The 53,253-nt window shown below is 71.2% G+C and carries 53 protein-coding genes and 2 pseudogenes; 28 read left to right on the top strand and 27 right to left on the bottom strand.

Features of this window, described 5'->3' with window-relative positions; translation table 11 throughout:
- The 3 genes from AOK08_RS02405 to AOK08_RS02395 form a co-directional block, all read left to right on the top strand.
- The coding region (locus AOK08_RS02405) for an SDR family oxidoreductase (RefSeq protein WP_157876532.1) at positions 1–177 on the top strand (177 nt) is incomplete at its 5' end.
- Positions 178–206: 29 nt separating this feature from the next.
- Positions 207–1,205: an aldo/keto reductase gene (locus AOK08_RS02400; protein ID WP_055523131.1), complete on the top strand. Its 999-nt coding sequence runs from the start codon at positions 207–209 to the stop codon at positions 1,203–1,205.
- 293 nt (positions 1,206–1,498) lie between these two features.
- Entirely contained in the window at positions 1,499–2,371 is an 873-nt protein-coding gene (locus AOK08_RS02395; RefSeq protein ID WP_055523129.1) for an SCO2400 family protein, read from the top strand.
- A 47-nt stretch (positions 2,372–2,418) separates the two neighbouring features.
- On the opposite strand, the gene AOK08_RS02390 is transcribed toward AOK08_RS02395, so the two are convergent.
- Positions 2,419–3,261 carry an SMP-30/gluconolactonase/LRE family protein gene (locus AOK08_RS02390; RefSeq protein ID WP_055523150.1) on the bottom strand — a complete coding sequence of 281 codons (843 nt, stop codon included), beginning with the start codon at positions 3,259–3,261 and terminating at the stop codon, positions 2,419–2,421.
- Positions 3,262–3,450: 189 nt separating this feature from the next.
- Entirely contained in the window at positions 3,451–4,236 is a 786-nt protein-coding gene (locus AOK08_RS02385; RefSeq protein ID WP_055523148.1) for a carbonic anhydrase, read from the bottom strand.
- 240 nt (positions 4,237–4,476) lie between these two features.
- On the opposite strand from AOK08_RS02385, the gene AOK08_RS02380 reads away from it, so the two are divergent.
- From AOK08_RS02380 to AOK08_RS02365, 4 genes are all read left to right on the top strand, one after another.
- Entirely contained in the window at positions 4,477–5,799 is a 1,323-nt protein-coding gene (locus AOK08_RS02380; RefSeq protein WP_063793992.1) for a dicarboxylate/amino acid:cation symporter, read from the top strand.
- Positions 5,796–6,536, top strand: coding sequence for a cysteate racemase (gene cuyB, locus AOK08_RS02375; protein ID WP_241826783.1), 741 nt, complete (start codon positions 5,796–5,798; stop codon positions 6,534–6,536). Before AOK08_RS02380 ends, cuyB begins: the two co-directional genes overlap by 4 nt.
- A 36-nt stretch (positions 6,537–6,572) precedes the next feature.
- Complete coding sequence (locus AOK08_RS02370; protein WP_055523125.1) at positions 6,573–7,262, top strand: GntR family transcriptional regulator; 690 nt, start codon at positions 6,573–6,575, stop codon at positions 7,260–7,262.
- Positions 7,263–7,349: 87 nt separating this feature from the next.
- Positions 7,350–9,062 carry a SulP family inorganic anion transporter gene (locus tag AOK08_RS02365; RefSeq protein ID WP_055523123.1) on the top strand — a complete coding sequence of 571 codons (1,713 nt, stop codon included), beginning with the start codon at positions 7,350–7,352 and terminating at the stop codon, positions 9,060–9,062.
- Between the two features lie 25 nt (positions 9,063–9,087).
- Here the strand turns inward: AOK08_RS02365 and AOK08_RS02360 are convergent, their stop codons facing one another.
- The 4 genes from AOK08_RS02360 to AOK08_RS02345 all read right to left on the bottom strand — a co-directional run bounded on the left by AOK08_RS02360 (position 9,088) and on the right by AOK08_RS02345 (position 13,899).
- Complete coding sequence (locus AOK08_RS02360; RefSeq protein ID WP_055523122.1) at positions 9,088–10,839, bottom strand: serine/threonine-protein kinase; 1,752 nt, start codon at positions 10,837–10,839, stop codon at positions 9,088–9,090.
- Between the two features lie 89 nt (positions 10,840–10,928).
- Entirely contained in the window at positions 10,929–11,906 is a 978-nt protein-coding gene (locus tag AOK08_RS02355) for a PhzF family phenazine biosynthesis isomerase (RefSeq protein WP_241826782.1), read from the bottom strand.
- Positions 11,907–12,009: 103 nt separating this feature from the next.
- Positions 12,010–13,383, bottom strand: a complete 1,374-nt coding sequence (locus AOK08_RS02350; protein WP_055523120.1) for a cryptochrome/photolyase family protein — start codon at positions 13,381–13,383, stop codon at positions 12,010–12,012.
- 93 nt (positions 13,384–13,476) lie between these two features.
- The gene (locus AOK08_RS02345) at positions 13,477–13,899 is read right to left on the bottom strand and encodes a VOC family protein (protein WP_055523118.1); all 423 of its coding nucleotides are present in this window, start codon (positions 13,897–13,899) and stop codon (positions 13,477–13,479) included.
- Here AOK08_RS02345 and AOK08_RS02340 point away from each other — a divergent pair.
- Positions 13,859–14,413: pseudogene (locus AOK08_RS02340) on the top strand (helix-turn-helix transcriptional regulator); the annotation flags it as partial. The gene AOK08_RS02345 and the pseudogene AOK08_RS02340 sit on opposite strands and share 41 nt — an antisense overlap.
- A 16-nt stretch (positions 14,414–14,429) precedes the next feature.
- Here AOK08_RS02340 and AOK08_RS02335 read toward each other — a convergent pair.
- From AOK08_RS02335 to AOK08_RS02320, 4 genes are read right to left on the bottom strand one after another with little or no spacing between them, the layout of a single operon-like run.
- Entirely contained in the window at positions 14,430–15,275 is an 846-nt protein-coding gene (locus AOK08_RS02335; protein ID WP_055523116.1) for an ABC transporter ATP-binding protein, read from the bottom strand.
- Between the two features lie 13 nt (positions 15,276–15,288).
- Positions 15,289–16,071, bottom strand: coding sequence for an ABC transporter permease (locus AOK08_RS02330; protein WP_055523114.1), 783 nt, complete (start codon positions 16,069–16,071; stop codon positions 15,289–15,291).
- Complete coding sequence (locus tag AOK08_RS02325) at positions 16,068–16,892, bottom strand: ABC transporter permease (protein WP_241826781.1); 825 nt, start codon at positions 16,890–16,892, stop codon at positions 16,068–16,070. Before AOK08_RS02325 ends, AOK08_RS02330 begins: the two co-directional genes overlap by 4 nt.
- Positions 16,889–17,869 carry an ABC transporter substrate-binding protein gene (locus tag AOK08_RS02320; RefSeq protein ID WP_055523112.1) on the bottom strand — a complete coding sequence of 327 codons (981 nt, stop codon included), beginning with the start codon at positions 17,867–17,869 and terminating at the stop codon, positions 16,889–16,891. The genes AOK08_RS02325 and AOK08_RS02320 overlap by 4 nt, the downstream gene beginning before the upstream one ends.
- Before the next feature lie 334 nt (positions 17,870–18,203).
- Here AOK08_RS02320 and AOK08_RS02315 point away from each other — a divergent pair, with 334 nt between their 5' ends.
- The 5 genes and pseudogenes from AOK08_RS02315 (at position 18,204) to AOK08_RS02300 (ending at position 21,644) form a co-directional block, all read left to right on the top strand.
- On the top strand, positions 18,204–19,049 hold the full coding sequence (locus AOK08_RS02315) for a PaaX family transcriptional regulator (RefSeq protein WP_241826780.1): 846 nt from the start codon (positions 18,204–18,206) through the stop codon (positions 19,047–19,049).
- A gap of 88 nt (positions 19,050–19,137) precedes the next feature.
- The gene (locus tag AOK08_RS02310) at positions 19,138–19,866 is read left to right on the top strand and encodes a hypothetical protein (protein ID WP_055523110.1); all 729 of its coding nucleotides are present in this window, start codon (positions 19,138–19,140) and stop codon (positions 19,864–19,866) included.
- 20 nt (positions 19,867–19,886) lie between these two features.
- Positions 19,887–20,039 (top strand): annotated as a pseudogene (locus AOK08_RS46980) (STM4011 family radical SAM protein); the annotation flags it as partial.
- A 70-nt stretch (positions 20,040–20,109) separates the two neighbouring features.
- A complete protein-coding gene (locus AOK08_RS02305) occupies positions 20,110–20,682 on the top strand; it encodes a hypothetical protein (protein WP_055523108.1) in 573 nt (190 codons plus the stop codon).
- A 74-nt stretch (positions 20,683–20,756) separates the two neighbouring features.
- Entirely contained in the window at positions 20,757–21,644 is an 888-nt protein-coding gene (locus tag AOK08_RS02300) for an SDR family oxidoreductase (RefSeq protein ID WP_055523106.1), read from the top strand.
- A gap of 73 nt (positions 21,645–21,717) precedes the next feature.
- Here the strand turns inward: AOK08_RS02300 and AOK08_RS02295 are convergent, their stop codons facing one another.
- Entirely contained in the window at positions 21,718–23,136 is a 1,419-nt protein-coding gene (locus AOK08_RS02295) for a DEAD/DEAH box helicase (RefSeq protein WP_055523103.1), read from the bottom strand.
- Positions 23,137–23,374: 238 nt separating this feature from the next.
- On the opposite strand from AOK08_RS02295, the gene AOK08_RS02290 reads away from it, so the two are divergent.
- Positions 23,375–24,232, top strand: a complete 858-nt coding sequence (locus AOK08_RS02290) for an aldo/keto reductase (protein WP_055523102.1) — start codon at positions 23,375–23,377, stop codon at positions 24,230–24,232.
- A 351-nt stretch (positions 24,233–24,583) separates the two neighbouring features.
- Here the strand turns inward: AOK08_RS02290 and AOK08_RS02285 are convergent, their stop codons facing one another.
- Positions 24,584–25,456, bottom strand: a complete 873-nt coding sequence (locus AOK08_RS02285) for a LuxR C-terminal-related transcriptional regulator (protein ID WP_055523100.1) — start codon at positions 25,454–25,456, stop codon at positions 24,584–24,586.
- A gap of 607 nt (positions 25,457–26,063) precedes the next feature.
- Here AOK08_RS02285 and AOK08_RS45430 point away from each other — a divergent pair.
- On the top strand, positions 26,064–26,567 hold the full coding sequence (locus tag AOK08_RS45430; RefSeq protein WP_055523097.1) for a nuclear transport factor 2 family protein: 504 nt from the start codon (positions 26,064–26,066) through the stop codon (positions 26,565–26,567).
- Positions 26,568–26,627: 60 nt separating this feature from the next.
- Positions 26,628–27,497, top strand: coding sequence for a helix-turn-helix transcriptional regulator (locus AOK08_RS02275; RefSeq protein ID WP_198539078.1), 870 nt, complete (start codon positions 26,628–26,630; stop codon positions 27,495–27,497).
- 177 nt (positions 27,498–27,674) lie between these two features.
- On the opposite strand, the gene AOK08_RS02270 is transcribed toward AOK08_RS02275, so the two are convergent.
- The gene (locus tag AOK08_RS02270; protein ID WP_055523095.1) at positions 27,675–28,718 is read right to left on the bottom strand and encodes a 2-oxoglutarate and iron-dependent oxygenase domain-containing protein; all 1,044 of its coding nucleotides are present in this window, start codon (positions 28,716–28,718) and stop codon (positions 27,675–27,677) included.
- 91 nt (positions 28,719–28,809) lie between these two features.
- Here AOK08_RS02270 and AOK08_RS02265 point away from each other — a divergent pair, with 91 nt between their 5' ends.
- Complete coding sequence (locus AOK08_RS02265) at positions 28,810–29,085, top strand: zinc-ribbon domain-containing protein (RefSeq protein WP_055523093.1); 276 nt, start codon at positions 28,810–28,812, stop codon at positions 29,083–29,085.
- A 180-nt stretch (positions 29,086–29,265) separates the two neighbouring features.
- A complete protein-coding gene (locus AOK08_RS02260) occupies positions 29,266–30,630 on the top strand; it encodes an FAD-dependent oxidoreductase (protein ID WP_055523138.1) in 1,365 nt (454 codons plus the stop codon).
- Positions 30,631–30,717: 87 nt separating this feature from the next.
- Here the strand turns inward: AOK08_RS02260 and AOK08_RS02255 are convergent, their stop codons facing one another.
- The 4 genes from AOK08_RS02255 to AOK08_RS02240 all read right to left on the bottom strand — a co-directional run bounded on the left by AOK08_RS02255 (position 30,718) and on the right by AOK08_RS02240 (position 33,144).
- Positions 30,718–31,047, bottom strand: a complete 330-nt coding sequence (locus AOK08_RS02255; RefSeq protein ID WP_055523091.1) for a YkvA family protein — start codon at positions 31,045–31,047, stop codon at positions 30,718–30,720.
- 60 nt (positions 31,048–31,107) lie between these two features.
- Complete coding sequence (locus AOK08_RS02250; protein WP_055523089.1) at positions 31,108–31,770, bottom strand: DUF6629 family protein; 663 nt, start codon at positions 31,768–31,770, stop codon at positions 31,108–31,110.
- 114 nt (positions 31,771–31,884) lie between these two features.
- Positions 31,885–32,712, bottom strand: a complete 828-nt coding sequence (locus AOK08_RS02245; protein WP_079053771.1) for a methyltransferase domain-containing protein — start codon at positions 32,710–32,712, stop codon at positions 31,885–31,887.
- 45 nt (positions 32,713–32,757) lie between these two features.
- A complete protein-coding gene (locus tag AOK08_RS02240) occupies positions 32,758–33,144 on the bottom strand; it encodes a DUF6479 family protein (RefSeq protein ID WP_198539077.1) in 387 nt (128 codons plus the stop codon).
- 125 nt (positions 33,145–33,269) lie between these two features.
- On the opposite strand from AOK08_RS02240, the gene AOK08_RS02235 reads away from it, so the two are divergent.
- A complete protein-coding gene (locus AOK08_RS02235; protein WP_055523086.1) occupies positions 33,270–33,890 on the top strand; it encodes an L-threonylcarbamoyladenylate synthase in 621 nt (206 codons plus the stop codon).
- 93 nt (positions 33,891–33,983) lie between these two features.
- Positions 33,984–34,190, top strand: coding sequence for a hypothetical protein (locus tag AOK08_RS02230; RefSeq protein ID WP_055523084.1), 207 nt, complete (start codon positions 33,984–33,986; stop codon positions 34,188–34,190).
- Positions 34,191–34,254: 64 nt separating this feature from the next.
- On the opposite strand, the gene AOK08_RS02225 is transcribed toward AOK08_RS02230, so the two are convergent.
- The 3 genes from AOK08_RS02225 to AOK08_RS02215 all read right to left on the bottom strand — a co-directional run bounded on the left by AOK08_RS02225 (position 34,255) and on the right by AOK08_RS02215 (position 38,457).
- The gene (locus AOK08_RS02225; RefSeq protein WP_241826779.1) at positions 34,255–36,195 is read right to left on the bottom strand and encodes a DUF2264 domain-containing protein; all 1,941 of its coding nucleotides are present in this window, start codon (positions 36,193–36,195) and stop codon (positions 34,255–34,257) included.
- The gene (locus AOK08_RS02220) at positions 36,192–37,223 is read right to left on the bottom strand and encodes a hydroxyacid dehydrogenase (RefSeq protein WP_055523081.1); all 1,032 of its coding nucleotides are present in this window, start codon (positions 37,221–37,223) and stop codon (positions 36,192–36,194) included. Before AOK08_RS02220 ends, AOK08_RS02225 begins: the two co-directional genes overlap by 4 nt.
- A 106-nt stretch (positions 37,224–37,329) precedes the next feature.
- Positions 37,330–38,457, bottom strand: a complete 1,128-nt coding sequence (locus AOK08_RS02215; RefSeq protein ID WP_055523079.1) for a substrate-binding domain-containing protein — start codon at positions 38,455–38,457, stop codon at positions 37,330–37,332.
- Positions 38,458–38,718: 261 nt separating this feature from the next.
- Here AOK08_RS02215 and AOK08_RS02210 point away from each other — a divergent pair, with 261 nt between their 5' ends.
- Both AOK08_RS02210 and AOK08_RS02205 read left to right on the top strand, forming a co-directional pair.
- On the top strand, positions 38,719–39,600 hold the full coding sequence (locus AOK08_RS02210) for an MHYT domain-containing protein (protein WP_055523077.1): 882 nt from the start codon (positions 38,719–38,721) through the stop codon (positions 39,598–39,600).
- Positions 39,601–39,739: 139 nt separating this feature from the next.
- A complete protein-coding gene (locus tag AOK08_RS02205) occupies positions 39,740–40,771 on the top strand; it encodes an LLM class flavin-dependent oxidoreductase (protein WP_055523075.1) in 1,032 nt (343 codons plus the stop codon).
- 26 nt (positions 40,772–40,797) lie between these two features.
- On the opposite strand, the gene AOK08_RS02200 is transcribed toward AOK08_RS02205, so the two are convergent.
- Both AOK08_RS02200 and AOK08_RS02195 read right to left on the bottom strand, forming a co-directional pair.
- Positions 40,798–41,799 (bottom strand): TauD/TfdA dioxygenase family protein, encoded by a 1,002-nt coding sequence (locus AOK08_RS02200; RefSeq protein ID WP_055523073.1) that lies wholly within the window; start codon positions 41,797–41,799, stop codon positions 40,798–40,800.
- A 206-nt stretch (positions 41,800–42,005) separates the two neighbouring features.
- Positions 42,006–42,845: an IclR family transcriptional regulator gene (locus AOK08_RS02195; RefSeq protein WP_063793991.1), complete on the bottom strand. Its 840-nt coding sequence runs from the start codon at positions 42,843–42,845 to the stop codon at positions 42,006–42,008.
- Between the two features lie 212 nt (positions 42,846–43,057).
- Between AOK08_RS02195 and AOK08_RS02190 the strand changes: the two genes are divergently transcribed.
- Positions 43,058–43,879, top strand: coding sequence for a helix-turn-helix domain-containing protein (locus tag AOK08_RS02190; RefSeq protein WP_241826778.1), 822 nt, complete (start codon positions 43,058–43,060; stop codon positions 43,877–43,879).
- Between the two features lie 432 nt (positions 43,880–44,311).
- Positions 44,312–44,746: a cupin domain-containing protein gene (locus AOK08_RS02185; protein WP_055523070.1), complete on the top strand. Its 435-nt coding sequence runs from the start codon at positions 44,312–44,314 to the stop codon at positions 44,744–44,746.
- Positions 44,747–44,786: 40 nt separating this feature from the next.
- On the opposite strand, the gene AOK08_RS02180 is transcribed toward AOK08_RS02185, so the two are convergent.
- From AOK08_RS02180 to AOK08_RS02165, 4 genes are all read right to left on the bottom strand, one after another.
- Positions 44,787–47,171, bottom strand: a complete 2,385-nt coding sequence (locus AOK08_RS02180) for an ATP-binding SpoIIE family protein phosphatase (RefSeq protein WP_055523069.1) — start codon at positions 47,169–47,171, stop codon at positions 44,787–44,789.
- A gap of 71 nt (positions 47,172–47,242) precedes the next feature.
- The gene (locus tag AOK08_RS02175) at positions 47,243–47,707 is read right to left on the bottom strand and encodes a peroxiredoxin (RefSeq protein WP_055523068.1); all 465 of its coding nucleotides are present in this window, start codon (positions 47,705–47,707) and stop codon (positions 47,243–47,245) included.
- A complete protein-coding gene (locus AOK08_RS02170; protein ID WP_055523066.1) occupies positions 47,704–48,084 on the bottom strand; it encodes a DoxX family protein in 381 nt (126 codons plus the stop codon). The genes AOK08_RS02175 and AOK08_RS02170 overlap by 4 nt, the downstream gene beginning before the upstream one ends.
- 95 nt (positions 48,085–48,179) lie before the next feature.
- Positions 48,180–48,905 (bottom strand): TetR/AcrR family transcriptional regulator, encoded by a 726-nt coding sequence (locus AOK08_RS02165; RefSeq protein ID WP_055523134.1) that lies wholly within the window; start codon positions 48,903–48,905, stop codon positions 48,180–48,182.
- Positions 48,906–49,017: 112 nt separating this feature from the next.
- Here AOK08_RS02165 and AOK08_RS02160 point away from each other — a divergent pair, with 112 nt between their 5' ends.
- The gene (locus AOK08_RS02160; RefSeq protein WP_198539076.1) at positions 49,018–49,791 is read left to right on the top strand and encodes an SDR family oxidoreductase; all 774 of its coding nucleotides are present in this window, start codon (positions 49,018–49,020) and stop codon (positions 49,789–49,791) included.
- A gap of 203 nt (positions 49,792–49,994) precedes the next feature.
- Positions 49,995–50,930 carry a hydroxymethylbilane synthase gene (gene hemC / locus AOK08_RS02155; protein ID WP_055523064.1) on the top strand — a complete coding sequence of 312 codons (936 nt, stop codon included), beginning with the start codon at positions 49,995–49,997 and terminating at the stop codon, positions 50,928–50,930.
- Between the two features lie 109 nt (positions 50,931–51,039).
- Here hemC and AOK08_RS02150 read toward each other — a convergent pair whose 3' ends face one another.
- Positions 51,040–51,597: a hypothetical protein gene (locus AOK08_RS02150; protein ID WP_055523062.1), complete on the bottom strand. Its 558-nt coding sequence runs from the start codon at positions 51,595–51,597 to the stop codon at positions 51,040–51,042.
- Positions 51,598–51,957: 360 nt separating this feature from the next.
- Between AOK08_RS02150 and AOK08_RS02145 the strand changes: the two genes are divergently transcribed.
- Positions 51,958–52,767: a SigB/SigF/SigG family RNA polymerase sigma factor gene (locus AOK08_RS02145; RefSeq protein WP_055523061.1), complete on the top strand. Its 810-nt coding sequence runs from the start codon at positions 51,958–51,960 to the stop codon at positions 52,765–52,767.
- Positions 52,768–52,890: 123 nt separating this feature from the next.
- Positions 52,891–53,253, top strand: a 363-nt coding sequence (locus AOK08_RS02140; protein ID WP_479683310.1) for a VOC family protein, incomplete at its 3' end; no start/stop codon positions are given.

Genomic DNA, 53,253 nt, shown 5'->3' with positions numbered 1-53,253 from the left:
ACCCAGGCCCTCCAGGACGACGAGGCCCGCAGCAAGGCCATCCTCGAACGCATCCCCGCCGGACGCTGGGGCAACGCCGACGACCTCGCCGGAGCCACCGTCTTCCTCGCCTCCGACGCCGCCAACTACATCCACGGCACCACCCTCCCCGTCGACGGCGGCTGGCTCGGCCGGTGAACGACAAAGCACACGGCGAGGAGGACGCCATGCGACGCCGGAAGATCCACAACACCTCCGTCGAACTCACCGAACTCGGGTTCGGTGCCTCCGTCATCGGCAACCTCTACCGGGTCACCCCGGCCGAGGGCGCAGCGGCCGCGATCGACGCGGCCTGGGACGCGGGCATCCGCTACTACGACACCGCACCCCACTACGGCCTCGGCCTCTCCGAACAACGCCTCGGGGCGGCCCTGCGGGAGAGGCCCCGCGACGAGTACGTCATCTCGTCCAAGGTCGGCCGACTCCTTGTCCCCAACGAGCACCCCCAGGGCGTCGACACCGACGGCTTCGCCGTACCCGACGACCTGCGCCGCCAGTGGGACTTCAGCCGCGACGGCGTCCTGCGCTCCATCGAGGCAACACTGGAGCGGACCGGCCTCGACCGCCTCGACGTCGTCTACCTCCACGACCCCGACGACCACTGGCAACAGGCCGCCGACGAAGCCATGCCCGCCCTCGCCGACCTCCGCGACCAGGGAGTGATCGGCGCGATCGGCGCCGGCATGAACCAGTCCGCGATGCTCGCCCGCTTCCTGCGCGAGACCGCCGCCGACATCGTCATGCTCGCCGGCCGCTACACCCTCCTCGACCAGTCGTCACTCGACGACGTGCTGCCCGCCGCGCTGGAACACGGCAAGAGCGTCGTCGCCGTCGGCGTCTTCAACTCCGGCCTCCTCTCCCGCGACCGGCCCGCCGAAGGCATGAAATACGACTACCAGGACGCCTCACCCGAACTCGTCAACCGCGCACGGGCCATCGCCGACGCCTGCGAACAACACGGCACCACCCTCCCCGCCGCAGCGATGGCCTTCCCGTTCAGCCACCCGAGTACGGTCAATGTCACGCTCGGCATGCGAGATCGCACACAGGTGACGCGGAACGTGGAACTCCACGGACGTGCCGTCCCCCAGGCGCTCTGGGACGATCTCCGGGACCAGGGGCTGATCAGGGCCGACGTCCCCGTCCGCAGCGGCCTCCAGGGCTAGCCGGACCGGTTTCCACACTCACGGCATGATCACGGCGTGGCTCGCTCGGAACCACCGTTGGACGACCTGTCCCCGGTGACCGGCGGGCCACGCCGCCGCATTTCCCACCTGCACCGCACCGGCATAAGCCACTCAACCAGCAGAAACGGCACGCGAATGTGTCGTATCGCGGTCGCTTCCCGGACGCATCTGCGCAGGAGCATCACACAGGCTGCACACACCCTCTGGAAAGCCTCGCTACGTTTGCCCTGGACTCGCTCATCCGTGCGAGAGTGAACACAGGAAGACCGTAGATGGACTACTGCTCCACGTGCTGTCGGCATCTCAATGGCGCTCTCATGTGCCCCGGGTGCGGCGTCTACGCCCCGGACATGACTCACCTCGCCGACGGAGCTCCCGCCCTGGCCACCGTGACGGACGCGGCCACGTGGGAGGCCCCTGTCCACCTGTGGGACGACTCCGCCTACGTGTCCGATCACGGCGCCGAGGAAGCCGACGCAATCGGCTCGACGCCGCAGGAGCAGCCGTACGACAGTGCGGACGTGCCCGCCCCCACGCCTGACGGCCGGGCGGCTCGGCGCCGTCAGCGGGAGCGCTGGAAGAAGACGCAGCGCAAAGCACTGGTAGCCACCGCGGTCGCCCTGGTCGGGGGAGGCATGACCGTCGCGTCGCTGAACCGTCAGGCACCGGACCGGACCCAGGCGGCCTCCGCCCCGGACAGGGAGCCCATGGGGATCGCGGAGCAAGAGATCACGGATTCCCTACCCGTCCCGTCGACTCCGGCCGATCCGCAGCGGGCCCAGCACACCTCGTTCGCCACCCAGTCCGCCGCCACGACGGCGAACGGGCCCCACGAGCAGGTCTCCGTCGCACTCCAGGCCACGCCTGCGGCACAGGTGATCCACCAGAGGCAGGCCACGTCCCCCATGACGGTGGTGACGTCCTCGGCCGGGTCGCACGCGGTCTCCACCAGGCCGGAGGCCACAGGCACCGCGACGGGGACCACGGCCTCGCCCGCGCCTTCGACGGGCGACAGCACCGGCACCGGCACATCGGGCACGGACACCACGTCGGCTAGCCCCTCGCCGTCCGGGTCCGCCCCGACGTCCGCGACGCCCTCGTCGTCGCAGGAGGTCTGTCTGCTCGGACTGGTGTGCGTGAGCTGAGTTGATCCCGTGCCCGGAGGCGGACCCGGCCGGGCGTCGCGCACGGGTTACGGCCAGCCCGCTCCCGGCACGGTGACCTGGACGGTGAGCACCTGGCCCGTGCCGGGCGCGACCGGCTCGGGCTCGGTCATGCCCTGCCACCGGGCGGCCACGACGAACAGGGTCGTGCCGTCGGGACCGCCCAGCGCACAGGCGAAACCGCCACGGTCCAGGGGCACGGTCCGCAGGACCGTGCCGCCCTCCCCGACCCGCACACAGCACTGGTTGGGGACATCGGCGTACCAGACGGCGTTCTGCGCGTCGACGCAGATCCCGTCCGGGGTGCCCTCCCCGAGGTCGGCCCAGACGCGCCGGTTGGACAGGCCGCCGTCCGGAGCGATGTCGAAGGCCACCAGGCTGTGGCGGTAGGAGTCCGCGACGATCAGCGTGGAGTTGTCCGGGGTGACCGCCATGCCGTTGGGAAACGCGATGTCGTCGGCCACCTGCCGCACGGAGCCGTCGGGTGTGGCCAGATGGATGAACCCGGGCTTGACCGCCTCGCCCGCCATCGGGTTGAAGCCGGCCCGGTTGACGTAGGCGTTGCCCCGGCCGTCCACCACGATGTCGTTCCAGCCCGGCAGGCCGAGGTCCGCGTGCGTGACCAGGGTGCCGTCCGGCTCCCGGCGCAGCAGCAGCCCTTCGGGGGACGAGACGATCACCAGCCGGCCGTCCGGGAGCCAGGCGGTGCACAGCGGCAGCGACGCCACCCGCGCGATCACCTCGCTGTGGCCGGCGAGGTCGACCGAGAGGACCTCGCCGGCGGACCAGTCGGAGAAGTACAGACGGTCGCCGTGCCAGCGCGGCGATTCCACCAGGCCCCTGCCGGTGAGCAGTGTCCGCACCTCGGTCATCCTCACCACAGCCCTTCACCTCAGCCTGCCCGGCGTCTGCGCCGATGTCTCAACATGCCACAGACTCGCCCGCCGGACCGCGAACGCGGCACATCGCCTTCCCCGGAGACCGGGCCGGGCCCCAGGGGGAGTCGGCCACCGGGACTGCCCGATGCGGCCGACTCCGGCACATACCGCCGCGTACGACGTTCAGCAGATCCGGTGCACCCGCTGGGTGGTCAGCTCGTAGCGGGCGCCGACGACGGCCAGGGCACCCGAGTCCACCTTGGCGGCGAGGTCGGGCTCCGCGGCGAGCTGTGCCCGTATGAGCCGTATGTTGGCGTCGATCGTCGCGTCGACGCGGGCGTCGCCCGTCTTGCCGTGATCGATGGCCGGGCTGATCCGGTCGGCCAGGTACTGGATGTGGGCGGGCAGTTTCGCGCCCGACTCGTCCGCCTGGACGGTGGCCTTCACCGCTCCGCACGACTGGTGGCCGAGCACCATGAGCAGAGGGATCCCCAGTTCGAGCACGCCGTACGCGAGGCTGCCGAGCACGGCTTCGTCGAGGACCTGGCCCCCGCTGCGTACGGTCATCAGATCGCCGAGGCCCTGGTCGAAGACCATCTCCGGGGGTACCCGGGAGTCGATGCAGCCGAGGACGAGAGCGAAAGGGTGCTGACCGGTCGTCAGGGCCTGCCGGACGGCGGGCGACTCGTCGGGGTGCCGCTCGCGGAAGGCGCGCCAGCGGCGGTTGCCCTCGGAAAGCTCCCGCAGAGCCTCCTCGGCGGTGGTGGGCCGCTTTCGCGGCGCGGCGGTGGCGGGCGCGGCGACCGCGGATCCGGCGCCGGCAGCCAGCCCGGCACCGAGGGCGGCGGTCCCGGTGAGCGCGGCGCGCAGAAGTGTGCGCCGGGCAGGGGGTGTTGCGCCGGAGACGGGGGCGGCGGATTCGATCCGCTGCGGGGTGACGGCACTGTGGGGTAACGGGTCAGAGTTCACCAAGGGAACATATGTCCGGCCTGGCACCCATCCGTTCGGGTTGCCAATTCATGATCAACTGTTGAACCGCCCTTACCGGCCCATAGATCAGCCCTTGACGAGAGCCCGCCCGCTCGGGGAATCCATCACCCGCCTCCGTCTCGACAGGCAGCCGGCCCCCTCTTGACAGGCAGCCCCCTCTGCTCCACTGTGGCGACTCAACATGCAAAACGCAATATATTGCATATGACAGGAGGCTCCATGAACACCACCCACCCCCGTCCAGGCAGCCCGGGCACTTTCTGGCGAAGGTGTCCGCGGATACCCATCGGAGTCCAGTCGGTCATCGCCGTCGGGCTCGGCTCGCTCGTCGGCGTCCTCGCCCCGGTGGTCGGCGAGCAGATGAAGATCCTCGGGGAGGTGTTCCTGAACCTGGTGCAGGTCGTCGTTCTGCCCCTGGTCTTTCCGCTCATCGTGCTGGGCGTCGCCCGCATGGAGTCCGTCAGGAAGGTCGGCCGGATCGCCGGCAAGACCATCCTCTACTTCGAACTCGTCACCACCGTCATCCTGTTGATCGCCGTGGGTCTGGCCAGGTTCGCGGGCATCGGCAAGGGCGCTCCCGTCCGGGGAGCCGACGTCAAGGACCTGGACGGTCTGAGCCAGGGCATCGACTTCCACGAGCTGCTCCTGCACGCCGTACCGAAGAACATCTTCGCCGCGTTCGGCGAGGGCAACCTGCTCGGAGCGATCGTCTTCGCCCTCCTCGTGGGCGTCGCCATGGCCGCGACCGGCGAGAAGTCCGAGCCCTTCGCCGCGGTGCTGGAGTCCGTCGCCGCCATCATGTTCAAGGTCGTCGGATACGTCATCCGCGTCGCGCCGCTGGGCGTCCTCGGCTTCATCTCGTACGACGTCGCCCACTACGGCTTCGGCAACCTGCGCAGCCTGCTGGGCTTCATCGGCGTCGTGTACGCGGGCCTGGCCATCGTCATCGGCCTGCTCTTCCCGCTGATCGCCGCGCTCTTCCGCGTCCGCTACGTCGATCTGCTGAAGTCGGTCGCCGGGCTCGCCGGGATCGCCTTCGTCACGCGCAGCTCCGAATCGGTGCTGGCGCCACTGATGGGCAGGCTCGAGGAGTTCGGCCTCAGCCGGTCGACGACCTCCTTCGTCGTCCCCCTCGGCTACTCCTTCAACACCGACGGTTCCGTCCTCTACCAGGCCACCGCCCTGGTCTTCCTCGCCAACGCCTACGGCGCCGACACCTCGCTGCCCGCCCTCCTCCTCATGGTCGGCGTGCTGGTGGTCCTGTCGAAGGGCATGGCGGGGGTCGCGTCCGCCTCCATCGTCGTGCTCATCGCGGCCGGCAACTCGATCGGCCTGCCCGCCGAGGGCATCGCCCTGCTCCTCGGGGTGGACTTCATCGTCGACATGGCCCGCACCGGCGTGAACGTCATCGGCAACTCACTCGCCGCCGCCGTGGTCGACAGCTCCGAGAAACGCCGCGAGGCAAAGCGCGCCGGCCGGGACGCACCCGATCTCCCGGCCGTGCCGGGACGCACGATCCCGCTGAAGGAAGCCGCCCAGTGAGCACCCCCTCCCCCGGCCCCCTGACCGCTCCCGGGATCATCGGCATCCTGGGCGGTATGGGCCCGGCGGCCACCGCCGACTTCTACGCCAAGCTCGTCTCGGTCACCCCGGGCTCCAGCGACCAGGACCACCTCCGGACGGTCATCTGGTCCGACCCCACGATTCCCGACCGTACGGAGGCCCTGCTGGGAGACGGCCCCGATCCCACCCCCTGGCTGCTCGCCGGGAGCCGTGTCCTGCGCGAGGCCGGCGCCACCGTCATCGCCATTCCCTGCAACACCGCGCACGCCTTCGTCCCGCGCATCGCCGGACATGTCGGCCTGCCCATCGTCCATATGATCGGTGAGGTCGCCCGGCACCTGGCCGCGTTGCGACCGCACGTCCGTACGGCCGGCCTGCTGGCGACCACCGGTACCGTCCGGGCCGGTCTGTATCAGGAATGGCTGGGCCGCCTCGGCATCCGCCTCGTACTGCCCGATACGGCGGCCCAGGACCGCGAGGTCATGGCGGGCATCCGCGCGGTCAAGGCGGGCACCCACGACGCCACGACGACCGCGCTGCTGGCCCGCGCCGCACAGCGGCTCACCGGGCAGGGCGCACAGGCGGTCATCGCGGGCTGCACCGAGATCCCCCTCGGTCTCCCCGCCGACGCCGTGGACGTCCCCCTCGTCGACCCGGCTCTCGTCCTGGCGCGGGCCCTGGTCCGCCGGGCCGGGGCCGGAGGGGCAGCCGCGTAGGGCGGCGGGGCACGGGCGCGATGTACTGTACGCAATATGTCACTCGACAGTCCCGTCTCCCGCCGCCTCCTCAGTGACGAGGTCTTCCAGCGACTGCGCGACTCGATCGTGCGCGGGGAACTCGTCCCCGGCGAGAAGGTCAAGGACGGCGAGCTCGCCGAGCGCCTGGGACTGAGCCGCACTCCTGTGCGCGAAGCGCTCGCCCGCCTGGTCGACATCGGTCTGGTCGAGTCAAAACCCGGGGTCTACACCCGTATCACCACGCTCAACCGCCGGGACGTGGAAAAGACCCTCGCCGTTCTGCGCTCCCTCGACCGGCTCGCCATCGAGACAGCCGTGCCCGTCATGACCGGGCACGACCTGGAGCGCATGCGCGCGGCCAACCGTGCCTTCGAACAGGCTGTCGCCGTCAACGACACCACCGCGGCACTCGCCGCCGACGACCGCTTCCACGCCGTCCCCATCGCCGCGGCCGACAATCCCGTGCTCAGCCGTATCGTCGAACAGCTCCACCCGCAGATTCATCGCATCCTCCACCGCAAGTTCTCCACGCTCCTCGGCGGTCGCAACACGATCGAGCACCACGACCAGCTCATCGAGGTCTGCGCCGGGGGCGACGCCCGGGCCGCCGCCGAGCTCTCCGCACACCACTGGTCCGAACTCGGCGGTCACATCAACCAGCTCTTCGACACCAACCAGTTCACCGGGACAGCGGCCACCCCCTGACGCAGCCGCCCGGTCCCGAAGTCCTGGCGGTGTCCCGGCTGTCCATGGATCATGAGGTCGGTCGGCAGAAGGAGGCCAAGGAGGCCCATGTCCCAGAGTCCGGGCAGACCCCTTCCCGTGTGGCGCCGGCTGGTGCCCGGTGTCCATGTGCTCCTCGGCTACCGGCGCACCTGGCTGCGCGGCGATCTGCTGGCCGGGGTGACGGTGGCCGCGTATCTCGTGCCGCAGGTGATGGCGTACGCGGGTGTGGCCGGGCTGCCGCCCGTCGCCGGGCTGTGGGCGATCCTGCCCGCACTCGCCCTGTACGCCCTGTTCGGCACCTCGCGACTGCTGTCGGTCGGCCCCGAGTCGACGACCGCGCTGATGACGGCGACCGTGATCGGCCCGCTGGCCGCCGGAGACCCCGGCCGCTACGCCGTACTGGCCGCCACCCTGGCGGTCACGGTCGGGCTGCTGTGTGTGGTGGCCTGGGCGGTGCGGCTGGGCTTTGTCGCGGACCTGCTCTCCCGGCCGGTCCTGGTCGGCTATCTGGCGGGCGTGGCGCTGATCATGATCGTGGACCAGCTGCCGAAGCTCACCGGCGTCAGCACCACGGGCTCCGCCTTCTTCCCCCAACTGTGGTCGTTCGTCACGCATGTGTCGCGGATTCATGTGCCCACGCTGCTGTTCGCCGTGGTTCTGCTCGCCTTCCTCCTCACCGTGGTCCGCTACTTCCGCGCCGTCCCCGGCCCCTTGCTGGCCGTGGTCCTCGCGACGGCGGCCGTGGTCGTGTTCGACCTCGACGACCACCACAGGATCAAGGTGATCGGGAAGATCCCGGCGGGGCTCCCCACTCTGGCCGCCCCGGACCTGACCGAGCTGCCCCATCTGGTGCTGCCGGCCCTCGGTGTCCTCCTCGTCGGCTACACCGACTTCATACTCACCGCACGCGCCTTCACCGGCCGTGTCGACGACGGCCCCGGGCTCGACGCCAACCAGGAGCTGCTAGCCATGGGCGCGGCCAACCTGGGCGCCGGTTCGGTGCACGGTTTCCCGGTCAGCAGCAGCGCCAGCCGCACCGCGCTCGCCTCCTCGGCGGGCGCCCGCTCCCAGGCGTACTCCCTGGTCGCCGCCGCTGTCGTCCTCGCCGTCCTGCTCTTCCTGAGTCCCCTGCTGGCCCGGACGCCCTCGGTCGTTCTGGGCGCGCTCGTCGTCTACGCCGCCCTGCGCATGATCGACCTGGCGGGCTTCCGGCGGCTGGCGGCCTTCCGGCGCCGTGAGCTGCTGCTGGCACTCGGCTGCCTGGGCGGCGTACTCGCCCTGGACATCCTGTACGGGGTACTGGTCGCCGTCGGAATGTCGGTGGCCGAGCTGCTGACCCGGGTGGCGCGCCCGCACGACGCGGTCGAGGGGATGGTGCCCGGGGTGGCGGGCATGCACGACGTGGACGACTATCCGCAGGCCCGTACGGTCCCCGGGCTGCTGGTCTACCGCTACGACTCGCCCCTGTTCTTCGCCAACGCGGAGAACTTCCACCGCCGGGCCCTGGCCGCCGTGGACGAACAGCAGGACCCGGTCCACTGGTTCGTCCTCAACACCGAGGCCAATGTCGAGGTCGACATCACCGCCCTGGACGCCGTCGACGCGCTGCGCCTCGAACTGTCCGGCCGGGGCATCGTCTTCGCTCTCGCCCGTGTCAAGCAGGATCTTCGCCACGATCTCGACGCGTACGGTCTGACCGAGTCCGTCGGCGCCCATCTCGTCTTCCCCACTCTGCCGACGGCCGTGGCGGCGTACCGCGAGTGGGAACGGGATCGGTAGACCGCGGGTCCGGTCGCCCCCCCGGTCAGTCCTTGGCGGGATTCACCCTGGTCACCTTGCCCTGCGGGTCCGCCTGCAGAAAGCCGGACCCGTAGTCGTCACTGAGGTAGACCGACATCCCGGCCGGCTCGTCGAAGGTGTCGTTGGGCGGTTTCACCACCAGGTAGCGGCTGGTCGGATGGTCGACGTTCAGCTTGTTCTTCGCCTCTTTCAGCAGCGCGGGAACCTTGTCCCAGTTGAAGCCGTCGAAACCGATCGGCCGGTCGCCACTGAACACGGAACCGCTGATGATGCTCTTCTCCACGCCTTGCCCCAGGCGGTAGGTGTAGTTGTCGTACTTGGTGTTGCTGCCGTTGACGACCATCTCCGCGCTGGCGTACCCGTCGTACACGGTGAAGTCGCTGAACCTGTCACGGCCGGTCTCCTTCTCCAGCGCCTTGATGGCGGTGCGGATGCCGGCCGGGGTGAGCAGTGTGGTGGTCGGGGCCTCCTCGGACTGCTCGTCCGCCGGGGTGGTCGTGGTCGTGGTCCGCGACACCGTCGGGCGTGGGGTCGGTGTGGACGACGGGGCACCCGCGTCCTTGTCACCCGTGCCGCCGCCGAGGGGCAGCAGCCACCACACGAGGACGGCGGCGAGCGAGGCTCCGGAGACACCCCACAGGGCCCGCAGGCCAGGGACGCCGCGACGGGCCGCCCGTACGGGTGTGGTCACCGGCTGGATCGTGACCGGACCGGGGAGGACCGGCGGCGGCCCGAACCCCGCTGGAGCGGTCTGCGGGGCGTGGGTTCCGCCCCATGTGCCGTACGCGGCGTGCGCGGAGGCGGTGCGCGGATCCGCGGGGGCCGCAGGCGCCGTAGGGGCCAAGGGGGCGGACGGCGGACCCAGGGGGTAGGAGGTCGCCTCTTCCCGCGATGCGGGGAACGCGGCCGGAGCCGATTCGATCTCGGCCAGCTTCCCGTCGAGTGTCCCGGCGGACGGGCGCGCGGCGGGGTCCCGCACCAGGACGCCCATCAGGACGTCGCCGAGGGCGCCGGACCGGACCGGCGGCGGCACCTCGTCGTGGAGGACCGCGGCGAGGGTGGCCAGGGTGGTGCCGCGGCGCAGCGGGTGGTGGCCCTCCACGGCGGTGTACAGCATCATCGCCAGCGACCACAGGTCGGAGGCGGCGCCGCCCTCGTGCCCCGAGATGCGCTCGGGTGCCATGAAGTCGGCCGTGCCGATGATGGAGCCCGTGGCGGTGAGGCTGGTCGCCTCGCGGATCGCGGCGATGCCGAAGTCGGTGAGGACCGGGCGTCCGTCGGGCCGCAGGAGCACGTTGGCGGGCTTGACGTCCCGGTGCTCGATACCGGCGTCGTGCGCGGCGGTGAGCGCGGCCAGCACTCCCCGGCCGGTCCGCGCCGCCTCGGCCGGCGCCATCGGCCCCTGGGTCAGCCGGTCGGCCAGTGAACCGCCGCTGACCAGCTCCATCACGATCCACGGGTAGGTGCCCTCGCCGCCGTCGACGATGTGGTGGATGGTGACGACGTTCGGATGGTCGATCCTGGCGAGCGCCCTGGCCTCGCGCAGCACCCGTTCGCGCAGCATGCGCGCGCCCTCGGGATCGTATTCGGCCAGGTCCCGGTCGGGCGGGCGGACCTCCTTGACCGCCACCAGCCTGTGGAGCACCACGTCCCTGGCCCGCCAGACGGTACCCATCCCGCCGCCGCCGAGGCGGGCCTCCAACTCGAAGCGCCCGTCGACGACCCGCCGCCCGGTGCCTCTGTCTGCCTCACTCATGAACGGGAGCCTAGACGGCGCCACCGGCACAGTTCGAACGGTGCCCACCGTCGGCTACGGCGGACACCGACGCCATGGCCTCAATTGGCTTACGGGGCAAGGCTGTTGGATCCTCCGTCGTGCGCTGAGGTGATACGGGTTCCCGCACCGCCCACCCGGACGCGCGGGTCACCCGCCCGTAGTGTCACCGTGAGTTCGCCGGGGCGGCCCAGGTCCTCGCCCTGGTGCAGGGTGAGGACAGCGTCCTCGGGGACCAGGCCCAGCTCACGGGCGTACGCCCCGAACGCGGCGGCCGCGGCGCCGGTCGCCGGGTCCTCGACGACGCCGCCGACGGGGAACGGGTCACGGACGTGGAAGACCGTGGCCGACTCCCGCCACACCAACTGGGTCGTCGTCAGGTCCAGGCGGTGCATCAGGGCTTCGAGGCGTTCGAAGTCGTACGCGAGATCCGCGAGGCGGGCGCGCGTCGCCGCCGCGAGAACGAGGTGGCGGGCGCCCGCGAAGGCGATCCGGGGCGGGAAGGCCGGGTCGAGATCGGCGGCCGGCCAGTCGAGCGCGGCCAGTGCCTCCGTCAGGTCGGCGTCGGCGATCTCCTCGGTCTTCGGCTCGACGCTGGTGAGTGTGGCGCGGAGCGTCCCGCCCTCGTCGGCCACCACCACCGGCACGATGCCGGCGCGCGTCGCGAACACCAGTTCGCCGGGGCCCAGTCGCTCCGCGAGGGCGACGGCGGTCGCGACGGTCGCGTGTCCGCAGAACGGCACCTCGGCCCTGGGGCTGAAGTAGCGGATGCCGTACGCCCTGCCCTCCTCGCCGCCCAGGCCCTCAGGCGGCGCGGTCAGGAACGCGGACTCCGAGTATCCGAGGCCGGCGGCGATGGCCAGCATGTCGCTGTCGTCCAGGGCGGTGGCGTCAAGGACGACTCCGGCGGGGTTTCCGCCGCTGGGTGAGGTGGAGAAGGCGGTGTAACGCAGTACCTCCGGCCTCGACGCGTTCGGGATCGTGTTCGGCTTCGGGTTCGGCTTCGGGTTCGGCTTCGGGTTCGGCTTCGGGTTCGGGTTCGTCGTCATGGTCGCGGGAACACGGGGTGAGGTGCCGGCTGTTCCCTGTGGGGTGTAAGGGTGCCCGCCACAGTCCCCTGGCGGTGCCGTGCGGCGCCGGCCGGGCGGCGGCTCAGTCCAGGCCCCGGGCCCTCTTGAAGCGGTCGAGCCCGTCCGGCAGGCCGACGATCGGGTCCGGGTAGTCGAGGGCGGCGCGGTCCAGGCCGCGCTGTTTCCACGGCTCGTGCACCGCCGGGGCTTTCAGCGACCGCAGTTCGGGCACCCAGCGGTGCACATACGCGCCGTCGGGGTCGTACCGCTTGGCCTGGGTGACGGGGTTGAGCACCCGGTTGGGCCGTGAGTCGGTCCCGGTGCCGGCCATCCACTGCCAGTTGAGCTGGTTGTTGGCGACGTCACCGTCCACCAGCAGGTCCAGGAAGTGCCGGGCGCCGACCCGCCAGTCGACGTACAGCGTCTTGGTGAGGAAGCTCGCGGTCAGCAGGCGGCCCCGGTTGTGCATCCAGCCCTCGTACCGCAACTGGCGCATCGCGGCGTCGACGATCGGGTAGCCGGTGCGGCCCTCCTGCCACGCCTCGACGTCCTGCCGGGCCTCCGCCGCCGGGCGCCAGCGGTCGTTCCGGGTGCGGTAGTCGCGGACGGCCGCGTCCGGGCGGGCCGCGAGCACCTGGCGGTGGAAGTCGCGCCAGGCGAGCTGCCGTACGAAGGCGTCGGCGCCCGGTCCGCCCGCCCGGCGGGCCCGGTGGACGAGTTCGACGCAGGAGAGGGTGCCGAAGTGCAGATGCGGGGAGAGCCGGGAGGTGGCGTCGCCCGCCAGGTCGTCATGTCCGTCCTCGTACGACGCCACCTTGCCGCGCAGCCAGGCGGTGAGCCGGGCGCGGCCCTCGGTCTCGCCGCCCGCCGCGAGCCCCTCCGAGAGGCCCGGCAGAGCGCGCCGGGACGGCAGGGGCGCGGATCCGACGCCCTCCGGCACCCGTACTGCCCGTGGCGCCGCGAGCGGCTCCCGCAGCGGCCGGCGCGACCAGTGCCGGAAGTACGGTGTGAAGACGGCGAAGTGGTCCGAAGCGGCCGGCACCACGGCCCCCGGGGCGACGGCACAGGTCACCGTGTCGTGCACGAGCAGCCGTACGCCGTCCGCCTCCAGGGCGCGGCGCAGCCGGTCCTCGCGCCGGCGGGCGTGGGCGCTGACGTCGGCCGCCATGTGCACCTCGTCGGCGCCCGCCTCGGCGGCGACCCGGCACACCTCGCCGACGAGGCCGCCGTGGCGTACGACCAGCCGTCCGCCCCGTTCGCGCAGACCGGTGTCGAGGTCGTTCAGGCAGTCGGCGAGGAAGGCCAGGCGGTTGGGTACGGCGAACCCGGCGGCGTCGACTGCCGGGTCCCGCACGAACAGCGGGACGATTTCGCGGCCGTCGGCCAGGGCGGCCCGCAGCGGCGGATGGTCGTGCAGGCGCAGGTCTGAGGTGAACAGGACGACCGAGACGTTCATGGTGCGCACTCCGGGGGGCTGTGGAAGTCAGGATTCTGCCCCAGTCCGGCCCAAGGGCCCGCGATCCACTCCAGGTGGATCGCGGGCGACCGCTCATTCGTTGCGGGGGGCGGTGACGTCCAGGACCCAGGTCACGCCGAAGCGGTCGGTGAGCATGCCGTACAGCGGCGCCCACGGGGCGGGCTCCAGCGGGCGCACGATGGTCGACCCGTCGGCGAGTCCGCCCCACAGGGAGCTGATCTCGGCGGTGTCGTCACCGCGTACGGAGACGAAGAACGGGTTCTCGCCCTGGTTCCAGGGCAGTTGCGAGGGCACGTCGTAGGCCATGACGTGGAAGCCGTTGTCTCCGGCCACCTCGCCCCACATCACCCAGTCCGCCTCGCTCTCGTCGCGCACGGCCCCCGCGTCCTTGTAGGTGACGGCGACCGTGCGCCCGCCGAAGACGGACTCGTAGAAGTCCAGCGCCTGGCGTGCGGTGCCCCGGAAGTTGAGGTGGGTGGTGGTCGTGACGGACATGTACCTCGTGGCCTGGGACCTCGACCGCGAGGACTGGCGCGTCTTCCGCGTCGACCGCGTCCGGCCCCGCACACCCACCGGCCCCCGCTTCACCCCGCGCGAAGTCCCCGGCGGCAACGTCTCCGCCTTCGTCAGCAGCCGGTTCCGCGGCAACGACGGCACCGTCACCGACTGGCCCTGCAACGGCGAAGTGGTCCTCCGCCTCCCGGCCGCCCAGGTCGCGCCCTTCGCCCAGGACGGAATCGTCGAGGAACTCGGCCCCCATCACTGCCGGCTCGCCCTCGGGTCCTGGTCGTGGACCGGACTCGCCGCCGCCATCGGCCGCTTCGACGCCGACTTCGAGGTCATCGGCCCACCCCGACTGGCCACGGCATGCGCAGGCCTCGCCACCCGCTACGCCCGCGCCGTACCCGTCGCACGACCAGGGACCGCCGCGACGCCCCGAGAACCGGCGGAATCACCCCGTCAGGCTTCGTCCGGCTCCGTCCGGCGATCGGCTTCTCGGTCACGGTGACCCGGTACCAGGCCGCTCAGGGTTGTGTCTTCTGCAGTGCGGGTGCGGGCGCGGACCCGGGGGTCCGGTCCACGGGCTCGGTGTCCGTGTCGCCGCTGTGGTGTTTCGCGAGCTGGATCTGTTCGTAGACGTGCGCGCGGAGTTCCGCGAAGCGGGGGCTGGAGCGGGTGTGCAACTGGTCGCGTTCGTCGGGGAGGTCGATCGCCAGGTCCTCCCGCACGACGGTGGGCGACTTGGACAGGATGACGGTGCGCTGGCCGAGGTAGACGGCCTCGTCGATGTCGTGGGTGACGAACAGCACGGTGACGCCGAGTTCCCGCCACAACTGCCGGATGAGGTCCTCCAGTTCGGCTCGGGTCTGGGCGTCGACGGCCGCGAAGGGCTCGTCCATCAGCAGCACCTTCGGTTCGAAGGCGACGGCCCGCGCGATGGCGACGCGCTGCTGCATACCGCCCGACAACTGCCAGGGGTAGGCCTGGTGGGCGTCGGCCAGGCCCACGACGTCGAGCGCGTGGTCCACCAGTTCCCGTGTCCGTGCCTTGCCGAGCTTCTTGCGGCGCAGCGGGAGGGCGACGTTGTCGCGGACGTTCATCCAGGCGAACAGGGAGCGGCCGTACTCCTGGAAGACGACCGCCATCCCGGGCGGGGGCCCGTCGACCGGGCGTCCGTCCAGGAGGACTTCGCCGTCGGTGGGGACGAGCAGTCCGGCCATGCACTTCAGCAGCGTCGTCTTGCCGCATCCCGACGGGCCGACCAGGCAGACGAGTTCACCGGCACCGATATGGAACGTCAGGTTCCGCAGGGCTTCGACGTTGCGGTTCCGTCCGGTGTAGATCTTCCGCAGATTGCGTACGTCGAGCATCGACGGCTCCGTTTCAGGGGGTGCGCCGGTCGCGGCGCAGGCCGTGGTACCAGGCCAGGACCCGGTTCTCGGCGAACCGGAAGAGCAGGGAGAGGAGGAAACCGAGAGTGCCGAGGAGCAGGACGCCGCTCCACATCTCGGGGATGGCGAACGAACGCTGGAACTGCACGATCGTGAAGCCCAGGCCGTTGCTCGCGGCGAACATCTCGCTGATGACCATGAGGATGATCCCGATCGACAGGGCCTGGCGCATGCCGGTGACGATCTGCGGGCTCGCCGCGCGCAGCACCAGGTGCCGCAGCCGGGCGGTGCCGGTGATGCCGTAGGACCGGCAGGTGTCGTCGAGCACCTCGTCCACGGCTCGGACGCCCTCGACGGTGTTGAGCAGGATCGGCCACACGCAGCCGCTGACGATGACGAGCACCTTCATGGTGTCGCCGATACCCGCGAACAGCATGATCACCGGTACGAGCACGGGCGGCGGGATCGCCCGGAAGAGTTCGAGGACCGGTTCGAGGAACTCCCGTACGACCCGGCGTGTGCCGATCACCAGGCCGAGCCCCACTCCGGCCGCCACCGCGAGGAGGTAGCCGGCGGCGAGGCGCAGGAGGCTCGGTACGACGTCGGACAGCAGCCGGTCCGCCGTCCAGACCTTCCCGAACGCTTCCAGGATGGCGGACAGCGGCGGTACGTAGAAGTCGGTGCTGCCGGCGGTGGCGTACCACCACACGGCGAGGAGGGCGGCGGGCAGGCCCAGGAGGAGCAGGGCGCGGCGCAGGACGGTGCGGACGCTCATCCGGTCACCTCCGTGCGTACGGACTGGTGCCAGTGCAGCGCCCGGCGCTCGACGGCTCGCGCCACCAGGTTGACGGCGACGCCGAGCAGCCCGGTGACCAGGACCAGGGCGTAGACCTGCGGCACGGCTCCGGAGGACTGGGCGACGGCGATCTCCTGGCCGAGTCCGGGTGCGCCGATGACGAGTTCGGCGGTGACGGCGAGGATGAGGGCGACGGTCGCGGCCAGCCGTACGCCCGTCATCACGTACGGCAGGGCGGTGGGCCACATGACGTGGCGCAGGCGTCCCCAGGTGCCGAGGTGATAGCTGCGGGCGGTGTCGTCCGCGACCGGGTCGACGTCCTGGATGCCGGCCAGCACCTGGACGATCACCTGCCAGAAGGCGGCGTACACCACGAGCAGCAGCTTGGACCTGAGGTCGGCGCCGTAGAGCAGGACGGCTACGGGGATCAGGGCGACGGACGGGATGGGGCGCAGGAACTCGATGGTGGAGGCGGTGACCGCGCGCAGTACGGGTACGGAGCCGATGACCAGTCCGGCCGCCACGCCCGCCACGACGGAGACGGCCAGGCCGAGGCCCCAGCCGGTGAGGGTGTCGCCGAGCGCGGTCCAGAACGTCTGTTCGGCGAGCAGGTGCCACAGGGCGCGGACGGTCTCGGAGGCCGGCGGCAGATAGCCGGCCGACACCAGGCCGGTGTGCGGCAGCACTTCGAGTACGGCGACCAGCCCGGCGAGTCCCGCGAGGCCGCGCAGCGGGGCGAGGGCCCGCTCCGGCAGTCGCCGGGCGGGGGCCGCGCCGGGGGTGACGGCGCCGGGGGTCATGAGAACAGGGCGTTCAGGTCGGGCTTCTTGCCGCCGAAGAGGCCGTCCTGCTCACCGAGGGAGGCGAGCTTCTCCAGCGAGGCCATGTCGACCTGAGCCGGCCAGTCGGGCAGCGTGACCTTGTTCAGGACGTCGCCGCTGAGCTTCGTGTAGGTGGTGAGGATCTGGCGGGCCTCGTCCGGGTGGTCGGTGGCGTACTGGAGCGACTCGCTCATGGCATCGGCGAACTTCTTGACCAGGTCGGGCTTCTGCTTCGTGAGCTGGACGGAGGTGAAGTAGGTCGCCACGGTGAGTTTCGGGTCCGTCTCGGCGAACGGTGAGGCCACCACCCGGGCGCCCTGCGCCTTGGCGATCGTCATCGCGGGATCGCCCATCCAGGCGGCGTCCACCCGCCCGCCGTCCAGCGCGGCCGGCATCTGGTCGAACGGCATCTCGACGAACGTGACCTTCGACGGGTCACCGCCGGCCTTGCGGACCGACTCGCGCACCGTGGTGGACCCGATGTTCTGCAGGGTGTTGACGGCGACGGTGTGCCCGGCGAGGTCCTTGGCGGACTTGATCGGGCTGTCCTTCTTGACGGCGACCCCGGTGACATCGGCCCCGACCTTGCCGTTGGAGGCGGCGCCGTTGACCACGGACTTGATCGGGACGCCCTTGACCTGGGCGAGCATCAGCGACGTGGTGTTGCTGAACCCGAACTGGAACTGGCCGCCCAGCACGCCGGGGATGATCGCCGCGCCACCCTGGGCGCTCACCATCTCCAGTTCGATGCCCCGGCTGCCGAAGAACCCCTTCTTCTGGCCCAGATAGAGCGGGGCCACATCGATGATGGGGATGACGCCGATCTTGACCTTCGTGTCCTTGCCGCCGCCCGAGGACGGCGAACCGCTGTCCGCCGGATCCGAGGATCCGCATCCGGCCACGCCGGCGATCGTGACGGCTATTGCTGCGGCAAACCCGAGAACGCGCCTTTGCATGGTCTCTCCTGACGGGAGCGATGCGGAATGGGGGGAACGCGCCGATACGACGGACGGGACGGGAGTGGGTCAGGCGGACCCGCGACCCGCATGTTGTGCACTTTCTTGACGGCCGCAATGTACACACCTATGTTCGCGCTGTCAGCACTCCGGACAAGAGAGGCCCCGACAACTTCGACGAGCACGAACATCACCCAACGAAGCCCACCCAAAAGGGAGTTACGCCTGTGCAGCCCCGCACGAGAATCCGTGGCCCCGTCGGTCCGGCATCCGCGTGAACTCGCCCGTCCACCCCGGCACCGGGGACCTGCCGGACGGCCGTACCCTTTCCGACGTGCACGACCAGACCCCGCAGGCCGCCGTGGAGATCTCCGCCGCACCGCAGCCGCGCCCGCAGTCGCTCCTGTTCGCCTTCTTCGGCAGCTACGTCCTGGAGGAGGGACTCGGCCCCGTGTACTCGGGCAGCATCATCGATGTCCTCGCCCGCGCCGGAGTCGGGGAACACGCCGTCAGGTCCACCCTCACCCGCATGGTCAACCGGGGCCTGTTGCGGCGTCAGCGGCAGGGGCGCCGTATGCACTTCGGCCTGACCGCGCAGACGGAACAGATCCTCTGGGACGGCAAACGGCGTCTGTGGCAGACCGGTGCCGTCAACGAGGACTGGGACGGCACCTGGACACTGCTCGGCTTCTCCCTGCCCGAGTCCTGGCAGCGCCAGCGGCACGATCTGCGCTCCCGGCTCACCTGGTCGGGCTTCGGCGCCCTGTACAGCGGGCTGTGGATCGCTCCCGGTGACACCGACGCCTCGTCACTCGTCGCCGAACTCGGTCTCACCGCCCACGTCAAGATCTTCCACGCCACGGCCGACGACGCCACCGACATCGGCCTGATGATCCGTGACACCTGGGACCTGGGCGGTGTCGGCGCCCGGTACGCGGACTTCGACGAACGCTGGTCCGCCTGGCCGGAGAACGGGTCCGGCGACGCGCTCGGCGCCCGGCTGCGGCTGATCAGCGAATGGCTCGACATCATCCGCACCGACCCACGGCTGCCCGCCCGCCACCTGCCGCCCGACTGGCCGGCCCGCCCGGCCCAGGAGACCTTCCACCGCATCGCGCGACAGACCGAGACCCCCGCCCGCCGGATGGCCGCCGAACTCCTGGCGCTGTCCGCTCAATGATCACGTGTCGGTAAAACCCGCGTAATCACCACACGTATGAAGTGATGATGATCCATTCGATCCGGAATCGCGATCAGGGAGTCATCAAGTGCGTATCAGACAGATCGAGTTGGCGGCACTCCTCTTCACCTCGGTTCTGGTTGCCGGATGTGGGGGCGGTGGCGGCGACGGCGATTCCGACGCGAAGTCATCCCCGTCCACCTCCCCGTCCGTCTCCGCACCCGCGTCCGCGTCGAAGCCGGCGCCCGTGAAGGAGTCCGAGGCCGCCGCCGATCCGCTGGACGCCGCTCAGTTGAAGTCCGCGGCACTGTCCGGCACCGACGCGGACGGCTTCCAGGTCACCGCCTTCCCCGCGAAGCCCGCCGGCGGCGGGACCGCCCGGCCCGCGGCCTGCCAGCCACTGGAGAACATGCGCACCGCCTCCCCGAAGCCGGCGCCCAAGGAGTTCGTCGGCCTCCTCGCCTACGCCACCTCCGGCTCGTCGGCCGGCTCCGCCACCACCATCGGTCTGATGGCCTACGACCAGCCCGATGCCGAGGGCGTCCTCGACGGTCTGCGCACCGCCGTGAAGGAGTGCACCGCCTGGGAGGGTGGCGTACCCGCCCGCACCACCGCCAAGGCAGCCACCGCACCCGACGCGGGGGACGACGCCGTCGCCTTCACCCTGCAGACCCGGGGTGACTCCTCGGACGCCTTCGTGGTCGTGCGCAGCGGCGCCACGGTCGTCACGTTCTCCACGGTGAGCGGCACCGGATCCGCCGCGGAAGTGCCGGAGGAACTGGTCTCCGCGCAGGTCAAGAAGCTGGAACAGGCCTAGGGGCCTGCCCCTGTCCCTGTCCCTGCCCCTGTCCTCTGGACGTCTGCGGCTACCCCATCGGACATGTGCACCTGGAGACGCCGCCACTGCACGACGTGTTCGCGGGCGGCGTCCCGGAGCGCGTTCCCCGGGCCCTCCCGGACCGGCCGCTCCTGCCACTGGTCCCGTCCTGACTGGCGTCGACGACGGCCGCCGTGACAGGGTCGCCTGGATCGTGAACGTGCTGTTGGTGAGAGGAAGTTCGTGGACACGCAGACCTGGGACGCACTGGCCGCCTCGATGAAGAACGCGTACACCGCGGGCCTGGGTGAAGGGGCCGTGCCCCGGCCGGTCGTCATGCCGCTGGTCCGCGGTGAACTGGTCGGCCTGATCTGGCTGCGTCCCGTCGAGACCGGCAAGGACGCGCTCACGGGCATCGCCCAGTTGTCCAACATCGCCGCGGCGGCCGGCGCCGACGAGGTCGTCCTCGCCTGGGAGACCCAGGACGTAGCGGCGGCCTGCGAGTTGCCGGCCGCCGACCCGGCACCCTGCCTGAACATGGTGCACGCCACGAAGGACGGCCACACCCTGCACCGCTTCCCCTACACCGAGCAGGCCCTCGACCGCTCCCCCGGGGACCCGGCCGTGGTCGAACCCCGGTGGCTGCCCGCGCCCGAACCCCAGCCGGGCGGCGAACTGATCCCGCCGGTCCGGGCCGCGGTCGACTACTCGTTCATCCCGCTGGAGATCGACCATCCGTCCCCCTTCGGGGTCACCGTCGTCCTGATGGAGGAGGACGGGTACAGCGTGCGCCTCACCGAGGCATTCGCCCTCTGACCGGTTGAATACACCCGACGGGAGCCGCCGTCCGAGCCGCTCGCACCCCGCCCCGACCGGAAGTGATGCCAGCCATGACCGAACTGCCCACCGAATCGTCAGAATCGCCCGAATCATCAGAATCAGAGGTCGTGGTCACCGGAGCCACGGGGCGCCTCGGCGGTCGCGTCGCCCGCCTGCTGGCCCAACGGGGCATCTCACAGCGGCTGCTGGTGCGTGACCTCGACCGCGCGCCGGACCTGGCCGGAGCCACGGCTGTCCGGGGTGCCTTCGGCGACCACGACGCCGTGGTGCGCGGACTGCGCGGCGCGAGGACCGTGCTCATGGTGTCCGCCTCCGAGAGTGCCGACCGGCTCGCCCGGCACAAGGCCTTCGTCGACAGCGTGGCGCGGGCGGGGGTCGAGCACCTGGTGTACGTGTCCTTCTTCGGCGCCGCGCCCGATGCGACGTTCACGCTGGCCCGCGACCACTTCCACACCGAGGAACACATCCGCGCCAGCGGGATGGCGTACACCTTCCTGCGCGACAACATGTACGCGGACTTCGTCCCCCACCTGGTCGGTGAGGACGGCGTCATCCGTGGTCCGGCCGGGCAGGGGCGGGCCGCCTTCGTCTCGCAGGACGACATCGCCGAGGCCGCGGCCGCGGTACTGTCCCGTCCCGGTGACCACGCCGGTACCGTCTACGACCTGACCGGGCCGCAGTCGCTGACACTGGGCGAGGCCGCCGCCGTCCTGTCCGAGGTGCTGGGCCGTACCGTCACCTATCACCCGGAGACGGTCGAGGAGGCATACGCCTCCCGTGCCTCCTACGGCGCGCCGCCCTGGCAGCTCGACGCCTGGGTGTCGACCTACACGGCGATGGCGGCCGGCCAGCTGGACGGAGTCAGCGACGCGGTGCCCTTCCTCACCGGCCACCCCGCCACGTCCCTCGCGGACGTGATTCGCGCCATGAAGAACTGAGGCCGCGCGCGGACCACCCGGCGTACGACGCCGGACCGGTCCGCGCCAAGCCCTGGGCAGGGAGGAATTGGCGTCAGCGGCCCTTGCGTACCCGGGCCGCCGCCCGCGCCTCAGCCGTCTTGCGGGCCTCGGCGGTCTTGCGGGACTCCTTGGCGGGCCGGCCCGGGCGGGTTCCGATGCCACGGAACGGGGCGTTGCCGGTGGCGGTCCTCGTCTCGGTCGGCGGGCGCTTCGCGCCGGTGATGGCGGTCAGCCTCTCCTCGCCGGAGCGCACCTGTGCGACCGTCGGGCGGATCCCGGCGTCGGACATCATCCGGTTCACGTCGCGCCGCTGGTTGGGCGTGACCAGGGTGACCACCTTCCCGGACTCCCCCGCGCGCGCCGTACGGCCGCCCCGGTGCAGGTAGTCCTTGGCGTCGGCCGGCGGATCGACGTTGACGACGAGGTCGAGGGCGTCGATGTGAATGCCCCGCGCCGCCACGTTGGTGGCCACCAGCACGGTGATCTCGCCGTCCTTGAACTGGCCGAGCGTGTGCGTGCGCTGCGGCTGCGACTTCCCGCTGTGCAGGGCGCCGGCCCGCACCCCGCTGGCCCGCAGGTGCCGGGTGAACTGGTCCACACCGGTCTTGGTGTCCAGGAACATCAGCACCCGGCCGTCCCGCGCCGCGATCTCCGTCGCCGTCGCGTACTTGTCGGCGGCGTGGATGTTCAGGACGTGGTGTTCCATCGTGGTGACCGAGCCCGCCGCGCGGTCGACCGTCGCGGACACCGGGTCGTGGAGGTGGTCGCGTACGAGCTGGTCGACGTTGCGGTCGAGCGTCGCCGAGAACAGCAGCCGCTGCCCGTCGGCGGGAAGCTGGTCCATGATGTCGGTCACCTGGGGCAGGAACCCCAGGTCGCACATCTGGTCCGCCTCGTCGAGGACCGTGATCCGCACATGGTTCAGGACACAGTCCCGGCGCGACACCAGGTCGGTCAGCCGTCCCGGCGTCGCGATGACCACTTCGGCGCCGGTCCGCAGTTCCGCCTGCTGCCGGTTGATCGACAGCCCGCCGACCACCGTCGCCAGCCGTACGTTCAGGGTGCGCGCGTACGGTGCCAGCGCGTCGCCCACCTGCTGGGCGAGCTCACGGGTCGGCACCAGCACCAGGGCGAGCGGCCGCTTGGACTCGGCGCGCCGGCCCGCGGTCCGGACGAGCAGCGCGAGCCCGAAGGCGAGCGTCTTGCCGGAGCCGGTTCGCGCACGGCCCAGCACATCACGGCCGGCCAGCGCGTTGGGCAGGGTCGTCGCCTGGATCGGGAAGGGCTCCGTGACCCCGAGGCCCGTCATCGTCTCCATGAGCGCCGGTGGCAGCCCGAGCGCGTCGAAGGAGGCGGCCGGCGGCAGACCCGGGGACACCGTCTTCGGGGTGGAGAGCTCGCCCTGCGACAGGGCGGCCTGCTGGGGCTTGCCCGCGCGGGAGTGTCCTTGGCCCGTCGGTCTGGCGTTCATGAGGAACCTTCCTGGTCTGACGCCTGGAACGCCCCGGGGCCCGTACCCCTTGGTACGGGCCCCGGCGGTGTCGAAGCGTGACCCCATTTTACCAGCGGCGACACGGCGATTCAGCGGCCCGGGTGCTGAATGCGTTCGTATTCCTCTATTGGACCTCAGGACATCGGAGAGCAAGGCTGGAGCGCGCGCCCTCACCGCGCACCCTTGCTTCGCCCCACCCGAAAGAGGTCACGAGCACATGCAGACTCGACGCATCGGTGATGTGCAGGTCAGCTCGATCGGTCTGGGCGGGATGCCCATGTCGATCGAGGGACGGCCGGACGAGGCCCGTTCCCTCGCCACCATCCACGCCGCGCTCGACACCGGCCTCACCCTGATCGACACGGCGGACGCCTACCACCGGGACGCGGACGAGGTCGGCCACAACGAGACCCTCATCGCCAAGGCACTGGCCTCCCACGAGCGCGGCGCGGACGTCCTGGTCGCCACGAAGGGCGGACATCTGCGTCCCGGTGACGGCAGTTGGACCCTGGACGGCTCGCCCGCGCACATCAAGGAGGCGTGCGAGGCCTCGCTGCGCCGCCTGGGCGTGGAGGCCATCGGGCTGTACCAGTTCCACCGCCCCGACCCCAAGGTCCCGTACGCGGAGTCGGTCGGCGCGGTCCGCGACCTGCTGGACGAGGGCAAGATCCGCATGGCCGGGATATCCAACGCGAACCCGGAGCAGATCCGGCTGGCGAACGAGATCCTCGGCGGGCGCCTGGTGTCCGTGCAGAACCAGTTCTCCCCGGCGTTCCGCTCCAGCGAGCCGGAACTGCGGCTCTGCGACGAGCTGGGTATCGCGTTCCTGCCCTGGAGCCCGCTCGGCGGCATCTCCCGGGCCGGCGGCCTCGGTTCGGCGTACTCCCCCTTCGCCCGGATCGCCGAGGCCCACGGTGTCAGCCCGCAGCGCGTGTGCCTGGCCTGGATGCTCGCGAAGTCACCGGTGGTCGTGCCGATCCCCGGCGCCAGCCGACCGGAGACGATCCGCGACTCCGCCGCCGCCGTGGACCTGGTCCTCTCCGCCGAGGAGTCGGCCGAACTCGACGCCGCCTGAACCGTCGTCCTGGGCGCCGGGCCACCGCCCCGGGCCGGGCGCCCGCCACTGTCTCCCGCCGGACTCCACGGCCGATCGGTCACCTTCCCGCCGCCGCGCACCGGCTGTCCGTACACCGGCCTCGCCACGGCGGGCCCCGCCCTCCCGCGCGCCGAACCGTCCGGAGTACTGACCCGGCTCACGGGCGACGGCCGCCGGGGGCCCGCCTGGACCGTACGGCCGGGCGGCCCTCGTCGACGCCGAGAACGGTCGCCGGGACGCCTCCGCACGCCAGGGAACGGTCACGCGCCGCCCGTCGCACGCCGGCTGCCGGGCGAACCGCGCGGGGAGGGGTCGGCGGGGGGCCTGGCTCTACGGGAGCAGGCCCGCCCGGCGGGCCGCGGTGACCGCTTCGAGGCGGGTACCGGCGCCGAGTTTGCGCATCACCGAACGCAGATAGCCCTTCACCGTCTCCAGCCCGATGTCGAGCCGGCCCGAGATCTCCAGGTTGGTGCAGCCCGCGGCGACCGCGAGCAGGACGTCCCGTTCGCGCCGCGACAGACTCACCGCCGGCCCGTGCGACGCGCCCTCGGCGCAGCAGCCCGACTCCAGCAGCGCGCACACCTCGTCGAAGCGTTCCCTGAGGTGGCCCTCGCCGATCGTCGCCGTCAGGTCGAGCAGTTCGGTGTGGACTTCGTGCACCTGTTCAAGGGCCGCCGTGTCATGGGGTGCCGTGTCATGGTGTGCCGCGGGCCTCCGGGCGTCGCGGGCCTCGGTGAGGAGCCGGTGGGCGTGCTCGTGGGTCGCGAGGAACTGCTCCAGGTCGCGTGCCGCCTGGGTCACCGCGGTCAGTACGCGGTCACCGAGCCGTACGGCGTCACGTGACCCGACGAAGAGCACCGCTCGTACCGTGGTGCCCACGATCACGGGCGCCGCGGCCATCGCCCGCACCTCCTCCGCCGCGACGAAGGAGTCGTACTCGTGGCTGATCTGCTGGGCCGACCGGTAGTCGCTCACCACCGCCAGCCGGCGTGTCGTCAGTACCTTCCCGATGAGTCCGGTGCCCGCCGGTACGGCGAATCCCCGGCGTCCGGGCGACTTCACGCCGCTGGTCTCACTGATCCGCAGCAGTTGCGGGCCGACGACCCAGGCCGCACCCGCGACGGGCATCCCGCTGTCCCTGCGCAGCGCCAGCACCGCCGCCCTCGTGGCGGCGGCCACCTCGCTGTCTTCCGCCGGTAGCACGACCCGGTCTACTCCCTACCTCACGGCAGCTCCCTGCCTCTCCCCGAGCGCCGGGGGCTGCGGCTCCGGCGCCAGGAGAACAGTTCTGCAAGCTCTCCTCGGCGTCAAGTTCCGTACGCCAGAGCGCAATTGACAATTTGTCAGCTTCGTTTGAAGTGGGATCGGCCACACTCGGGGCCCCGTACGGCCGAGCGGGACTGGCATGATTTCAGCGCGTTCGACGCGGTTTTCGCCTCGCACCTCCCTCCACTCGCCCCCTCAACCGGGGGTAGCTCGGCGGCACGGTTTGCCCCATGGTGGTGCCAGTAGAAAGCCGTTCCCGGTCCGGAGAACGGGACGCACAACCGTTCGACCTGCCACTCGGGCCGCGCGCCACCCCACCTCCGGCGCAAGGCCGTTGCCGCATCCGGCGGTTCCGAGCCCGCACGTCCAGAGAGGGACCCCATGCATTTCTCCCGCTCACCGCTCCCTGCCGATCTCGAAGAAAGCGCTGTCCCGCCCACCCGGAGAATCGCGCACGGGCCGCTCCTGCCCGTGGCCTCGCAGACGACCGGCGGCTGAACCCCTGCGCCGCGGAACCGACCCCCACATCCGTCTGGCGGTACATGTGACACCTACCGATACGAGCAACCCGACCGGGACGAAAGCCGCCCGGCAGGACGGGGCACAGGAGCGGCAGGACCTGCGAAGGCTCGTCGACACCTACGCCTCGGCCCTGGACCGGCGGAACCCGAGGCTGCTCGCCTCGCTGTTCCACGAGGACGGCGAGGTGGTCCTGAACCCGCCTGCGGGCACCGGCCGTCCGCCCCTCGTCCTCGACGGGCGGGACGGCTGGGAGCGCGTGCTGTCCGCGCTGACGCCGTCCGTCGTCACCACGCACTTCGTCGGCAGCCACAAGGTCCGGCTGGCCGGCGACAGCGCCTCGGGAGAGACCGACTGCCTCGCGCACGAGATGTACGCCGCCGACACCGAGGCCGCCAGACTGCGCGTGCGCGCCATCCGTTACCGCGACTCCTACCGGCGTACGACGGGAGCCTGGCGCTTCATCCGCCGGGAACTGACCGTCGACTGGACCGAGGACCGCGTCCTCGCGCCCCCCACCGGCCGCTGACCCCGCACAGCGAGGCCCGTCGGGAGCAGACTGGACTCCCGCGCAGACCGAGGACAACGTATGACAGTGAAGCCACCCCCCGTTTCGGACGACGAGCGTCAACTCAAGCGGGCCATCGACTCGTTACGTCACACCACCGGCGTGGATCTCACCTTCGGCGGCGTGGTGACCAGAGGACGGCACGCCCAGCTCACCGAGTTCGCCGGGAACTCGACCAGAGCCCTCATGGGGCTGACCCTCGGGTTCGGCATGGGGCTCGGCGGCAAGGCGGTGGCTCTGCACCGCCCCGTCGCGGTCAACGACTACGCGAACTCCAAGACGATCAGCCATCACTACGATCTGATGGTCGCAGCCGAGGGCATCCGTGCCGTCGTCGCGGCCCCCGTCGTGGTGAACCGGACGGTGCGGGCGGTGATGTACGGCGCGGTCCGCCAGTCCGTCGGGCTGGGCGACCGTACGGTCGACGCCGTCATGGACACCGCCCGCGCCCTGGAACAGACCCTGGCGGTGCGCGACGAGGTGGCGCGCCGCCTCGGCCGTATCGACGAGTCCGGGCCGGCCGCCGACCCCGCCCCGGAACCGGCGTCCCCCCGGTGGGAGACGATCCGCGAGGCGTACGCCGAACTGCGGGTGCTCGCCCAGCAGCTCACGGACGGCGACCTGCGCGACCGGGTCGCCGCACTGAGCGACAGACTGGCCGACGCCGGTGCCCCCGCCTCCCGGGGCTCCGCCGGCCCGGTCCTCACCTCGCGGGAACTCGACGTCCTGTCGTGTGTCGCCCTGGGGCGGACGAACACCGACATAGGGCATGAACTCGGTCTCCGCGCCGAGACGGTGAAGAGCTATCTGCGCAGCGCGATGCGCAGGCTGGGCTGCCATTCGCGGCTGGAGGCGGTCCTGACCGCCCGCCGCCTTGGCCTGCTGCCCTGAGAGCGGACCGTGGCCTGCTGCCCTGAGAACGGAGAGGAACGGGCGACTGAGCGGAACGGAAGACAGGGACCAGGCGGCGCGGGTTCCTGGGTTCCGGCATGTTCCGAAGCCGCCCGGCGGCGGCTGGGCGGCTTCGGAACGCGCCGGAATCCGTGGCGCGTGACGCGAGAGAACGGCTCAAGAGGCGAGGGCCTCCTTGCGGAGCCGCTCCAGGACCGCCGACCGGTCCTCCCGCTCGATCCGCGCGGTGGTCGAGCGGTCGGGGTAGCAGCGCATGAACATGTTGGTGAAGTGCGTGCCGTAGTGGATGTACTCGTCGGTCTCCGACGGCTCCAGGGGGCGGGCCACTGCCTGGAACGACGGCTCGTGGAAGTACGCCATGGTGAACCGCTCACGGTCGGCGAGGCGCACCTTGTGCGGGGTCGAGAGAAGGGTTCCGCCGGTGATGAACTGCATGATGTCGCCGGGGAAGACGGTGAAGACGGAGGGGGTCGGGGCGACGAAGGTCCAGGGGTCCTCGTTCTCGTACCGCCCGGCCATGGATTCGTCGGGCAGCCAGTTGCGCCCCCGGGTCTCGCCGGGCACGGGCGGCCGAATGTAGAGGCCGCCGACCTCGTCCTGGGCCGCTATGACGAGGAGACCGTAGTCGGTGTGGGAGCCGATACCGCGTTCGGAGGTGGCGTCGGCCGGCGGGAAGCGCAGCACCCTCATGTGGTGCCAGCCGTCGTCGGTGAGCCGCGTGAAGTGCTCCATGTCGTCCAGACCGAGGCCCAGCGCGGTCAACTGGAGCAGCCGGTGGCCGATGTCGCCGACCACGGCCATGTAGTCCTTCATGGCGGCGGCGTACTGGTCGGACGGCCAGGGGGCGGGGCCGTGGCAGGGCCACTTGTCGTGGACGCGGGGGTCGTCCTCGGGGATGTCGGGACAGACGGTGAAGATCTCCGAGCCGTCCTTCTCCCCGGCGGTCTCCTCCTCACCGGACGCGACATATCCGCTGTAGGTGAGGTCGGAGACGTACTGGGTCTTCTCCTTGAGCGGGCGGCCGACGAAGGCCCTGGACGCGGCCAGGGCTCGTTCGGTGGCGGCATCCTGGTCGGGAGTGGCCTGGATCTGGAAGATACCGTCGGCCTGCCAGGCGGCGATGAGCGCCTGACCCAGCAACCGGTCGGCGTCACCGCCCTCGACGGTCGGGGGCAGTGGGAAGGTCTGCAGTTCGGTCATGCGCACACCATGAACCGGACATGGCCGGTCCACTACCCCCTTCTGAGGGGGCGGGGCGGACCGCGGACACACCGACGAAAGGACTCGCGCGATGATCATTTTTGGCACCAGGGGATACCTTTACCAGCTCGCGATACTCACGCTGGTGTGCGGCCGTTGCGGGAATCCCGCCGCGCACGCGCTCCGGAAACGCGTCACGAAATTCACGCTGTTCTTTGTGCCGCTGTTCCCTCTTTCGACCAAGTACACGACCCAGTGCACGTTCTGCGGCGCGGAGCAGAAGGTGACCGAGGAACAGGCGGAGCAGCTGCGGGGCTTCGGCGGCGCCGTCGGCGGCCGCGCCGACACACCGCAGCAGCAGCCCTGAGCAGCCTTGACCGGCCCTACCGGCCCTACCGGTCCCACCCTGCTGGTCCACGGAGGCGCTCCCCCTGCCCATAAGTCCACTTTATGGGCTCATAACTCCGACCCCCGTACCAGCTTAGGCTTGCCTTAGTTTAGGCTTCCTTCGAAGATCTTCATGTCGTCGCTCGAAGGGAACCTGATCATGCCTCGCCCTCTGCGGGTGGCCATTGTCGGAGCCGGCCCCGCCGGGATCTACGCCGCCGACGCGTTGCTCAAGTCGGCGGTGGCCGCGGAGCCCGGCGTGTCCATCGACCTCTTCGAGCGGATGCCGGCGCCGTTCGGTCTGATCCGGTACGGCGTCGCCCCCGACCACCCCCGCATCAAGGGCATCATCACGGCCCTGCACCAGGTGCTCGACAAGCCGCAGATCCGTCTCTTCGGCAATGTCGACTACCCCGGCGACATCAGCCTGGACGATCTGCGCGCCTTCTACGACGCGGTGATCTTCTCCACGGGCGCCACGGCCGACCGGGCGCTCGACATACCCGGCGTCGACCTGGACGGCTCGTACGGCGCCGCCGACTTCGTCTCCTGGTACGACGGCCACCCGGACGTGCCGCGTACGTGGCCCCTCGACGCGGAGAAGGTCGCGGTCCTCGGGGTCGGCAACGTCGCGCTCGACGTGGCACGCGTCCTGGCCAAGACGGCTGACGAACTGCTTCCGACCGAGATCCCGCCGAACGTGTACGAGGGCCTCAAGGCCAACAAGGCGCTGGAGGTCCACGTCTTCGGCCGCCGTGGCCCGGCGCAGGCCAAGTTCAGCCCGATGGAGCTGCGGGAGCTGGACCACTCCCCCAACATCGAGGTCATCGTCGACCCCGAGGACATCGACTACGACGACGGCTCGATCGCTACCCGGCGCGGCAACAAGCAGGCCGACATGGTCGCCAAGACGCTGGAGAACTGGGCCATCCGCGACGTCGGCGACCGGCCGCACAAGCTGTTCCTGCACTTCTTCGAGTCGCCCACCGAGATCCTCGGCGAGGACGGCAAGGTCGTCGGTCTGCGTACGGAACGGACCGCGCTCGACGGCACCGGCAACGTCAAGGGCACCGGCGAGTTCAAGGACTGGGACCTCGGGGCGGTCTACCGCGCCGTGGGCTACCTGTCCGACAAGCTGCCCAAGCTGCCCTGGGACGTCGAGTCGGGCACCGTCCCCGACCAGGGCGGCCGGGTGGTCGAGGAGACCGGCGAGCACCTCACCTCGATGTACGTCACCGGCTGGATCCGGCGCGGCCCGGTCGGACTGATCGGGCACACGAAGGGCGACGCCAACGAGACCGTCGCCAATCTGCTGGCCGACTACACGGACGGACGGCTGCCCGAGCCGGCCTCGCCCGCCCCGGAGGCCGTGGACGCGTTCCTCGGTGAGCGGAACATCCGCTTCACCACGTGGGAGGGCTGGCACCGGCTGGACGCAGCGGAGAAGGCCCTGGGAGAGCCGCAGGGACGCGAGCGCGTGAAGCTCGTCGAGCGCGAGGACATGCTCCGGGCCAGCGAGGCGTAGGCGGGGCCGCAGCAGCGGTGACAGGGCCCGGCTCGCGGGGTGACGCGAGCCGGGCCCTTGTCGTTCGTCATCACGTTCTGTCCGTGCTCACCAGGTTTTGTCCGTACGGCCGACCGGAGTGGATTCGGGCATCCCGTCGATTTCGATACCGAACTCCCGTGCCTGGTTGCGCATGCTGCGCAGCGCCAGCAGGAGTACGCCGATGTCGTCGAGGTAGACGGGATCGGGCAGGAGGTCGGTCGGGAGGACCAGGTAGGCGACCGCGCCCCAGAAGACCCAGCGCGAGCCGGTCGGCAGGCCCGCGCGGCGCAGATCCCGGCGGGTGCGGACGAGCCGGACCAGCAGGGTGCCCGCCACGGCCAGCGCCGCCGCGGCCAGGACCCCGATGATCAGGATCACTGTCGTGGTGGAATCCATCGCCCCTCCGCTGTGCCGAATCCGCCTCTGTCCTGACTTTCCTACCCTTCGACTGCCCCTTCACCCCCTCTCCACACCACGGCCTCCGTACCCAGGTCGTACCGGACGGCCTCCTCGGCGGGCCCAGCCCAGCAGGGCCAGGGAGCAGAGCGCCGCGAGGGCGCACCAGGTCGACACGAACTCCAGTCGCCACAGCGCCCAGCACACCGGCGCGCCCGCCCCGGCCAGGAGTCCGAACAGCACCAGCCGGCGGTCGCCTGACAGCAGCAGGGAGCCGACCGTGGCCAGCAGATAGCCCGTGACGAGCGGTGCGGGGTGGGACAGGTCGATGCCGTATCCGACCGTGTGGTCGCGGATGCCGGCCGTCACCTCATGGGTCGCCAGGCTGTACGCGAGTACGGCGCTGGTCACGATGCCCACGGCCAGCGGCAGCAGCAGTCGGTGTCTCGCACTCGTGGGCGCCGCGCACAGGACGGCCGCCGGCACCCACAGAGGGAGGAGCGGAAGGGCGATGACGGCCCAGAACAGGGTCGCCGGACCGGATCCGCCGTCCGCGTGCCACACCAGGGACTCGACGATCTGGTGCGCGCCCAGGAGCAACGGCAGCGCGGCCAGCGGCAGATCACGCCCCCGGCCCGCCCGGGCCACCATCGCCACGCTCGCCACGCCCACGGCGGCGATGCCCGCACCCGCCACCAGATCGGCCGTCGCACTCCAGCACATCGCACCGCCACAGGGTCCGTCGTCGTACGCCTCGGCCTCACAGCGGACCACGACCCGCCCCCGGCCGCATGCCGGACGTGCGCGGACACCCCGGCCGTCCGCCTCGGGGGCAGGTCAGGCGGGGCGGTGGGCGACCGCGGCGAACATCGTCACCGACATGTGCAGTGCGCCGCGCTCCGCCGCCCCGGTCAGCTCCGCGTACAGCAGGTCGCGCTGCTCGTCGGTCATCAGTCCGCGCCGCACGGCCGACTCGCCCATCATGCGGATCAGGGGCCAGGGCACCGCCGTACTGTCCTGGAGCAGTGCCTGCGAGCCCTGGTCGTCGATGACCAGCCCCGCGGCGGACAGCTGGTCCGGGAGCCGTCGTCCGGAGTACGGGTTGGCCGCGGCGGCCAGGGCTCCCGCCATGAGGGCCGCCACCGCGTCAGGGGCACCGGGGTGCAGGAGGGCGGTCGCCCAGTCCGAGTCGATGAGCACCACGCGTCCGCCGGGGCGCAGGACCCGCGCGATCTCGCCGACGGCCTTGTCCGGTTCGGACAGATGCTGCAACAGCCGCTCGCACCAGACCACGTCCACCGAGGCGTCAGGCAGCGGAAGGGCGTGCGCGTCGCCGTCCAGGAAGCGGGCCGTACTGCCGGCCGCCGCCGCCCGCTGCTCGGCGACCTCGCGCAGCGCCGGATTCGCGTCGACGCCCACCGCGTCGCCGGACGGACCGACAGCCGCCGCCAGGGCCAGGGTCTGCGATCCCGTGCCGCTGCCCACGTCGAGCACGTGTTCGCCCGGTCGTGGGTCGAGCACGCTCTGCGCCCAGGCACGCAGCCGCCGTACGCCGTCGGCCCCGTCCTGCGCGTCCAGGGCCGCCACGAGCCGTCCGACGGCCTCCACGGAGAAATTGCGCGCGTGGAACTCCGAGGTGGGCCGGGTGCCAGGTGTTTCCCCCATGCGGCCCACCTTATGAGGCCGGTCACACACGGGCCACCAGAAACGTCATTTGCGGCCCGAGCCGCCGCTGCCGAAGGATCCGCTGTTGCCGGGCGCCCAGCGCGGGCGGGTCTGGTCGTGGCCGCGTTTCGTGCCGGAGGCGGCCAGGTTGTGCGGATTGAGCCGCTCGCTCTCATCGTGGGTGTGCGGCACCTCGTTGGCCTCGCGCATCTCCCGCTCCTCGCGCACCGGCCCGGTCTCCGGCAGCCTGGGATGCTCCTCCGGCCCGGGCGGCGGCGACTCGGCGTCCTTGGCCCGCATACCCAGCCGGACGGCCCAGATCAGCAGGGCCACCACGATCAGGCCGCCCGCGAAGGCGGCGGCCACATTGCGTACGTCGCCCGACGCGGCGAGCACCTGACCCGCGTCCGCTGCTGCTTCTGCCGTGTTCATGGCCGCCGAGTGCCCAGGAACCGGCCGGCTACTCACCCGGCTCGCCCGCGACAGCGGACGGCCCACGACCGGCTGCGGGTACGGGCGTGTGCGGGTGCGCCGACACGACGGCATAAGCTCGTTGGATGGCAAGGTACTTCGACGTCCATCCCGACAACCCGCAGCCCCGCACGATCAGTCAGGTCGCCGACAGCATCCGCTCCGGCGCGCTGATCGCGTACCCGACGGACTCCTGCTTCGCGCTGGGGTGCCAGCTCGGCAGCCGTGACGGCATCGACCGCATCCGGTCGATCCGGCAGCTCGACGACCGTCACCACTTCACTCTCGTCTGCCAGAACTTCGCCCAGCTCGGCCAGTTCGTGCAGGTCGACAACGACGTGTTCCGCGCCGTGAAGGCGTCCACGCCGGGCAGCTACACCTTCATCCTCCCGGCGACCCGCGAGGTGCCGCGCAAGCTGCTGCACCCGAAGAAGAAGACCGTCGGCGTACGCATCCCCGATCACGCGGTCGCGCAGGCCCTGCTGGCCGAGCTGGGCGAGCCGCTGCTCTCCAGCACCCTGCTGCTCCCCGACGAGAAGGAGCCGCTGACGCAGGGCTGGGAGATCAAGGAGCGCCTCGACCATGTCGTGGACGCGGTCGTCGACTCCGGGGACTGCGGTACGGAACCGACGACCGTCATCGACTTCTCCAGCGGCGAGGCCGAGATCGTGCGCCGGGGCGCGGGAGACACGTCACGGTTCGAGTGAGGGCTCATTGTGCGGCCACGGGGACCGGTGCGGGGTGCGCTCGGGGCGTGGGCTGTGCATGGTGGTAGAAGGCCCGTCGAGCAAGGAGACGTCATGCCGATCCAGCACTCCGATTCGCCCTCTCCGTCCGACGACACCACGACCCCCGACGCCCTGCTCCACACCGGTGCGGAGCATGGCGCTTCCGCTGAGGATCTGGTGCTTGCCACGGGGCGTGATCTCACTCCGCGCAGTCTTGCCTGGGCGGAGCGGAAGCTGGCGGAGGAGGGTTCTGCGGCGCTGGACAAGTTGTTGCCGTGACGGTCGGTTGTTCGGCTGCGGGTCGGTGGGGGCCGGTCGCGCAGTTCCCCGCGCCCCTTTACAGCTAGCCGTGCTGCACGGTCAGGGGTTCGAAGGTGATCCTCGTTCGGGTGCCGTCCCCCGTCCAGTGGACCTCGATCGCTGTGCCGGTAACCTCGACGCCCGCGACCACCTGCCCCGGCATAAAGGGTTCCGGGTCCGCCGTGAGCGTCGCCAGGGCCACGTGGAGTGAGATGCCGCCGGGGGTGGTCTCGCCGGTCAGGCGTGGGACCAGGGCCCAGCGGGTGTAGGCGGTGCCCTGTGGGGCGCGAGCCTCCTCCGGGTCCGGGGTCCAGCCGTGCAGGCCGTGCAGCGCGGACCTCACCGTCTCCTCGGGGCCCGTCGCCCAGCCCGTGTGGGTGACGCGGGACCCGGCCGGAGCGCCGGTCACACGGTGGACGCGCAGTTCGTGGCGGCCTCGTACCACCGTGACGCTTTCCAGCTTCAGCCCCGGCACCATGGGCGGCCCGGAGGTGAAGACGGGGCGGTGCCAGGAGGCGGCCCAGCCCCAGCCGTCGCCGTGGCCCGCGCCCAGCGGGTGGATACGGCGGCGCACACTCCCCCGGCCGGCGATCTCCACGGAGAGGTGGTTGTCGGCGACGTTGGCGAGGGCCGTCGGGCCGGAGTGCGTCGAATAGGCCTGGCGGCCGTAGTGCGGGTCGTCCTCGGCCGCCGTCTCGCCCTCGTGCGGGCGGACGTGGTCACTGCCGTGGTTGTGCAGCCGTACGATCCCGTCCGCGCGGGTCGACTGCACCAGCAGCCCCGGTGCGGGCAGCGCGAGGACCCGGTCGGCGTCCTCGACCGGTGCGGACTCCTCACGGGCCGTCCACAGCGGGGCGTCGGCGGGGGCGAGCAGGGATACGAAGGCCTTCGAGGCCCAGTACGGGGACGCGGGGCCCGAGTAGGTCTGGAGGGTGGCCGGGTGCGGGCCGTGCCAGCCGAGGGTCAGCAGGCCGTCGTCGGTCAGGGCGCCCCTGTCCAGGAAGTGACGGAGGCTGCCGCTGATCAGGCGGCGGCCGGTGCCCGGGGTGAGCGGGGTGTGGCCGGTGAGGGCGCCGAGGCCGACGGCGGCGGAGGCGGCGAAGCGGTACGACAGGGAGCGGCCGAAGTGGATCGGGGCACCGTCCCCACCGAACATCAGCGCGAAGCCGGTGAGGTGGTCACGCAGACGGGGGCCGTACAGGGCGGACAGTTCCCGGTCGTCGCCGAGATGGGCGTCGAGCACCGGGTAGAGGTGCAGGGCCCAGCCGTTGTAGTGGTCGAAGGCGCGGCCGTCGCCGTCGGCGTACCAGCCGTCGCCCCGGTACCAGGTCTCCAGCAGTTCCAGGGCCCGTTCACGCGCGCGGGCCGTCTCCGCGTCGCCGCGTCCGACGGACTCCAGGAATCCGGCGACGGTGAAGGGGAAGAGGTACCAGTTGTTCGGGGCGGGCGTGTGGCGCAGCGAGCCGCGCAGCCAGTTCTCCGCCCGGTCCTGTACGGCGGGGTCGAGCCGTTTCCACAGCCAGGGCGCCGTCAGCCGCAGCCCGAGGGCGACGGAGGCCGACTCGACCATCGGCTGGCCCTGCACGTCGTGGTCGAGGATCAGCGGCCAGGACTCGGTGTCGTCGCGGCCGGGGGTGCGGGTGCCCGCCGTGAGGCCCTCGGCGTACCGGTCGAGCCAGCCGTGCGGGTCGTCCCCGCCGGCGCCCGCCACGCGGAAGGCGGCAGCCAGGAAGGTGCGGGCGTAGCCTTCGAGCCCGTCGGAGCGCACCCCCGAGCGTGACGGGGCGCCGGGCAGGTCGAGGAGGGCACCGCCGGGGGTGCTCCAGCGCCACGCGGCGGCCAGCAGCCCGTCCGCCACGGCCTCCCAGTGGGCCCGGGTGTAGCCGGTGCGGGGGCTCGACTCGCGGTCCTCGGGCGGGAGTTCGAAGGGGATGCCCCTGCTGCGGGACATGCCCCCGCTGTTGGTCCGGGTCTTGCTGCTCATGCGAGGAAGGCCAGCCTTTCGCGTCGTACGGGATGGCGGAATCCCGCGCCGGATGCCCAGTGCTCCGTCTCGGCGACGGCGAGTTCCGCGAGGCGGCGCCACTCGTTGCCCTGGGAGCCGGCGAGGTGGGGGGTGAGGAATGCGTCGGGGCAGTCCCACAACGGATGGTCGGGCGGCAGGACTTCGGGGTCGGTGACATCGAGGACGGCGCGGACACGGCGGTCCCGGACGGCGTCGGTGAGGGCGTCCTGGTCTACGACGCCGCCGCGCGCGGTGTTGATGAGTACGGCGCCGGGACGCATGGTGTCGAGCAGGGCTCGGCTCACCAGACCCTGGGTGGCGGGCAGCAGCGGGGTGTGCAGGCTGACCGTGTCGGAGCGGGCGAACAGGGCGTCCAGCTCCACGCGTTCGACTCCGAGTTCGGCCGCGTCGGCGGCGGTGACGTACGGGTCGTACAGGAGGACGTCGAAGTCGTGGGGCCGCAGCAGTTCGATGACGCGGCGGCCGGTCAGCGAGGCGGAGACGATTCCCACGGTCCGGTGGTGGTTGCCGATCGTGCGGGAGGTGCGCAGCCAGTTGTCGCGGGTACGGGTGGTGGCGTAGGCGCGGGCCCGTTCCAGGACCTGTTTGCCGGTGAGCAGGATCATCGCGAGGGTGTACTCGGCAACAGGCAGTGCGTTGGCGGCGGCGGCCGACGACACCTCGATGCCGCGCTCCCAGCAGGCGTCGGTGACATGCGGCCGGACGCTGCCTGCCGCGTGCACCACCGCCCGCAACCGGGGCGCCGACGCGAGGACTTCGGCGTCGAGTACGGGGCAGCCCCAGCCGGTGACGAGAAGGTCGGCGTCGGCGAGGATCCCGCGGGCGCGGTCCGTGCGGAGGTCGTCGAGGACCGGGAGCGGAGCGAGGTCGCAGACGGCGGCGAGGGCGGCCAGCGAGGCGGGGCCGAGGACGGCGTCGGCGGCCTCCTGGGACATGGCGAGGGCCGCACGGGGACGGAAACCGGGGCCCGGCGAGGACACTCTCATACGGGTCGGTCACTCCTTGAAGTCGGGAACTCCGGCACGGAAATCCTGATCGGCGCAAGGAAAACGGTCAATAGAACGATCAGAAGAAAGTTAAGCGATCAAACGCTCACTCGTCGGCATGCACCGACCCCGCGACGGTCGACGCCGGAGAGGTCAGCGCCCGTGTCGATCCGCGCACCTTCAGCTCCGGCAGCAGCTCGATCCGCCGCGCCGGCGCCACTCCGCTGCCGCGCGGGTCCCGCAGCCGGTGCAGGAGCAGTTCGGCGGCGGCCCGCCCGACCTCCGCCTTGGGCGGGGCGACGGCGGTGAGGGGGATGCCACCGAGGGCGGCCACGACATCGTCGTACGCGACGACCGAGCAGTCCTCCGGCACCCGGACACCGTGCGCGGCCAGGTCCTGCACCAGCATCAGCGCGTCCACGTCACCGTGCAGCAGGCACGCCGTGGCGCCCAGGTCGCGCAGCACGCCGGGCAGGTCGACGGCCGTGCAGTCGGGGCCCCCGTCGGACGAACTGAGGGTGAGGGTCCAGGCGTCGAGCCCCGGATGCGCACCGGCGATCCCGGTGACGGCCGCGCGCAGGGCCCGTGCGGTGGGGCTGTCGTCGCGGAGGGCGAAGACAACTCTGCGATGGCCGAGGTCCACCAGGTGTTCGACGGCGAGAAGGGCGCCGTACCAGTGGTCGGAGCAGACCGAGTCCAGGGCGTGCAGCGCGCTGCCGGGTCGTGGTCTGCGCTCCATCAGGACGGTCGGTACGCCGAGCCCGCACAGCCACTCGGCGTCGGCCTCCTCGGCGGCCAGGGTGCGCCAGCGGGGAGCGATCAGCACACCTCTGGCACCGTCCGCCAACGCCCGCTCCACCAGGGCCTGTTCGGCGCCGGCTGCCTGCGGGGCGATGTGCAGCGCGATGCGCACACCTGCTTCCTCCAGGACCGGGCGGGCGCCGTGCAGGGCCTCGTAGAGATAGGAGTGGCGGGCGGGCACGACCAGGGCGACGGTGTCGCCGTCCCCGGAAGCGGTGACCGCCGCGGGCCCGGTGTCGGGTGCGGGGAGGATGGAGCGGGCGATGCCGTGGCCGCGCCGGAGCCTGCCCTCCCGGGCGAGTTCCTCCACGTCCCGGCGGACGGTGACGACCGAGACCTCCAGCTCGGCGGCGAGATCGGTCACCCTGGCCGCGCCCCGCGCCCGCACGGCGGCCAGGATCCGCTGCCGCCTCACTTCGACCGGCTCCCGCATACCGTTCGCCCCCTTCGCGGCCGGATCCGCATACCGGAATGTTCGTTTGATCGCTTGGCCGTGCAGCTTAGCGATCAGTCAGTCGAATGTCAGCGACACGACCGGAGCGAGATATTCCGTCCGAAATCTCATCTCATGTCGACCGATCTTGACCAAGGTTCAAAGAAAGTCGCCGAGTACTGGCGGTAACCGCTTGCTTTGTTCGCGCTTGACGCGAGAATTTCACCATTCAACATGTTGCGCCTTGGGGGGACTCAGCACATGCAAGGAACGATCGACGGGTTCAGCTACGGGCTGGTCACGCCCGTGGCCGCCTACATCATGGCCTGCCTGGGAAGCGCCCTGGGCCTGCGCTGCGTGGTCAGATCGCTGCTCAACCAGGACTCTTGGAGGCAGGGCTGGCTGGCGCTGGGGGCGACGGCCATCGGGTGCGGAATCTGGACCATGCACTTCATCGCGATGATCGGATTCCAGGTCGAGGAGAGCGCGGTCCGCTACGACACCGGGCTGACGGTCATCAGCCTCGCCGTCGCGATCGTCGTCGTCGGTATCGGCGTGTTCGTCGTCGGCTACCGGGGCGCCACGCCTGTAGCGCTCTCCGCCGCCGGCGTCGTGACCGGTCTCGGTGTCGCCGCGATGCACTACCTCGGCATGGCGGCGCTCACGCTCAACGGAACGATCCGGTACAACACGACGACCGTGGCGATCTCCGTGGTGATCGCCATCGTCGCCGCGACCGCCGCGCTGTGGGCGGCGGTCTCCATCCAGGGCTTCCTGACCAGCCTCGGCGCCAGTCTGGTGATGGGTGTGGCGGTCAGCGGTATGCACTACACGGGCATGGCCGCGGTCAGCGTGCATCTGCACGAGAAGTCCCAGAACACCTGGTCCGGCGACTCACCGACCTCATTGCTGCTGCCGATGCTGATCGGCCCGGTGATCTTCCTGCTGCTGGCCTCGGTCGTGGTGATGTTCGACCCGCTGCTGGTGACGGGCAACGGGGAACGGCGCGGAGCGAGTTCCCTGCTGCGGCCCGAGCAGCAACTGCCGCGCATTCCCAGGCAGTCGGCGGTCCGGGACATCGGACAGCCCGCTCCCGGCGGGCAGCGGACCCCGGCGCCGCCCTGGACGGACCGCCGCCCGTAAGGCATCGCCACGGCGCTCCGGTGGCCGAGGACAAGGTGGCCGGCCCGCCCCTCCGGCCCGCCGACCCGGCCCGCCGACCCGGCCGGCTGGCACAATCGACGTAGCGTGAACGTCCGTACGACGATTGTTGGAGGAGCGCGTGCCGTCCCCCTCGCAGCCGCTGCGCAAGCTGGGCTTTCTCACCATCGGACTGTTCGACGCGAACGACCCTCGGGCGGGGCACGAGTCGACGCTGGAGATCATCGAGCTGGGTGAGCGGCTGGGCTTCGACAGCGCCTGGCTGCGCCACCGCCATCTCCAGTACGGGATCTCCTCCCCCGTGGCCGTTCTCGCGGCGGCCTCGCAGCGCACCCGGCGGATCGAACTGGGCACCGCGGTCATCCCGTTGGGCTGGGAGAACCCGCTGCGGCTGGCGGAGGACCTGGCGACCGTCGACATCCTCTCCGGCGGCCGGCTCAACCCGGGGCTGAGCGTGGGTCCGCCGATGCACTACGACCAGGTCAAGGGCGCCCTGTACCCCGACACGGCGGATGCCGAGGACTTCGGCTACCGGCGCGTGGAGCGGTTGCTGGACCTCGTACGCGGGAAGACGGCCAGCGACTTCAGCGGGGTCGAGGGGTTCGAGGTGTTCTCGGACCGCGTCCAGCCGCATTCCCCGGGGCTCGGCAACCGGATGTGGTACGGCGGCGGGAGTCTGCGGTCGGCGCGGTGGGCCGGTGAGCACGGCATGAACTTCCTGACCAGCAGTGTCGTCAAGGCGGAGGGGGACGAGGACTCGTACGACTTCGCCGAGATCCAGCTCGCGGGCGTCCGGGCCTTCCGGGCCGCCCATCCGGACGGCGACCGGGCCCGGGTCTCCCAGGGGCTCGTGGTGATCCCCACCGACAGCGCCACCCCCGGGCAGCGCGCGAAGTACGAGGAGTACGCGGCGAAGCGGCTGCCGAGGACCGCGGCACCGCAGGGTCCCGCGCGGCTGATGTTCGCGCCGGACCTCGTCGGCACCTCCGCCGAGATCGCCGAACTCCTGTACGCGCACGTCGCGTTCCAGGAGATCGACGAGGTGGCCTTCGCGCTGCCGTTCACCTTCGAGCACGAGGACTACGTCCAGATCCTCACGGACATCGCGACCCGGCTCGGCCCCGCCCTGGGCTGGTCCCCGGCCACCGGCTGAGGCCCCAAAAGCCTCACCTACGCCGCTCACCACCGCCCGGGTTCGGTGCCGGTGACCGGCTCCGACGGCCGGCCGTCCACGCCGGCCGGGATGTCACCGGCCAGCATCACGCGGTGCATGACCCGGGGGTGGCCGAGGTGGGCGTTGTCGCCGGGCGCGAGGTGAATGGTCGCCCGGTTGTCCCAGAAGGCGACGCTGCCGGGCTCCCAGCGGAAACGGACCGTGTACTCGGGCCTGGTCGCCTGTTCGAGGAGCAGTTCCAGGAGCAGCCGGCTCTCCGCCCGGGAGACGTCCGTGATCTGCTCCAGGTAGTAGCCGTTGACGAACAGCACCCGCTCCCCCGTCTCCGGGTGGACGCGCACCAGCGGGTGCACCGAGGCGATCTGATGGTCCAGCAGATGCCGAAGGTACGCGTCGTCGCCGGGCCGCGCCTGGTAGCCGACGCCGAGCCGGTGCTCGGCCCGCAGGCCGTCCACGAACTCCCGTACGGGCGCGGAGAGCCCGGCGTACGCGGCGGCCAGGTTGGACCAGGTGGTGTCGCCTCCGTACGGCGGTACGGTCTCGGCGCGCAGGATCGTGGCGGCGGGCGGGTCGATACGGGCGCCGTGGTCGCAGTGCCAGCCGCGCAGCAGGGAGTGGCGGCGCCGTTCCAGCCACTCGGCGTGCTCCATGCCGTAACGTCCGCCCAGTTCCAGCCGGTCGGCGGTCGTCTCGATCTCCGGGAAGCCGGGCGGTGAGGCGCCGCCGCGCCGGCCGAGGACGACGGGCTCGCCGAACCGGCGGGCGAAGGAGATGTGCCCGGCGTGGTCCAGCCGCTGGCCTCGGAGGAACACCACCTTCCAGCGCAGGACGGCCGCCCTGATCGCCGCGACCACGGTGTCGTCGAGGGGCTCGCTCAGGTCGACTCCCGAGATCTCGGCGCCGATGTGCCCCGCGACGGGCCGCACCTCCACACCGGCGGCGTTCGCCTCCTCCAACTCCTGTGCGGCCGAGGACACTTCGCCGTGGGTGGTGCGGTCCGGACTCATGCGTGCTCCGATCGTGGGCCGGTCGTGTCGGTCTCGCCGGTGACCGGGCCAGTATCCCGGCCGACATGACGGCCGGGCATGGTGACCGGGCGTGACGACAGAGGTGACGACCGGGCGTGGGGCTCAGCCGGAGGCCCGGTTCGCCACCCGCCGGTACGCCGTGGCCGGTGTCCCGGGGAACCGCTCACCGGCTCCCCGGGATCCGCTCACCAGGGCACCGGCGCGGGCACCGGCGCGGGCTCCGGCGCGGCGGGCGCGTCGGACTTCGCGTGGACCGTCCGCCATCCGTCCCTCCGGGCCTCCTGGGAGATCGCCTCGGCCGTGGCCACGACCAGCGGGACCAGGCGGGACGGCTGGAGCATGTTCGCCGGGCCGACGACACCGACGGACGCCACCACCGTGCCGCGCGCGTTGCGCACCGGGGCCGCGACCGCTCCCCGGCCCTCGCGCAGGGTGTCGCACATGATCGCGTACCCCTCGCGCTTGATCCGGCGCAGTTGATTCCTCAGAGTGGCGCCGTCGGTGACGGTGGTGGAGGTGTACGCGGGCAACGGGCCGGCGCACAACTCGTCCTGCAGTACGGCACTCGCGTGCGCCAGCAGGGCCAGACCGGTGGCTGTGACGTGCAGGGGAAGCCTGGAACCGGGTTGTCCCCAAGGGGTCGTGAGACCGGGGTCGTCGGAGAGGAAGGAGAGGCACATGCTCTCCTTCCCGTCACGCAGGGCGAGAACCGTCGCGCCGCCGGACTGTTCGCGGAGTTCCACGAGATGGGACTGCGCGGCCTCGGCCAGGCCCGAGTAGCGGGGTGCCAGCGTGGCCGTCTCCCACAGTCTCAGGCCGATGCTGTAGCCGCCCCCTTCTCCTCGTTCCAGTGCGCCCCAGCCATGGAGCTTGTTGACGATGCGGTGGGCCGTGGCGACCGGAAGACCGGAGCGCCGGCTGATGTCACTCAGCGTCAGAATGCGGTTGTCGCGGTCGAACACGCCGAGAATGCTGAGCGTCCGGTCGACGACCGAGCGCTCGGGGGCGCCGGGGTGGGTGGTCAATCCCGTCTACTTCCCTTCACCTGCACATTGTGGGGGGAGACTTACTCGTGCATGGGCCGGACGTGATCCGGCCACGGGCGGCCACACCTATGATTGAGGTTTAAAGTAGCTTACGAAAGGTCGATTCCGGAACGCTCATGGTCGATTTCACTTCGCTACCGATCCCGGTAGTTCCGTACGCCCCCGTCCGCAGCCCGGGGGCAGGCATTGCCATGACCTCACTCAGCGAGGCGCGCGCCAAGGTCCGTAAGGACTTCGACACCTCTCCCCACCGGCTCGCCTACCACCAGCTCATGCTGGTCGAGGCGGGAAACGGCGACCTCACGATCGACTCCACACGTTACTCGTGCCGCGCGGGATCCGTCTTGTGGATCCGGCCGAACCAGGTGATCCAGTTCGCGGCGGTGACGGACATGGAAGCCCTTCTTGTCATGTTCACCGAGACATTTCCGTTGCGGATGCACGCCACGATGGGAATGCTCGACGACGTTCTGCGCCCCTGCCACTGGCGGCTCCGTGATGACGAACCGGCCGGACTCCGGCGGGTGCTGGCCCTGATGCGGGACGAGTTCGAACGGTCCGACCAGGGGCCCTGCGAGGACATCCTGAAGCATCTGCTGGCCGTCACACTCCTGCACATCGACCAGATGTGCCGCAGCCGCCGCCGCGCGGACCAGGCGGAGGCCGACGCCCCCTCCGACGAGAACGGCGAGCTGTTTCTGCGTTTCCGGCGCGAACTGGAGGCCTCCTACCGCACGACGCGGCTGGTCGAGGACTACGCCGCCGCGCTCAACTGCGCGCCGCGCACCCTGTCCCGGGCCTGCCGCGTCACCGCCGGCGCCTCCACCAAGGACATGATCGACGCACGCGTCGCCCTGGAGGCGAAGCGCCTGCTTTTACACACGGACCTGCCCCTCGGCGCGATCGCACGCCAACTCGGGTTCACCGAAGTCACAAACTTCGGCAAGTTCTTCGCACGCAGGGTCAACATGACGCCCGGCGCATTCCGGCGCGGCGAAAATCCACGGAATTAGCGTTCGCACCGCCGTAACCGACCAGAACTAAACTCGCAGGTAACATACTAGGTTCGCGTTCCGGGCCCGGGAACAACGAACTACGAGCCCCTTTCCGCTCTTCCGGAAGAGTTGTTGTCCGGATTCGGCTCACGCCGGGGCATCCGGAGTTTGTTCTCTTCCGCGCACGGTGAATCAGGTCACAAATGGCCGCCACAGTCCCGTCCCGGCCCATTTCCGGACGCCGACGGCACCTCACCCGACCGGCTGAAACCGGCCCCCCGTTCCGGAACAACGGTGACCGGCGGTACGTGATTGACGAGCGGTCACCGACGTGACCGACGGGTTCTGTCCACAGGCGCCGCTGCCTCTTTCCGCCGTATCGCGGCGCCTCTAGGATCGCCCCGACCTGTCATGACGCGCTCATTCCCGTGCCGTCGAGGGGACCCCACCATGCGCAAACCGCTTCGCACCATCACGGCCGGAGCTCTCACGGTCACCGCGGTCCTCGTCTGCGGCACGGCCCGGGCCACACCACCCGGACCGGGAGTCTCGGGCCGGACGATCTCCCGGACGACCATCGGCCACACCGACTACACCTGGCGGGAGGTCACCATCCCCGTGGGCCAGGGCACCGGCTGGCACTACCACGACGGCCCCCTCTACGGAATCATCAAGCAGGGCACCCTCAGCCACTTCGACTCCACCTGCGCGTCCGACGGTGTGTATCCGCAGGGCAGCACCATCCTTGAGCCGGCCGGTCCCGGGAACATCCACCTGGGCCAGAATCTCGGCTGCACACCCGTCGTACTCGACATCCTGTACGTACTGCCGCACGGCTCGCCCTTCTCCGAGGACGCGCCGAACCCAGGGTGCGGCTTCCAGTGACGGCCGCCGGGCCCGGTCGGGCTGCCGTCGTCCGACCGGGTCACTCCGCCGGCAAGGGCTGCTCCGCCCAGATCGTCTTGCCGGTGCCCGTCTGGCGGCTGCCCCAGCGCTGGGTGAGCTGGGCGACGAGCAGGAGACCACGGCCGCCCTCGTCGTAGACGTGCGCACGGCGCAGGTGCGGTGAGGTGGAACACCCGTCGGACACCTCGACGATGAGGGCGCGGTCCCGGATCAGCCGGAGCTGAATGGGCGGTTCGCCGTACCGGATGGCGTTGGTGACCAGCTCGCTGACGACGAGTTCGGTGACGAAGGCCTCCTCCTCCAGCCCCCAGGCGGCCAGTTGCTCCACGGCGGCCTGGCGGGTGACGGCCACGTGCGCGGGGTCCGGCGGGACGTCCCAGGTGGCGACCCGTCCGGTGCCCAGCGCGTGCGTACGGGCGAGCAGCAGGGCCACGTCGTCGCCGGGCTGCTCGGGCAGCACGGCCTTGAGCACCGCGTCGCACACGGCGTCGAGCGAGGCGCCCGGCAGGTCCAGGGCGCGGCACAGCTCGGCGATGGCGTGATCGATGTCCCGGTCGCGGTCCTCGATCAGGCCGTCCGTGTAGAGGGCGAGCAGCGACCCCTCGGGCAGGGTCAGCTCGGTCGCCTCGAAGGGCAGGCCGCCGACCCCGAGCGGTGGTCCCGCCGTCACCTCGATCAGCTCCGCGGCGCCGCCGGGCGGCACGACGGCCGGCGGCGGGTGTCCGGCGGAGGCGAGGGTCAGCCTGCGCGAGACCGGGTCGTACACGGCGTAGAGGCAGGTGGCGCCCAGTTCGGCGACCTCGTCGCTGTCCTCCTCGTCGGCCAGATGGGTCACCAGGTCGTCGAGGTGGGTGAGGAGTTCGTCCGGCGGCAGATCGACGTCCGCGAGGGTCCGTACGGCCGTACGGAGCCGTCCCATGGTCGCGGAGGACTGGATGCCGTGCCCGACGACGTCACCGACGCAGAGGGCGACCCGGCTGCCGGACAGCGGGATGACGTCGAACCAGTCGCCGCCGATACCGGCCACCGATCCGCAGGGCAGATAGCGGTGGGCGACCTCGACGGCCGCCTGGCCGGGCAGCCCACGGGGCAGCAGGCTGTGCTGGAGGGCCAGCGCGGTCGTGCGCTCACGGGCGAAGCGGCGGGCGTTGTCGACACAGACGGCGGCGCGGCTGGCCAGTTCCTCGGCGAGGACGACGTCGTCCTGCGTGTACGGGTCGGGACAGCCGATGCGCAGGAAGACCGCGACGCCCAGGGTGGTCCCACGGGCCCTCAGCGGCGCGGTGACCATGGAGTGGACGCCCTTGCGGTACGGGCGGCCGACGGGCTCACGGGAGTTGCGCTCCGCGACCCAGTCGTCGAACGCCCGCTCACCGGCCCGCCCGATGACCGCCCTGCCCTCCGCGATCGCCCGCACGGGCGCGGTGAACGGCAGATAGGTGTCCTTCGCACCCAGCGGGACGACGGCCTCCGGCGTGCCTTCGGTGACGGAGCCGTGGGCGACCCTGCGCAGGACGACCTCGTCGGCCTGTGCGCCGGCGGGCTCGTCCGCGCCGAGCACCCAGTCGAGCAGGTCGACGCTGACGAAGTCGGCGAACCGGGGCACGGCGATCTCGACGAGTTCCTCGGCGGTGCGGACCACGTCGAGGGTGGTGCCGATGGCCGCCGCCGCCTCGTTGAGCAGGGCGAGCCGCCGCCGTGCCCAGTGCTGTTCGCTGCTGTCGAACGCGGCGATGCCCACCTGGACGACGGCGCCCAGGTCGTCGCGCACCGGCCACATCTCCAGGCTCCAGGCGCGTTCCCGGCCGTCGTCCGCGTCCTTGCCGAAGGTCTCGTAACGAACGGGGACACCTGTGCGAAGGACCTCGCGCAGGTTGGTCAGGAACCCCTGGCTGATCTTGTCGTCGGGCACGATGTTCCGGTCGGCGTAGAACTTCCCGACCAGAGCCTGTTCGTCGGTCCCCATCACCGCGCAGGCGGCGTCGTTGAGCCAGGTGTAGCGCTCGTTCGCGTCGAGGGCGGACATCGACACGGAGGCCTGCCGGATGGCCCGTTCGAGCGAGGCGGGCTCCTGCGCGGCAGCGGCCGGCCCGGGCGCCGCCGGTGCGGTCACCGCCGGTCCGGGGAGGGCGGTGACGACGAATCCGCGCGCCTCGCCGTCCTCGCCCGGTACGGGGCACGCGCTGACGGTGAGTGCGAGGCGGTGGCCGTCCCGGTGCCGGAGCGCGATCACTCCGGCCTGCTCGGCCATCGCCGTCGGCGGCGGGTCCTCGGCGAGGAGTTCGGCGGCCGGACGTCCGACGACGGCCTCGGCCGCGTACCCCGTGAGCCGCCGGGCGCCCTCGCTCCACCCCGTCACCATGCCTCGGGCATCGATGATCACCGCGGCGGCGACTTGTTTCATACGCCCCAGGATGGTCCCTGGATCCCGGAGCATCAACCCCGGCGGCCGGTGGGGTGGGGCGGGGGCGGGCGTCAGCCCTTGTGGGCGCGGAGTGCGGCGAGGGCGCGGTCCGCGTGCGTGTTCATCCGCAGCTCGCTCGTCACCACCTCCAGGACCGTCCGGTCCTGGGCCATGACGAAGGTGACCCGCTTGGTGGGCATCATCGAGAACCCGCGCTTCACACCGAACAGCTCACGGACCTTTCCGTCGGCGTCCGAGAGCAGCGGCATGCCGAGGGTGTGGCTCTGCGCGAACTCCTGCTGGCGGTCGACGGAGTCCCCGCTGATCCCGACCGGCCGGGCGCCGACGGCGGCGAACTCGGCGGCCAGGTCCCGGAAGTGGCAGGCCTCGGCCGTGCAGCCGGGGGTCAGGGCGGCAGGGTAGAAGAAGAGGACGATCGGCCCGTCGGCGAGCAGTTCGGACAGCCGGCGCGGCGCTCCGCTCTCGTCGGGCAGCTCGAAGTCCTCGATCTTGTCGCCGACGTTCACCTTTGTCATGACCGGCCCTCTCCGTTCTTCGCGACACTGCGTGCCCACAGGACGAGCGGTACCTGGAGCGGCAGCCGCCCGATGGCCCCGGCCCGCAGGGCGGCGGGCCGGTTGCGCCAGTCGACGGCCATCTTCACGTTGGCCGGGAACACCCCGACGAAGAAGCCCGCCGTGGCCAGCGCGGCGATCCGCCGGGTGCGCGGCAGCGCCAATCCGGCCGCCAGCGCGAGTTCGGCGGCGCCACTGGCGTACGTCCAGGTCCTGGGCGACCCCGGCAGCGCGCGCGGCACGATCGCGTCGAACGTGCGGGGCGCGACGAAGTGGGTGACTCCGGCGGCGGCCAGCAGTCCGGCGAGCAGCAGGGGTGAGCGTTGGGACCGGGGCACGCTTCCTCCTCGGATGGTGTGCCGGGCGATCCTACTGGACGGTAAATCCAGTTCGAGAGGGGGGTGTTCGACTGTCCCTCCCGGCCGGGTCCCTGTCAGTCCGTTGGCTCACCTGGGTCCGCGAGCGTTTCCAGCCACTGCTGGAGGAGGGCCGCCTCGACGGTGGTGAGGCGCTGCGGGGGTTCGGCGCGCAGCCGGGCGGCGAGGGTGGCCGCCGCTGCCGGTACGGCGCCGCCTCGGCCGGTGCCGTGCGGTTCGCCCGCATCGGCTTCGGCGTCGGCGGGGCGGGTGAGGGAGTCGATCACCGAGTCGCGCAGGCGGGCGGCGAAGCGGATGTCCGGGTACTGCTCCGGCCTGGTGAGCATGGACAGGGCCGCGCCCACGTTCGCCGCCATGACGACCCGGGTGGCGGCCTCCGGGGGGACGGTCAGCAGCCCGGCCGCCGCGCACCGCTCCAGCACGCCGTGCAGCAGGGCGTGGGCCTCCTTCGCGGCGGCCGGGGGTGTGGTGAGTTCGGGCGAGTACATCAGGCGGTAGTGGTTCGGGTGTTCGAGGGCGAAGCGCATGTGGTTGTCCCAGCCGCGCCTGAGGTCGGCGACCGGGTCGGCGCTGGGCAGGGCGGCACGCTTGGACGCGAGGTACTGCTCGAATCCCCGGTCGACCACCGCGGCGAGCAGTCCCGCCTTGTCGCCGAAGAGCCGGTAGAGCATCGGCGCCCCGACGCCCGCGGCCTCGCAGACGGCGCGCGTCGACACATCGGCGGCCGACGCCCTGGCCAGCAGTTCGGCGGCGGCGTCCAGGATCTTCTCTCTCGCGTCCATGCCTTCACGGTACGACATCCGTAGCGACGTTACGAGCACCTCTTAACATCGCTACGAATCCGTGGTACCGTCGATACGAATCGACCGTAACGCCGCTACGAAGGGATCCGTCATGACCGTCCAGAACAGCACCGTCCTGTCCGGTACTGCCCGCACCGGCCCGCGCGTCGCGATCGTGACCGGCGGCTCGCGCGGCATAGGACGGCAGACGGCCCGGCAGCTCGCCGCCGACGGATTCACCGTGGTGGTCGGCTACGCGGGCGACAAGGAGGCCGTCGCGGAGGTCGTGCACGCCATCGAGGCCGCCGGCGGCACCGCGCTCTCCGCCCGCGCCGATGTCGCCGACGAGACCGACGTGGCCGCCCTGTTCGACCTCGCGGAGGGCACGTACGGCGGTGTCGACGCCGTGGTCCACGCGGCGGGCCGGATGGCACTGTCCCCGCTGTCCGAACTCGACCTGGACGAGCTGGACGCCGTCCACCGCACCAACATCCGGGGCACCTTCGTCGTCGGCCGGGAAGCGGCACGGCGGCTGCGGCCGGGCGGAGCGCTCGTCAACTTCTCCACGTCGGTCCTCGGACTGTCCCTCCCGGGCTACGGCGCCTACGCGGCGAGCAAGGGCGCCGTCGAGGCCCTCACGCTGATCCTGGCCCGGGAGATGCGCGGCCGGGACATCACCGTCAACGCCGTCGCGCCCGGACCGACGGCCACCGACCTGTTCCTCGACGGCAAGGACGAGGAGACCGTCGCCCGCATGGCGGCCCAGCCCCCGCTGGAACGCCTGGGCACCCCGCAGGACATCGCCTCGGTCGTGTCCTTCCTGATCGGGCCGGCCGGCCGCTGGGTCAACGGCCAGATACTGCGCGCCAACGGAGGTATCGCATGAGCCGCCGCGAACGGCCGTCGACGGTCCGCGACGGACGACGACGGTCTGCGGCGGGCCTGCGACGGCCGCCCATGAGCAGCCGCCGACGCCCGGCGTGGGGCCGTGGGCGGGGCGCCCGGTGATTTCCGCGCCGGGGGCCGACTCCCCGGGCCGAGCGACCCGTTCGGGCCAGGAGGGTGGTCCGGAGGGTCTATCGTGTCGGCATGTCCGTCCCTGAACTGATTCGTATCGTCTCCCGCGACTCGCCCATGGCCCTGGCACAGGTGGAGCGGGTGCGCGCCGAACTGGCAGTCGTACATCCTCGGGTGCGCACCGAGGTCGTCCCCGTGAAGACGACCGGTGACAAGTGGATGGGCGATCTGTCCCAGGTCGAGGGCAAGGGCGCGTTCACCAAGGAGGTCGACGCCGCGCTGCTGGCCGGTGAGGCCGATCTCGCGGTGCACTGCGTCAAGGACGTGCCCGCCGACCGGCCGCTCCCCGCGGGCACGATGTTCGCCGCGTTCCTCAAGCGGGACGACATCCGTGACGCCCTGATCCACCCGGGTGGCCGCACGCTGGACGAGTTGCCGGAGGGCACCCGGATCGGTACGTCCTCGGTGCGCCGGATCGCCCAACTGGCCGCGTCCCACCCGCACCTGGAGTGCGTGCCGTTCCGCGGCAACGCCAACCGGCGGCTGGAGAAGCTCGCGGCCGGGGAGGCGGACGCGCTGCTCCTCGCCGTGTCCGGTCTGGAGCGCATCGGCCGGATGGACGTGGTCAGCGAGATCCTCTCCCCCGAGACGATGATGCCGCCGATCGGCGCGGGCATCCTCGCCCTCCAGTGCCGCGTGGGAGACACCGAGCTGATCGACGCGGTCAGCGGCCTCGGAGACCCGGACACACATCGGGAGGCGACGGCCGAGCGCATGTTCCTGCACGTTCTGCAGGGGCACTGCAACAGCCCGATCGCCGGGTACGCGAAGGTGTCCCGCAGCGGTGAACTCTCGCTGCGTGCCTGCGTGTTCACCCCGGACGGCAAGGTTCAGCTCAACGCCCACGAGTGGGCGGGCCGCCTCGACCCGGCCACGCTCGGCACGTCCGTGGCGGTGGCACTGCTGCGGCAGGGCGCGCGCGAGCTGATCGACGACATCGCGCACTGAGGACCGGGGAGGGACCGGAAGCGGGGCCCGTACGGAATACCGGGCCCGTACGGAAACCGCGAACGCGGCCCGCCGGCTCGGGCCGGCCGACCGTTCACGCGCGTTCCGCTCAGGTGGGTTCCGTCTGGCCCTTCTGGTCCTGCTGTTCCTTGAGGTCCCGCTGCGCCTTGAGGAAGTCGCTCGCCTGGTGGGCGACCCCGCCCCGGACCGGGCCGTGGTGCGCGCCGGTGCCGGTGAGGTCCTCGGGCAGGCCGATCCCGCCCACCCACAGGTGCCGGGCGGTCCACTCCTCCTCGACCCGCAACTGGATCTGTACGTCGATCTGCGCGAGGGAGGCTTCCGGGCCGGCCGCGTACAGGACGGCCGTGGCGCGGCGCAGCGGATGGACGTCGAAGCCCTCGATGAACTGGGAGTTCCGCCAGTCGATGAAGGCGCCCTCGCCGTCCGGGCCGAGCCGGATGTCGATCTGGCCGTCCTCCAGGTGCACGCCGAAATGCCGGTCGCCGCGGTTCTCGACCGTCACCCGGAAGGTGACATAGGTCAGCCCCTGCGCCGCGTCGTCACGCCCGCGCGGCGGTTCGGCCGCCACCAGGCGGTGGACTCGGACACGCAGACCGGCATGTTCGTCGTACTCGTGCCAGTCCCCGACCACGTTCGGCTCGTGCACAGTCCACCTCTCGACCTCTGATGGCTGCTTCCTATCCTTGCCCCCCGCACACAGTCAAATGAGCGGAATGCGCTGTGGCCAGCGAATTCGTCCCCTTGATCACTGATCAAGCGGTGTGCAGCGGAAATCCGGCGCGGGGCCGTCCCACACCAGGTGGGCGCGTGCCGCACATCACGTTCCGGTGCATGGTCGTGACCCGCGTTCAGCGGGCCGCCCGGCCGAGGAGCGAAGGGACATCGACCGACAGCGGTCGGTCACCTTTTGTGTCGATTTGTTTCCTTGTCGCCCGGCGCGGGAATTCTTCCCCCAGTGCTTCGGACCGAAGGCACGCCCAGCACCGGCGCGAGAAAGGTGCGGACGATGCCTGGCGCCAGCAGAACGAAACAGCATCCGCATGACGACGCCCCCGACACGGCCGCCGACTTCGAGCGGCTCGCCCGCCTGCCCGAGGGGCCGGAACGCCACGCGCTCCGGGACGACCTCGTAAGGGCCTGGCTGCCGATGGCCGAGCGGATCGCGGTCCGGTTCCGGGGACGCGGCGAGGCCTTGGAGGATCTCTACCAGGTCGCGGCCGTGGGACTCGTCAAGGCCGTCGACCACTACGACCCCGAGCGCGGCGCCGCCTTCGAGGCCTACGCCGTGCCGACCGTCACCGGGGAGATCAAGCGCCACTTCCGCGACCACCTGTGGGCGCTGCATGTGCCGCGCCGGGTCCAGGATCTGCGCAACCGGGTGCGTACCGCCTCCAGGGAACTGTCCGCCACCGTCCCGGGACGGGCGCCGACCGTCGCCGAGATCGCCTCCTGCGCGCATCTCAGCGAGAGCGAGGTACGTACCGGTATGGAGGCCCTGGACTGCTTCTCCGCGCTGTCGCTGGACGCGGAGCTGCCGCGCGCCGACGGGTACGCGCTCACGGACACCGTCGGCGGAATCGATCCCGGTTTCGACCTGATCGTCGACCGCACGGCCGTCGGCCCCTGTCTGCGGGCGCTGCCCGAACGGGAGCGGACCATCCTCTACCTGCGGTTCTACGGCGGGATGACCCAGAGCCGGATCGCGTCGCAGCTCGGCATCTCGCAGATGCACGTGTCCCGGCTGCTCAGTACCTGCTGCGCCCGCATCCGTGAGGAGCTCGACGAGGAATCGTCCCGGCTCGCCGACGCCTGCTGAGGGCCGCCCGGCCTCGTTGCCGGGATGTGCCGGGAGACCCGATCGGGGTACTCGACAGGCACCGGAACGGGGTTCGGCCGGAGACTGGTGCCTGCCGGTCTCCGAAGTCAGGACACGAGTGCGATGAACCACCCCTCACATGCCAGCGGCGCGACAGACGTCGTCTCCTCGACCCATTCAGTGTTCGGTGCCCCCTGCTGGGTGAGCCTCACCAGCCGTGACACACGGGCCACCGAGTCGTTCTACAGCGCCGTACTGGGCTGGCGATGGCGTGCGGCGCACCTGGGCGACCGCTTCCGCGTCGCGGTGGTGGACGGCACGCCGGTCGCGGGGATCGCCGCGGTGGCCTCCGTATGGCAGATGGCGGTCGCCTGGACCCCGTACTTCGCGGTGCCGAGCGCCGACGAGGCGGTGGCGCGGGCCCGCGAGCGCGGGGGTACGGCGGCGGTCGGGCCGCTCTCCTTCCCGCCCGGCCGGGCGGCGCTG

This window comes from Streptomyces graminilatus (genome assembly GCF_001418565.1).
Classification (GTDB): Bacteria; Actinomycetota; Actinomycetes; order Streptomycetales; family Streptomycetaceae; genus Streptomyces; species Streptomyces graminilatus.
Note: the sequence above shows the minus strand (reverse complement) of the source record. Positions and strands in the feature narration are given on the sequence as shown.

Bases quoted from the DNA above. Each gene is read 5' to 3' on its own strand.
- AOK08_RS02400 (WP_055523131.1), top strand. From the start codon at position 207: ATGCGACGCCGGAAGATCCACAACACCTCCGTCGAACTCACCGAACTC.
- AOK08_RS02395 (WP_055523129.1), top strand. From the start codon at position 1,499: ATGGACTACTGCTCCACGTGCTGTCGGCATCTCAATGGCGCTCTCATG.
- AOK08_RS02390 (WP_055523150.1), bottom strand. From the start codon at position 3,261: ATGACCGAGGTGCGGACACTGCTCACCGGCAGGGGCCTGGTGGAATCG.
- AOK08_RS02380 (WP_063793992.1), top strand. From the start codon at position 4,477: ATGAACACCACCCACCCCCGTCCAGGCAGCCCGGGCACTTTCTGGCGA.
- AOK08_RS02370 (WP_055523125.1), top strand. From the start codon at position 6,573: ATGTCACTCGACAGTCCCGTCTCCCGCCGCCTCCTCAGTGACGAGGTC.
- AOK08_RS02365 (WP_055523123.1), top strand. From the start codon at position 7,350: ATGTCCCAGAGTCCGGGCAGACCCCTTCCCGTGTGGCGCCGGCTGGTG.
- AOK08_RS02360 (WP_055523122.1), bottom strand. From the start codon at position 10,839: ATGAGTGAGGCAGACAGAGGCACCGGGCGGCGGGTCGTCGACGGGCGC.
- AOK08_RS02355 (WP_241826782.1), bottom strand. From the start codon at position 11,906: ATGACGACGAACCCGAACCCGAAGCCGAACCCGAAGCCGAACCCGAAG.
- AOK08_RS02350 (WP_055523120.1), bottom strand. From the start codon at position 13,383: ATGAACGTCTCGGTCGTCCTGTTCACCTCAGACCTGCGCCTGCACGAC.
- AOK08_RS02345 (WP_055523118.1), bottom strand. From the start codon at position 13,899: ATGTCCGTCACGACCACCACCCACCTCAACTTCCGGGGCACCGCACGC.
- AOK08_RS02335 (WP_055523116.1), bottom strand. From the start codon at position 15,275: ATGCTCGACGTACGCAATCTGCGGAAGATCTACACCGGACGGAACCGC.
- AOK08_RS02330 (WP_055523114.1), bottom strand. From the start codon at position 16,071: ATGAGCGTCCGCACCGTCCTGCGCCGCGCCCTGCTCCTCCTGGGCCTG.
- AOK08_RS02325 (WP_241826781.1), bottom strand. From the start codon at position 16,892: ATGACCCCCGGCGCCGTCACCCCCGGCGCGGCCCCCGCCCGGCGACTG.
- AOK08_RS02320 (WP_055523112.1), bottom strand. From the start codon at position 17,869: ATGCAAAGGCGCGTTCTCGGGTTTGCCGCAGCAATAGCCGTCACGATC.
- AOK08_RS02300 (WP_055523106.1), top strand. From the start codon at position 20,757: ATGACCGAACTGCCCACCGAATCGTCAGAATCGCCCGAATCATCAGAA.
- AOK08_RS02295 (WP_055523103.1), bottom strand. From the start codon at position 23,136: ATGAACGCCAGACCGACGGGCCAAGGACACTCCCGCGCGGGCAAGCCC.
- AOK08_RS02290 (WP_055523102.1), top strand. From the start codon at position 23,375: ATGCAGACTCGACGCATCGGTGATGTGCAGGTCAGCTCGATCGGTCTG.
- AOK08_RS02275 (WP_198539078.1), top strand. From the start codon at position 26,628: ATGACAGTGAAGCCACCCCCCGTTTCGGACGACGAGCGTCAACTCAAG.
- AOK08_RS02270 (WP_055523095.1), bottom strand. From the start codon at position 28,718: ATGACCGAACTGCAGACCTTCCCACTGCCCCCGACCGTCGAGGGCGGT.
- AOK08_RS02265 (WP_055523093.1), top strand. From the start codon at position 28,810: ATGATCATTTTTGGCACCAGGGGATACCTTTACCAGCTCGCGATACTC.
- AOK08_RS02260 (WP_055523138.1), top strand. From the start codon at position 29,266: ATGCCTCGCCCTCTGCGGGTGGCCATTGTCGGAGCCGGCCCCGCCGGG.
- AOK08_RS02255 (WP_055523091.1), bottom strand. From the start codon at position 31,047: ATGGATTCCACCACGACAGTGATCCTGATCATCGGGGTCCTGGCCGCG.
- AOK08_RS02250 (WP_055523089.1), bottom strand. From the start codon at position 31,770: ATGTGCTGGAGTGCGACGGCCGATCTGGTGGCGGGTGCGGGCATCGCC.
- AOK08_RS02245 (WP_079053771.1), bottom strand. From the start codon at position 32,712: ATGGGGGAAACACCTGGCACCCGGCCCACCTCGGAGTTCCACGCGCGC.
- AOK08_RS02240 (WP_198539077.1), bottom strand. From the start codon at position 33,144: ATGAACACGGCAGAAGCAGCAGCGGACGCGGGTCAGGTGCTCGCCGCG.
- AOK08_RS02235 (WP_055523086.1), top strand. From the start codon at position 33,270: ATGGCAAGGTACTTCGACGTCCATCCCGACAACCCGCAGCCCCGCACG.
- AOK08_RS02230 (WP_055523084.1), top strand. From the start codon at position 33,984: ATGCCGATCCAGCACTCCGATTCGCCCTCTCCGTCCGACGACACCACG.
- AOK08_RS02225 (WP_241826779.1), bottom strand. From the start codon at position 36,195: ATGAGCAGCAAGACCCGGACCAACAGCGGGGGCATGTCCCGCAGCAGG.
- AOK08_RS02220 (WP_055523081.1), bottom strand. From the start codon at position 37,223: ATGAGAGTGTCCTCGCCGGGCCCCGGTTTCCGTCCCCGTGCGGCCCTC.
- AOK08_RS02215 (WP_055523079.1), bottom strand. From the start codon at position 38,457: ATGCGGGAGCCGGTCGAAGTGAGGCGGCAGCGGATCCTGGCCGCCGTG.
- AOK08_RS02210 (WP_055523077.1), top strand. From the start codon at position 38,719: ATGCAAGGAACGATCGACGGGTTCAGCTACGGGCTGGTCACGCCCGTG.
- AOK08_RS02200 (WP_055523073.1), bottom strand. From the start codon at position 41,799: ATGAGTCCGGACCGCACCACCCACGGCGAAGTGTCCTCGGCCGCACAG.
- AOK08_RS02190 (WP_241826778.1), top strand. From the start codon at position 43,058: ATGACCTCACTCAGCGAGGCGCGCGCCAAGGTCCGTAAGGACTTCGAC.
- AOK08_RS02185 (WP_055523070.1), top strand. From the start codon at position 44,312: ATGCGCAAACCGCTTCGCACCATCACGGCCGGAGCTCTCACGGTCACC.
- AOK08_RS02180 (WP_055523069.1), bottom strand. From the start codon at position 47,171: ATGAAACAAGTCGCCGCCGCGGTGATCATCGATGCCCGAGGCATGGTG.
- AOK08_RS02175 (WP_055523068.1), bottom strand. From the start codon at position 47,707: ATGACAAAGGTGAACGTCGGCGACAAGATCGAGGACTTCGAGCTGCCC.
- AOK08_RS02165 (WP_055523134.1), bottom strand. From the start codon at position 48,905: ATGGACGCGAGAGAGAAGATCCTGGACGCCGCCGCCGAACTGCTGGCC.
- AOK08_RS02160 (WP_198539076.1), top strand. From the start codon at position 49,018: ATGACCGTCCAGAACAGCACCGTCCTGTCCGGTACTGCCCGCACCGGC.
- hemC (WP_055523064.1), top strand. From the start codon at position 49,995: ATGTCCGTCCCTGAACTGATTCGTATCGTCTCCCGCGACTCGCCCATG.
- AOK08_RS02145 (WP_055523061.1), top strand. From the start codon at position 51,958: ATGCCTGGCGCCAGCAGAACGAAACAGCATCCGCATGACGACGCCCCC.